This window comes from uncultured Oxalicibacterium sp. (genome assembly GCF_913776015.1).
Taxonomy (GTDB): Bacteria; Pseudomonadota; Gammaproteobacteria; order Burkholderiales; family Burkholderiaceae_D; genus Oxalicibacterium.
The window spans coordinates 1-57499 of record NZ_CAJYMD010000023.1 but is presented as its reverse complement, the minus strand read 5'-3'; the positions used below and the strand labels follow the sequence as shown (position 1 = coordinate 57499).

Genomic DNA, 57499 nt, shown 5'->3' with positions numbered 1-57499 from the left:
GCATGAGCGATCCGCGCCGGTTTGGCGCGGTACTTTGGCATGGTCGCGAAGAAGGGGACATCAACGAGCATCTGTTATTACGAACGCTCGGCGTGGAACCGCTCGAAGCATTGTTCGACGGCCGCTGGCTCTATCAGCAGACGCGTGGGCGCACCGCATCGATCAAGCAAGTGTTGCTGGCCGGCGACATCGTGGTCGGAGTCGGCAACATCTACGCATCGGAAAGCCTGTTTCGTGCGCGCATCCATCCACGCACGGCGGCGCATCGCATCGGCCTCGAACGCTACGAGCGGCTGGCGCAGGTTATCCGCGAGGTACTGGCCGAAGCGATCGAGCAGGGCGGCAGTACGCTCAAGGATTTTCTCGCGGTGAATGGACAGTCCGGCTATTTTCAGCAGAGTTATTTCGTTTACGCCCGCACGGGAGAACCATGCCGGATTTGCAACACGCCGATTCGCCAGATCGTGCAGGGGCAGCGTTCGACCTTCTATTGTCCAAATTGTCAAAAGTGATGGCCGGTGCTAGTGTCCGGTTACGTGCGCTGCAGACCTGCCTGCGCCGTGTCGACGGAATGCCAAGCAGGATGACTGCCCGAACGAGGTGCAAGTGAGCAATCTGGTAGAAAAATTCAACGAATACGGTCAATGGCGCGACGATGTACGCGTGGCCCTCGAACGTTATCGCGATGGCGTGCAGCAGTGCGATCTGGCCGATGCCGAGTGCGAACAGCGTTTGCAACAGGCGATGGCACGATTGGCCGATGACAAGTTGTCGATTGCCTTTGTCGCCGAATTTTCGCGTGGCAAATCCGAACTCATCAATTCCATCTTCTTTGCCTCTTATGGCCAGCGTGTGCTGCCGACTTCGGCGGGACGCACCACGATGTGCCCGACCGAATTGCTGTACGACGAAACCTTTCCACCATCGATCCGCCTGTTGCCGATCGAAACGCGTGCCGAGGCGCAATCGACCAGCGACTTCAAATCGCAAAGCCATGTGTGGACCGTGCAGCCGCTCGACATCACGTCAGCCGATGGCATGCTCGACGCGTTCAAGCAGGTCAGTCTGACCAAGCGCGTGCCGGTTGCCGAGGCCATCCGCTACGGCTTGTACGATGCGGAAGATCCTGACATGCAGCATGCCGTGGATGTAAATGGCATGGTCGAGGTTTCGCGCTGGCGGCATGCAATCGTGAATTTCCCGCATCCCTTGCTCAAGCAGGGTTTGGTAATCATCGATACGCCGGGCCTCAATGCCATCGGTACCGAGCCCGAACTGACGCTGAACCTGATTCCGAATGCGCATGCGGTGTTGTTCATCCTTGCCGCTGATGCCGGCGTCACGCGTAGCGACATCGATATCTGGCGCAACCATATCGGCAATTCGGGTAGTGGCCGCATGGTCGTGCTGAACAAGATCGACAGCATGTGGGATGAGTTGAGCACACTGGCCGACATCGAAAAACAGATCGCAACGCAAGTCGCGTCCGTTGCGCAAACGCTCTCACTGTCGCCGCAGCAAGTTTTCCCGGTGTCGGCGCAAAAAGGACTCGTCGGCAAGATCAATCACGATGATGCGCTGCTCGAACGTAGCCGCCTGCCGGCATTGGAGGCGGCGCTCTCCACGCAGATCATTCCAGCGCGACAGGACATCATTCGCGGGCAGTTACAGGCGCAGATCGATGCCCTGACGGCATCGCGTCTGACCTTGCTGGCGTCGCGTTCTCGCAATGTGGTCGAACAACTGGTCGAGCTCAAAAGCTTGCGAGGCAAGAACCGCAACATCCTCGAACACATGATGGCGCGCATCGATCTGGAAAAGCGCGAGTTCGATGGCAGTCTGTTCAAGTTGCAGGCCACGCGTGCGGTGTTTGCGCGCCTTTCCGCTGAAGTCTTCAGTCATCTGGGCATGGATGTGCTCAAGCAGAATGTGCGCGCAACGCGACAGGCGATGGAGCGCAGCCATTTCTCTTCCGGCTTGCGGCAGGCCGTACGCGAATTCTTTGCCGACGTGCAAACCAATCTCGAACAGTCGGCGCAAAAAACCGACGAGATCGGTGAAATGATGTCGGTCATGTATCGCAAATTCTCTGCCGAACATGCACTGGCACTGTCCACGCCGATGCCATTCTCGCTCGACAAGTACGTCAAGGAAATCACGATGATCGAGCAGATTTATCAGAAGCAGTTCGGCGCTGCGACGATCATGACGACGCCGCAGGTTGTGCTGATGCAAAAGTTTTTCGATTCGATCGCTTCACGCGTGCGGCAATGCCTGTTGCAGGCCAACCGCGATGTGGAAACCTGGCTGAAGGTGGTGATGGCGCCGCTGGAAGCACAGATCAATGAGCACAAGGCGCAACTGAAGCGCAGACGCAAATCGATCGAGAAGATTCACGAAGCGACCGATAGCCTGGAAGAAAAGGTCGCAGCGTTCGAGCAGATGCAACTGGAAATGGATACGCAACGTGCCACGCTGATGCGCCTTGAAAGCGCATTGCGCGAAGCCGTGCTGGCACCATTGCAGGGATATAGGGTAGCGGCATAGATGAAGCGTGTTGTTGTATCGGAAGTCGTTTCTTCTATGCCTGAAACAAAACGTGGTTCTGCTGCTGGCGATGCAGTGAATCATGCCGCCGACGCTGATTTCTCGCAGGCGGTCATCGCCTGGCAGGAACAGCATGGTCGCCATGCACTGCCGTGGCAGAACACGCGCGATGCCTATCGTGTCTGGCTGTCCGAAATCATGTTGCAGCAGACGCAGGTGGCGGCAGTGATTCCCTACTATCAGCGTTTCCTGCAATCCTTCCCCACGGTCGAATCGCTGGCGGCTGCACCTGCCGAACAAGTCATGGCGCACTGGAGCGGGCTTGGCTATTACTCGCGCGCGCGCAATCTGCATCGTTGTGCGCAAATCGTGGTGGCCGAGTATGGCGGGCGGTTTTCTGCCGATCCCGCAGTTCTCGAAACCTTGCCCGGCATTGGACGTTCGACGGCGGCAGCGATTTCCGCTTTTTCCTACGGTACGCGTGCCGCCATCCTCGATGGCAACGTCAAGCGCGTCTTCGCGCGCGTTTTCGGTATCGATCGTTTTCCGGGCGAGAAGGCGGTGGAAAATGCGATGTGGGAACGCGCCGTAGCCCTGTTGCCGGAAACGGATGTGGAAGCATATACACAAGGGCTGATGGATTTGGGCGCCACACTTTGCACACGAAGCAAACCGTCTTGCAGTCGCTGTCCGCTCGCCTATCGTTGCGTTGCCTATGCCACTGGTCGTACGAACGAACTACCGGTTCGCAAACCGAAGAAAGCCGTGCCCGAGCGTCATGCGCACATGCTGGTGATCGTGCACGAAGATGCAGTTCTGCTGGAACAACGTCCGGTGCTGGGCATTTGGGGTGGACTGCTGTCCTTGCCCGAATTTCCTGTTACCTCTTCCGATCTAGACGATGGCCTCATGCCCAAGGCCGAGATCGACAGGGTTGTGCAGCCATTGGGCAAAATTGATGCGGTTACGCGCCTCGGCAGTTTTTCACATGGCTTCACGCATTTCAAATTGCATGTGCGGCCATATCGCATCGATCTTGTAAGGCGAGCGCAGCGTGTTGCTGATGATGGGCAGGTCTGGTATCCCGTTTCCGATCTGGTCGATGCGCCGCTGCCAGCACCGGTCAAGAAATTGTTGCTGAGTTTATTTGCGACCAGGGATTTGTTGTCGTGATCGTGCGCGCATCTGCGCCCTCTGAGTGACAGTTTTACAGGATGTTCTGCTGTTCCAGATATTGCTGGACGATGGAAAGCCGTTTGAGCGGATCCGATAATGCCAACAGGTGTTGTCGTGCCTTCATCGGAATCGGCAGCACTTCACTCCAGCGATTCGCAACCCAGCCCGCATCGTCGAAACGCGACATATCGGGGAAGGGGCTTTCGAAGGCGTCACCGAGTTCCTCCTTGCCGCGTGCCGTGATGTCTTGCACGATCAATTGCAGTGCGCGGGCGGCAGACGCATGTTGCTCGGTAACGGCAGAGGGCAGATCGGGAGCGATGTATTCGACACGTGCTTCGAGATGCTGATCGCTACAGACGCGGGTTTCGATGATGCGAAAACGCTGGCCGCCTTTCGTGCGTAACATCAAGAGGCCGAGTTGCGGCGCATCCCAGTTGACGATGTGCGCAAAGCAGCCCACGTCTTCGGGATCGGCGGCTTGCCCGACTTCTTCCCCTGAGCGAATCAGCACGATGCCGAACGGTATGTCGCGCTTCATGCAATCGCGCACCATGTCCATGTAACGCGTTTCAAAAATCTTGAGCGGCAGGATGCCGTCGGGGAAGAGAACGGTGTTGAGCGGGAAGAGTGGGATCCAGTCGGTGCGGTCGGTCATGATGCAAAAGCGGGAAGAGACAAAAACCGATGCGCCGGAAGGGTGTCGGGCCAGTAGTGCTTGCGTGCGACCTGTTCAGTCAAGTTCGCGATGCCGCAGCAAGACATGTTCGGTGGTGCGGAAATGCGCTGCCAGTCTTTCGGCAAAATAGACCGAGCGATGCTGGCCGCCCGTACAGCCAATCGCGACGGTCAGATAGCCGCGGTTGTCTTTCTTGAAGGCCGGTAGCCAGCGTTCGACGAAACTGCGAATGTCGGCCAGCAAATCCACCGCATCGGGTTGTGCCAGCAAAAATTCTTGTACCGGCAGGTCGCGTCCCGTCAGCGGGCGTAATTTCTCATCGTAATGCGGGTTCGGCAGGGTGCGGACGTCGAACACGAGGTCGGCATCCAGTGGCACACCGAACTTGAAGGCGAACGATTCGAAAAGAATCGTCAGCGGCGATTGATCGCTTTCCACCAGATTCTTGATCCAGGCGCGCAGCTTGTTGGCGCGCATGCCCGAGGTGTCAATGACGTGACTGATTTCCTCGATGCCGGCCAGCATTTCGCGTTCCGCCGTGATGCATTCCATCAGCGTGCGGCGTTCATCGCCTTCGTCGGTAATGGCTGCGCGGTGCGAAAGCGGGTGGCTGCGGCGGGTCTCCGAAAAACGGGCCACGAGCGAATCGGTCTTGGCAGTCAGGAACAGTACCTTGACGTCGTGGCCTTCGCTGCGCAGCCATGCCAGATCGCCCGGCAGGGTTTGCAGCGAACGGGCGCTGCGTGCATCCATGGAGACGGCCAGACTGTCGCCGCCTTCTTCCATGCGGGTGGTTACCAGCGAACGCAGCAAGGTTGGCGGCAGGTTGTCGACGCAGAAATAGCCGGCGTCTTCGAGTGCCTTGAGTCCCACCGATTTGCCGGAGCCGGAGATGCCGGTAATGAGAATGATGCGCATGGGCTGGATGATACCGCAGTGCGGGAATCGCGTGCTGATGCCCGCACTGCCAGAGGGGATCAAGGAATCAAGGCGACTATTCGTCGCTTTCCATCGCCTTTTGCTGGCGGATCATGAAATCCTTGAGCGTGTCGATGCCGCGCATATGCAGGATGGTGTTGCGCACAGCCGCCTCCAGCAGCACGGCGATGTTGCGGCCGGCTTCAACCGGAATGACAACCTTGCGGATTTGCAGGCCGAGGATTTCTTCGGTTTGCGATGGCGCTGGCAAACGCTCGTAATTTTCTTCGAGCGTGCTGCGGCGTACGAGGTGGGCGATCAACGTCAGACGCATCTTGCGGCGTACGGCGGTTTCGCCAAAGATGGCCTTGATGTCGAGCAGGCCGAGGCCGCGCACTTCCAGTAGATTTTGCAGCAGCGGCGGGCAACGACCTTCAATCATGTTCGGTGCAATGCGCGCGAATTCGACCGCATCGTCGGCCACTAGCCCGTGGCTACGCGAAATCAGTTCGAGGCCCAGTTCGCTCTTGCCGAGGCCCGATTCGCCCGTGATCAGCACGCCAACGCCGAGCACGTCCATGAAGACGCCATGCATGGTGACGCGTTGAGCGAGTTTCTTTGATAGATACACGCGCAGGTAGTCGATTACCTGCGCGGCTGGCAGTGGCGTCGAGAACAGCGGAATGTTCTTGTCGTCGCAAATGGCCATGATGTCGGGGGGCGTTTCCAGCCCTTGCGCGATGATCACGGCGGGTGGCTGCCCGGCGATCAGTTCCGCCGTATGGTAGGCGCGCGCACCTGGCGACAAGCGTTCGTAATATTCGGTTTCCTGATGGCCGAAAACTTGAATGCGGCCGGGATGAATGAGGTTCAGGTGGCCGACCTGATCGGCGGCGGAAGTGGCATCGCCCGAAATCTGGCGTTCGCCACCGGGAAAGCCGGCAAACCAACCCAGTTGCAGAGATTCGCGGTTGTCGTCGTAGAGTTGCTGGATCGAGAGCGGGGTCTGCAGAGGCATGGTGTCGGCTGGTCTAGAGTGACAGCGGGGAATGAAAGGGCGAGACGATAGTCTCGCGCAGTTCAGGAAATCAGTCCATGCCTTGCAGGCTTGGCTGCCACGTGATCAGGCGAGCATGCACGGCAGCCGGATCGTCGAGCGTGGCAAGCACGTTGCGGAATGCTTCGTCAGAAAACATTTCGGCCACTTCCGACAGGATTTCCAGATGCTGTTGCGTAACGTGATCGGGAATCAGCAGAAAGATCATTAGGCTGACCGGCTGGCCGTCTGGCGATTCGAACGGAATCGGTTGCGCCAGACGCACGAAAGCGGCGAGTGGCGACTTCAATCCCTTGATGCGCCCGTGCGGTACGGCAACGCCGTGGCCGAGGCCGGTAGACCCCAGACGTTCACGCGCAAACAGGTTGTCCGACACATCGGAACGGGCAATGCCGCAATTGTTTTCGAAAATCAGGCCGACTTGCTCGAACGACCGTTTCTTGCTGGAGACATCAAGGTCAAGCACAACATTGGCGGGGGGGAGAATCTGACTGAGATGGTTCATTGTTGCGAAGCACAAAAAAGGATTCTGGGCAGATTATAGGCTTATTTTTCATCCGGACCATGAAAACAGGCCAATGGCGCCAGTTGGCCGTTCTATTCGTTGCCGGATTTTGCAAGACTGCGTGGGATGTTATTTCCGGTTTTTCTCGTCGATAAAACTTGCCAAAGCGTTGCAAGAGAAGATATTAGCGGCTTCAGCGGCGCGCTCTAAAAGAAAGGCATGGCGCCATGGTAGAGCCGTGAATTGGTTATTTTCTGCTTGTCAATCCGTCTCAAGAATTGTTGTAGGAATGCGAACTGCTGTGTGCGATAAGCCGCAGTGGCGTGTAGGCATTCCTATATAATTTTGCGACCAGAAGACGGATCGCGAGGCTTGCTTAGGCAAGGCCGGCGGGCTGGGAAACTTCGGGCATGCGCTCTTTCCGGCTTATTTTCTGTTGCATACGCCACTGACACTTATCTATCCGTTTTTATGAAGCATCTGATCAAGGGACTGCGGCAAGTCCGCAATGTGGTGATCCTTTTCCTGAGCCTGCTCGGCCTCACGCTAATGATGCTGTTCGGCTCGCCGTGGCTGGCATTGCGTTCGCAGTTCATGAAGCCCGAAGATCGCCAGGCTTATGTGCGACGTGCCATTACTGTCGGTTACCGCCGTTATTTCACGTCGCTGCATTATCTGGGCGTCTTTGAACTCGATCTGACCGATATCGATCGTCTGCAAGGCGAACCCGGACTGATCCTGACATCGAACCATCCTTCACTGTTTGATGCGCTCCTGATCATTTCGCGCTTGCCGAATGTGGTTTGCATCATGAAGGCGCAGGTCTTGCGCAATCCGATGTTCGGGCATGGTGCCGGTATGGCGGGCTACATTCCCAACGACTCGATTCGCACCATCGTCAGTGACGCGGAGCGCGAGTTGAAGGAAGTCGGTAGCCAGTTGCTGCTGTTTCCCGAAGGCACGCGCAGTTTGCGTAAGCGGCTCAATCCTTTCCAGGGAACGGTTGGCCTGATTGCGCGCAAGACGGGTTGCCCGGTGCAAACCATTTTCATCGAATCGGATTCAGGCTTTCTCGGCAAGGGCTGGCCTTTCTGGAAAGCGCCAGCATTTCCGGTACGCATTCGCGTGCGCGCCGGCAAGCGGTTTACGCAGGTGGAAGACAGCAAGTTGTTCATTGCCGAATTGAAGGATTATTACGAACAGGAGCTTGGCACGCGCCGCGCACCTGTCGCCCAGGAGACTGCCGAAGAGATCGATGTTGTAACTGACGATCCGACGGTAAAACAACCATAAGAATGCAAGCATCTTCTACTCATCTCGTTCTCATCCCCAGTTATAACCCTGGCCCTGCCGTCTACGCCACCGTCGCTGCCGCACGGGCGCAATGGGCGCCAGTCTGGGTGGTGGTGGATGGCAGTACCGACGGTTCGGCAGAACAGTTGCAGTGCATGGCAGCCCAAGATGACGGTTTGCGCGTGATCGTGCTGCCGCAAAACCTGGGCAAGGGTGCTGCTGTCCTGCACGGGGTCGAACAGGCTCTGCAAAGCGGCTATACCCATGTGCTGACGATGGATTCTGACGGTCAGCATGATGCTTCCATGATTCCCTCTTTCATGCAGCAATCGCAGGCCGATCCAGCGGCGATGGTGCTGGGCGTGCCGGTATTTGATGCCAGTGCACCGCGTATTCGTGTCAATGGACGCAAGGTATCGAATGGCTTGGCAAACATCGTGACGGCAGGCGGTGGCATCGGCGATTCGCTTTTTGGCTTTCGCGTCTACCCGGCGCGACCGCTGGCAGAGGTCATGCGTCGCAATCCCTGGATGCGGCGTTTCGATTTCGATCCGGAGGCTGTGGTACGGTTGAGTTGGCGCGGCGTACGTCCCATCAATGTGCCGTGCAAGGTGCGTTATCTGAGCGAATCCGAAGGCGGCGTTTCGCATTTCAATTACTGGCGCGATAACAAGTTGCTGGCGGGAATGTACACGCGTCTGGTATTGGGTAGCATGATTCGATTGCCGATCTTGATTCTGCGCAAGCTCGGTCTCTCCTGACAAATGCTTACGTTTCAAAACGGGCGTTTCCTTTATACTGCGCGCTCGTTACTGGCCCGACCTGGCGTCGGGCTTACTTTCCGTAGAGAACCGGCTTCATGTCCGCACTTAAACTCGTTCTGACCATCATTGGTATCAGTGCCTACGTGGCGCTGAGCCATGCTGCGCTTGTGATCGAGGATGCCTTCAGCATTTGGCGGCAACTCGCCGTATTGATGCTGATCGTGCCTATCGCCGCCTTCCTCTGCTGGGGGGCATTCATGGCCATCAAGCCGGTCCTCGGCATTGGTGGCGGTTGGTTGGCCGGCATGGCTGTTGCCGCTGCCTGTATCTGGGCAGCCCGGGATTTCTGGACCACGCTTCTAACCCAGCTCGATTGGATCTACCTCATCCAGCACATTACCGCCAATACCATGCTGTGCTGGTTCTTCCTGCAGACGCTGTACGGTGGCAGGACACCGATCATCACGACGATCGCGCGTACGATTCATCCGGATATGCCGGACAGTGTGGCGCGCTATACGCGCAAGGTCACGATTGCATGGGCGATCTTTTTTGCGTTGCAAGTCGTTGTATCGCTACTGATTTTTTCCCTTGCGTCAATTGAAACGTGGTCGGTGTTCGCGAACATTCTCAACTGGCCGATGATTATTGCCATGTTCGCGATTGAGTATGCTTGTCGCCGCCGTTGTAATCCGGGTTTTCAGCATGCGACCATACGCGAGAGCGTGATGGCGTACCTGAACAACAGAAACAAGGTTTGAAAAACATGCACGCCGATTCTTCCAGTGCAAAGACATCCGAGTCATCCAGTCAGTCCCATGCCGGTGCTGCTGAAGATTGGACCAGCAAGAAAGAGCGCGGCTGTCTGGTCGGGCTCAAGATCATGGTATGGATTGCCACGACCTTTGGCCGGCGTTTCTCGCGCAGTTTGCTCTATCCGGTCATCGCCTATTATCTGCTGACAGCACCTGATGCGGTTGCATCTTCACGCCTCTACCTTTCACGTGTCTTGGGTCGAACGCCACGCCGACGCGACATTTTTCGGCATCTGTATACGTTTGCTGCTGTGGTGCTGGACCGTGTCTACTTCCTGCTTGGCCACGCGGAGAAATTCGATGTGCGCGTGCTGTCGGATCATTATATGGAGCACGATATCCCTGCGCGTGAAAAAGGCGTCTTTCTCATGGGAGCGCACATGGGCAGCTTTGAGGTCGTGCGCATGGTGTCACGTCAGTGTGATGAACTGAAACTCGTGTTGCTGATGTTTGAGGAGAATGCGCGCAAGATCAGTGCTTTGATGACGGCTATCAATCCGGCTGCCCAGCAGGAGATTGTGCCGCTTGGCAATTTGTCCGCCATGCTGACGGTCAAGGATCGTCTGGCCGAAGGTGCGCTGGTTGGGATTTTGGCTGACCGTTCGATCGGTAGCGAGAAAACGGCAACGTTGCCATTCCTTGGTGCGCCGGCGCCGTTTGCGATGGGACCGTTCCGCATGGCGGCAATGATGCGGCGGCCGGTATTTTTGATGATGGGTGTGTATCTGGGCGGTAATCGTTACGACATTCATATCGAGCGCATTGCCGATTTTTCCGATGCCGCAGATGGTTCGTGTCGCAACAGTGAAGAGCAGGTCATGGCGGCGATGCAGGCGTATGTCGCGCGGCTCGAACATTTCGCACGGCAGTCGCCGTATAACTGGTTCAATTTCTACGACTTTTGGCAGGGGAATGCATGAGCAATGAGACCGCCACATCCGTGCAGTATGACGTCGTCATCATGGGCGGAGGCCTGGCCGGTCTCACGCTGTCGCTGCAATTGCGCCAGCGGTTTGCCGATCTGTCGATTCTGGTGATCGAGCGTCGCCCGCATCCGGTGCCGCTTGCCGCGCACAAGGTGGGCGAATCCTCGGTCGAGATTGCGGCGCATTATTTCGATACGGTGCTGGGCCTCAAGCCGCATCTCGAACAGGAGCAGATCAAGAAATTCGGTTTCCGCTTTTTCTTTTCCGAAGGTCGCGAGGATCTCGACGGCGTGACCGAACTCGGCGGCAGCAAGGTGTTGCCGACGTCGTCGTATCAAATCGATCGCGGTATCTTCGAAAACCGTCTGGCAGAGATGGCACAGGCGGCAGGCGTGACGTTTGTCGATGCGGCGGTGATTCGTCGTTTCGATATCGGCGAGAAAAACGAATCGCATCGCATCACCTATGAGGCGGGTGAGCAGACCGTGGAAGTCGGCAGTCGCTGGCTGGTCGATGCTTCTGGGCGTGCCGGACTCATCAAGCGCAAGCTCGATCTGGCGCAGGACAATCCGCATCGTGCCGGTGCGGTCTGGTTCCGAATTGGCGAACATATCAACATGAACGATTGGTCGGCGGATGGCGGCTGGATCAATGCCTGCCAGCCGCCGGATCGCTGGCGTTCGACCAGCCATCTGGTGGGCGAGGGCTACTGGGTCTGGCTGATTCCGCTGGCTTCGGGCTCGCATTCGGTTGGCATCGTCGCCGATCCTGCGCTGCACCCGGTCGAGAAGATGAATAGCTTCGACAAGGCGATGGACTGGTTGCAGAAATACCAGCCGCGCCTGTTTGCGCATCTTGATACACGGCGCGACAAGTTGCAGGACTTTGCCTTCTTCAAGCATTTTTCCTATGGCTGCAAGCAAATGTATTGCGGCGAGCGACGCTGGGCGCTGACGGGTGAAGCGGGGCTGTTCCTCGATCCCTTTTATTCGCCGGGTAGCGATTTCATCGCCATTGGCAATACCAATATCTGCGAACTGATCGCGCATGACCGCGAGCGGGGCGCGGTCGTCATGGTCGCTGATTACTTCCAGAAGATTTACTTCTCGCTCTACGAGTCGATGTTGCCTGTCTATCTGAATCAGTATCCACTGTTTGGTGATCCCGAAGTGCTGCCGCACAAGGTGACCTGGGACTATGCGTATTACTGGGGTGTGATGTGCCAGTTGTTTTTCCAGAATCGCCTGACCGATCTGGTGATGATGGGGCGACTGCAAAAGCGTCTGATGCACATGCAGCAGGTCAATATCGCCGTGCAGGCTTTTTTCCGTGCGTGGAGTGGCTACAGCGCACGACGTAATCCGCCGCAGCTACTGGATCAAACGGCGATCGACTGGTTTGCCGAACTCAATCGTCGTCTCAAGGATCCGCTCGACAGCGATGCCCAGTTCATGCAACGCATGGATGACAACCTGGCCTTGCTGCAGCATCTGGTCAAGGCCTTCATCGATCGTGCGTGCAGCGAACATCCGGTGCTGGCGGACAGCGATACCTGCCGCGATCTGCGTGCCTTGCTGGACGATGCCGTGCTGGCGGTCACCCCTTCGATAGGCGTACCGGAGCTGTTTTCAAACAAGGCATACGAACAGGCGTCGAGCCCGCGCGCAATGCCGGTGGAGGCGGTGTGAGCATGCCCCAACCGTCAGCGCGCAAATGGCAGCCGAGCGGCTTTCTCAAAGCCTCGGCAGTGTTGCATGCCGGCGCGGCCGTATCGGCGATTGCCTGGCCGGCCACGCTGGGCTGGAGTCTGGCAAGCGTGGTCGCCAACCATGCTGCGATCACGGCAATCGGTTTGTGGCCGCGCAGCGTACTACTGGGGCCGAATGTGCTGCGCTTGCCGGGTACGCGTGCCGAAATCGCGATCACGATCGACGATGGCCCCGACCCTGACGTCACGCCACGCGTGCTGGATGTGCTGGCCGAGCATGGTGCAAAAGCCACGTTCTTCTGTATCGCCAGCAAGGTTGCCGCGCATCCGGAACTCGCACGTCGCATCGTCGAGGCGGGGCACCATATCGAAAACCATAGCATGCAGCACCGGCATTATTTTTCCTTGCTGGGCGTACGCGGCTTGCGCAAGGAACTTGTCCAGGCGCAACAGGTCATTGCGGAGGTGACCGGCAGAATGCCGCGCTACTTCCGCGCACCGGCGGGATTGCGCAATCCGTTTCTCGATCCGGTGCTGCATGGTCTCGATCTGCAACTGGTGAGCTGGACACGACGCGGTTTCGATACGCGCACGGCAGATGCCGATCTGATCACGCAACGTTTGCTGCGCGATGCGCGGGCCGGTGACATCCTGCTGCTGCACGACGGCAATGCTGCGCGGGGTAGTCACGGACAGCCGGTGATTCTCGATGTATTGCCGCGCGTGCATACGGCGCTGCGGCAACAGCAACTCGCCTGCGTTACGTTGGAACAGGGTTTGCGTGCCTAGCGCGCAGTTATCTTTAATTTGCCGTTCTCACCTGGAATCGGTTGAACCGAATGCAACCACTCGCTCTCACGCATTACACCCTGAGTACCTGTCTCGGCCTAGGCCGGGAAGCCAACTGGCAGGAACTCGCTGCCCAGCACGGAAACCTCAAGCCCTGCGATTTCGAAACCATCGATTTGCCGACCTGGATTGGCGAAGTGCCTGGCGTCGATGATGTCGCCTTGCGCGCGGCACTGGTCGATTTCGATTGCCGCAACAATCGCCTGGCACAACTTGCCTTGCAGCAGGATGGCTTTATCGATGGTGTGCAGGCAGCTATCGCCAAATACGGTGCCGATCGCATCGGCCTTTTTCTCGGCACGAGCACTTCGGGCATCCTGCAAACGGAACTGGCCTATCGTCGTCGCGAGATGAATGCAGAAGGCAAGCCGGGCGCGTTGCCGGACGATTTTCGTTATGCCGAAACCCACAACACCTATTCGGTGGCCGCTTTCGTCGCTGCTTTCCTCGGTTTGCGCGGTCCGGCACTGACGGTTTCTTCCGCGTGTTCATCGAGTGCAAAGGTATTCGGCAATGCCGCGCGCATGATCGAGGCCGGCATCATCGATGCGGCTGTGGTCGGCGGTGTCGATACGCTGTGCCTGACCACGCTCTACGGTTTCAATTCGCTGCAATTACTGTCGCCTGAACCGGCACAGCCGTACGGGCAGGGAAGGCAGGGCATTTCGATCGGCGAGGGGGCGGCATTCGCCTTACTGGAAAAAGTCGAGGGACAGGCAGCACCGGGCACCGTGCTGCTTTGTGGTGTGGGCGAATCCAGCGATGCGCATCACATGTCGTCGCCGCATCCCGAAGGCATGGGGGCGCAGATGGCGATGAAAGCCGCGTTGGCGACTGCAGGGTTGACGCCCGAGCGCATCGGCTACATCAATCTGCACGGTACCGCGACGCCAAGCAACGACGCTGCCGAAGGCAAGGCCGTGCATGCCGTGTTTGGCAATCGCACCGCGTGTAGTTCGACCAAGGGGGCGACCGGGCACACCCTGGGCGCGGCAGGTGGTGTCGAAGCCGTAATCTGCGCAATGGCCATGACGCACGATATGCTGCCGGCGGGCATCAATACCAAGGCACTCGATGCGGGTCTGGATGTCGATTATCTGCTTGAAAATCGTCCGGCCCACATCGATTACGCCCTCAACAATTCGTTCGGCTTTGGTGGCTCGAACTGCAGTCTGGTACTGGGAGTCGTGCGATGAGCGTTCACGTGTATTTGCAAGCCATCGGCATGGTCGGCCCGGGCGCAGGCAACTGGGAAGGGTGGCGCGCGTTGCTGCAACCCGATGTCGATTACCAGGTTGTACCGACCGTGGTGCCGGCCTTGAACGTGCTGCCGCCCGCCGAACGACGTCGTACCGGTGCCGGCGTCAAGCTGGCGTTGGCAACGGGCATGGAAGCATTGCACAATGCCGGTATCGATCCGGCCACGATGACGACGGTATTCTGTTCTTCGGGTGGCGATGGGGAAAACTGCCACCTGATCTGCGAAGCATTGGCCGGCAGCGATCGCATGATTTCGCCGACCCGCTTCCATAATTCCGTACACAACGCGCCATCGGGATACTGGGGCATCGCCGCCGGCGCCATGCTGCCGTCCACCAGCCTGTGCGCCTACGATGGCGGTTTTGCCGTGGGCTTGCTGGAATCGGCCGTGCAGTGCACGACCGAGCAGCGACCTGTGCTGTACGTTGTCTATGACACGCCGTATCCCGAACCCCTGCACAGCACGCGTCCCATCCTCGATCAGTGTTCGGTGGCATTGTTGCTGACGCCGCAGCCGGTTGCGGGTCAGCAGGGTGCGCTGTCGCTGCAACTGGGCGATGCGCCACAGACCGCCATGAACAATGCCGCACTGGAACAGGTACGTCTGGGCATTCCAGCTGCGCGCGGTTTGCCGTTGCTGCAAGCCGTGGCGCAGCAGAAGCATGCACAGACGCAACTGGAATATGTAAATGGGCGCAGCCTGCAGGTAGCGTTCACGCCTGCTGTCGCCTGAAAAGAATCGGAACGATCGTCAACCAAGGGAGAGAACAATGAATAAACTGATTGGACTTGCCGTAAGCGTCGCCTTGCTGGCCGGCTGCGAAAGCATGCAGAAGAAGGAAGAGGCGCCTGCCCCCGCCGCAGAAACCAAACCTGCTGCGGCGCCTGCACCGGTAGCGGCACCAACCACACCTGCTAAGCCGACGAAACCGGCGAAGAAGCTCAGTGCGAAAGAGCAGGCGCGCAAGGATGCCGCTGACAAGAAGGCGGCAGAGAGAGACGCGGCAGCCGCAGCGGCCGCTTCTGTAACGGCCACTAAGCCAGCGACAGCCGATGCGTCGAATGGCAAACCACAGGAAGTCAAAGGCATCAATGACTGGACGGGCCAGATCATCGGCACGCCAGCGCCCAAAAGCAAATTCACCAACTTGAAGATCGGCATGGGCTTCAATGAAGTGATCAGTATCGCTGGCCAGCCGACAGATACCAGCTCCTACATTACGGGCAAGGCATGGATTCCGTTCTATTTCGGTTCGGGCCGTTATGAAACCGTCTTCTATTACAAGGGTGTGGGACGCTTGACGTTTTCTGGCGGTGCTGGTGCCTACGCCATTGGCGTGCACGACAACAGCGGCTTGACCATCATTGAGCACGACAAGAGCGAACGCGGTTTCAAGTAAGCGCGCTTGTCATGAGAAAAGGCCGTCCAACCCAAGTTGGACGGCCTTTTTATTAGGCGTGGCTCAAGAAAGAATCGCCGAGCCTTCTATTTCGACCAGCAGATCGGCACGGCAGATATCGGCTTGCACGAAGGCTGCCTTGATGTCGGGACCGATCTGCTGATGCAGGATGTTGCGCACCGCTTGCAGATGTTCGGCGTGACGGATATAGACGATGTAATCGAGATCCGCCAACTGACAACTGGCGCCGGTCTTGCGGCGGGCCTCTGCGAGGACTGCGGCGATGTTGGCGACCGATTCGGCGGTTTGCGCGGCGATATCATCGGCGTGCAGTGTTTCATGTCCGACGATGCTGGCTGTACCGGATAGGAACAGCACGCGCTGCGTCCCGAGTGTTGCCACGCTCGCGCGTGAAAACAGCGGGCTGCGCGGGCCGTATTGTTCGGGATAATCGTAGGCACTGATCTGGCGCGGATTCTCTATGGCGACCGAGGGGCTGCGTGCGGCCAGAAAGGCAATCGTCAGTGGACCATCGGCAGCGCCCAAGGCACAAGCTGCCGGCACATTGCCGGCGATGGCTTGGCCACTGTCGGCAAAGGCTTGCTGACGTCCCAGATTGAATTGACGGTAACGTTCGAGGCCATGCGTATCGGCGTTGATGGCTGCCATGTAATTCCAGAAGCGCAGCACATAGGGAAAACCCTGCGCATGCAACAGGCTGAAAATTTGTCGATAGGCCGCATGTGCAGCCGCTTGCAGCGGCGAGGCCGCGTTGTCTTCAACTGCTGTATCGTTGTCTTTCAGCGCGATGACGCCAAACAGCAGATGATCGTTGAAACGGTAGTGCATGTCGCCGAATTGCCCATCGCGCATGGTGCTTTCGCCACGCAGGGTTTCGCATAGCAGAGACTGCTGATCGTCGAGCCGTGCCATATGCACATGCGCCAGAAGCGGTGATGCGGCCGATGCCGGACGCGCAGTGGCAAATAGCAGGGCGCCCAGCATGTCGTCATGCAGCGTATCGCTGAAAAGAGGGCCGTAGGAAACATTCAGCATGGATTGTTCTTCTTGTAATGTAAGCAGCAGATGTGATGTTGACCGCAATCGAATGGTGAAGTGCCCCACGTAATGGAGAGGATGTCATCAGTATAATGAAATACTTTACCCACTCTCTTGGCCTGATCTGCCTGATCGCTCTCGTATCAGGTGGATTGCTGACCGCCTGTATGCCGACCGGAATCGTGAAAAGCAAGCTGGATGTTATTGAGGATAGCGCGCCTTGTAAAGGCGGCGTCGACACGCTCGTGGTCATGCTGCCAGGTGCATATGATACGCCGGCCGATTTTGTGCGGCATGGCTTTGTTGCTGACTTGCGCGAAAGACAGATAGCTGCCGATGTCGTCATGGCCGACACGCATGTCGGTTATTACAGTTCGGCACTGGTGGTCGAACGACTGCATCAGGACATCGTCATGCCGGCGCGGGAAAAGGGCTATCGCCACATCTGGCTGGTCGGCATTTCGCTGGGCGGTTATGGCTCGCTGCTGTATTCGAAACAGCATGGTGAAATGATCGACGGCATGTTCCTGATGGCCCCTTTTCTTGGCAATCGCAGTCTGATTGCCGAAATCGGCAAGTCCGGCCTGGCGCGATGGTCGGTGGGCAATATTGCGAGCGCTGATTACGATCGCGCACTCTGGGCGTGGATCAAGACGTACAGTACGGCGCCGACCACCGTGCCGCCGTTGTATATCGGCTACGGTCTGGAAGATCGTTTCGCCGGCAGCAATCGTCTGATCGGCGATGTATTGCCGCCAGAGCGTGTCTCGACGGTCGAGGGCGGCCACACCTGGCAACCTTGGCTGGCGTTGTGGGAGGGATTTCTTGACCGCGATGTTCTGCCGCGTTGCCGCTGACGTATGATGTGATCCTTCGCCGGTGTACCGGCATGCAGGACGTTCGGAGAAAAGTAATGTTGACCGCAGATACCATGACAGAACAGGCGCCATTGTCATCGCAGAATGCACAGGCCGCTGCGGATGGTGGCGTCGAAAAAGCACCTATTCGTACCCAGGTCGTCGTAATTGGCGGTGGCCCGGCGGGCTCGACTGCTGCGGCCTTACTGGCGCGCGATGGTATACAGGTTACGCTGCTTGAAAAAGCCGTGCATCCGCGTTTTCATATCGGTGAATCGCTGCTACCTGCCAATATTCCCCTGCTCGACAAGCTTGGCGTGCGTGAACAGGTCGAAGCGATTGGCATGCCCAAATGGGGTGTGGAATTCAACTCGATCGAATCCGAGATGAAGACGCATATCGAATTCGCCGAAGCCTTCGACAAGTCCATGCCCTATGCCTACCAGGTACGACGCGCCGATTTCGATCACATCCTGATCAACAATGCGCGCGACAAGGGCGCCGATGTGCGCGAAGGTTGCCGTGTCCGCGAAGTGGATTTCTCGGGCAAGCAGGTGATGGTCAAGGCACAGCAAGCTGATGGCAGCATGCAAAGCTATGTCGCCGATTACGTGATCGATGCTTCCGGGCGCGATACCTTCCTTGCCAATCAATTCAAGACCAAGCAGAAGAACAAGAAACACAACAGCTCGGCGCTCTACAGCCATTTCACCGGTGTCGAGCGTTACGAAGGCAAGCGCGAAGGCGACATCAGCCTGTTCTGGTTCGAGCATGGCTGGTTCTGGCTCATTCCGCTGTCCGATGGCACGACCAGTATCGGTGCCGTTTGCTGGCCGCATTATCTGGCATCGCGCAAGGTCAGCGTCGAACAATTCCTGATGGATACCATCGCGATGGCACCCAAGCTGGCTGATCGCATGAAGAACGCCGTACGGGTGGGCGAAGTCCATGCGACCGGCAATTATTCCTATACCAGCAGCAAGAGCTACGGCGATCGCTACATGCTGCTCGGCGATGCCTATGCGTTCATCGATCCGGTATTTTCCTCGGGCGTGCTACTGGCGATGCAAAGTGCTTTCGTCGGTATGGATGCGGTCAAGGCCAGTCTGCAGGTGCCGCAGCAAGCACAGGCTGCGCTGGCACGATTTGATCATCACATGCGGCGCGGGCCGTCGATTTTTTCGTGGTTCATCTACCGCGTAACGAATCCGGCGATGCGTTTCCTGTTCCTTAATCCACGTGATTTCCTGCAGACCAAGGCGGCGGTGATGTCGGTGCTGGCTGGCGATATTTTCCACAACAAGGCGATCTGGCCTTCGTTGTATGCGTTCAAGGGGATCTATTACATTTCGTCGATTTTCAATCCGATGCGGACCTTGCATGCGTGGCGTAGGCGGAAGATGAATATTCGTGATCCTGAAGCGGGATCGATGGTTTGATGATGGCTAGTAGTTAGTTGTTTTGCTGTTGTGTTTCGTTGCAATTGTTGCGTTGAGATGTGCGGCCATAGATGGTGTGGTTTCGGTTTTTTGTGATGATGCGGTGAGTTCTTCGTAGAGATTTTCCGGGGGTAGCCCGGCGGCTACCTACTTTCTTTGCATTCGCCAAAAAAAGTAGGCAAAGAAAGGCGACCGCGGTACGCAGCCCCTTCGGGGTTCCCGCTGTTGCCACACCCAAATCGGGAAACGGGCGAAACTCGCTTCGCTCAGACAACGCCCGTTCCTGATTCGATTTGGGTGTGGCAACAGCGGCTGCGCACAAGCGGGATTTTTTCGGGGGGCAATCGCCTGTAGCGGGTAGCTGGTGACGTGCTTTAAAAAGCGACGGCTAATTATCGGGCGTCGCTTTTTGTTTTTCTTTGCATTCGCCAAAAAAAGTAGGCAAAGAAAGGCGACCGCGGTACGCAGCCCCTTCGGGGTTCCCGGTGTTGCCACACCCAAATCGGTAAACGGGCGAAACTCGCTTCGCTCAGACAACGCCCGTTTCTGATCCGATTTGGGTGTGGCAGCAGCGGCTGCGTACAAGCGGGATTTTGGGGCTTGGCAACAGCTTGTATTTCGGTATCCAGTGGAGTGTTTAAAAAGGAAAAGCGACGGCCAATTATTGGGCGTCGCTTTTTGTTTGTGGGATGGTATTGCCTTAACTGCTGAGTTTTTCTTTATGCCGCGATGGCACGGAACTCAGATCATGCCACCGTTGATCGAAATGACTTGCCCTGAAATATAACCAGCCTGTTCGGATGCCAGGAATGCGATCAGATCGGCGACTTCGTCGGGCTTGCCGGCGCGTTTCATCGGCACCATGTTCTGGATCATTTTTTCATCGAAACTGCCGGCGATCATGTCGGTTGCGATGATGCCGGGTGCGACAGCGTTGACGGTGATGCCGCGGCTGGCGAGTTCGAGCGACAAGGATTTTGTGGCCGAATGCAGCGCACCCTTGGCGGCGGAATAATTGACCTGACCCCGATTGCCGGCCACGGCAGCGACGGACGATACCGTGATGATGCGGCCCCAGCGCGTGCGGATCATCGGCATCGTCAGCGGTTGCGTGACATTGAAGAAGCCGTGCAGCGACACGTCGATCACCTTGTGCCATTGACCGGACGACATGCCAGGGAAAACCGCATCGTCATGGATGCCGGCATTGTTGACGATGATCTGGATCGCGCCCGCCGCGCTCAGCGCTTCCACTGCCACGCGTGTGGCATCGGCATCGGTAATATCGAACACCGCGACTTCGGCGCTGCCGCCTGCCTGCGCGATGGCATCGCACACGGCTTGCGCTTTTTCCTGTCCGCGATTGGCATGCACGATTACATGCAGTCCGTCTTGCGCCAGACGCTTGCAGATGGCGCTGCCAATGCCGCCGCTGCCGCCGGTTACCAAGGCACGTTTCACGATGCGTTTCCTTTCAGATTGTCCGAATGTTTTTGTTCGACCAGCGAGGCGTCGAGGATGACGGTGGCGCGGCCATCGAGGAGGCGTGTTTGCGTGTGTTGTCCGCGCAGCGTGAATGCGTAGAGGATGCAATTGGGTTCGCTGTGCGTGAGCGTCACTTCAACCTGCATTGGTTCATTCAGGTCGTCGAGGCGCGCCACATGCAGATTGGTGTTGCGCACACTGGCGAGAAAACCTGCCTTCGGACGTTCCGTCGGACCGGTGTCGCCCATCTGTGATGTCGCCAGCAACGCAGTGTGCACGGCCATAGCCTGCGCTGCATATTCGATGCCATTGGCGGCACCGAGCCTGTCGTGCGCGCGGAGTGGGTGATCGACATCGAGATGACTGGTGGCGATTGCTGTCATGCATTGTGCATCCCAGCTTTCCACATGATCGAGCAGGCACATGTCGCCCTGATGCGGAATGTGCGCCATCATCCATGCGCGGTCGATGCATGCCATGTTCATGCGCCGCCTTTCTTGCGGCACACCAGCAGGATATTGGCGAACGGCGTGCCTTCATGCATTGGCATGGCTTCGACCGCGAAGCCGATGGCGGCAATATCACGCTGCCAGTCGGCAATGGTGCGGCAGAAGGTTGGCAAGGTCTTGTGACCGCGAATGCTGGTAACCACGTTATCGACCCAGTTGCTGATCTTGAACGGCAGGCCACCGGCCGCATCGCCAACGCGCAACAGCAGTACGCCATTGTCTTGCAAGCACGCGTGCACGCGGCGCAGTACATCATCCTGCGCTGCAAAATCCACATAATGCAGCACGTCGAGAATCACCACGGCATCGGATGCCGGGAAGGTCACAGTACACATATTGCCGACTTCGAAGGTCGCACGTTCGCCTGCTGCATGCAGGGCGGCACGTGCACGTTCCACATCGCGCGGCATCAGTTCGATGCCATGTACCTTGGCAATTGCGGGCGCAGCCAACCAGCCGGCAGGCCACTCGCCTTTTTCATATTGTGCCTGTGCCGATAGCAGCCACGAAGTCAGCAAGCCTTGCCCGCAGCCGATGTCGAGCACACGGATGCCACCATCGCGCTTTGGAAGCAAGCCGCGCTGCAGCATGCCCTTGAACACGGGATCGCGGCCCAGCTTGCCTTGCGCAAAATGCCAGGCGAAGCGGCCAGCCTGACGATAAGGGTTGCAGGCAGCGTTCAGCAGATTCTGAATGGCGTTGGTCGTCATGGATTGGTTTTGTCAGTGGGGGCAGAAGGGTGGTTGGGCATGCGCGAAAACACGGCCGAATAGACGAGCGCCAGAATCACGCCGATGCCGACTGTCTTGCCGATGGCGCTCAGGATGGGCACGCTGGAAAAACCGAGTACGCCGAAGCCGATCACCGTCGTCAGGTTGGCGAAGATCAATGATGCCAGTGTGGTCGGCTTGATCTGGGTGACCGTGCGTGGCTCGCCGGTTTCTTCATCGGTGATGACGGTGGTCGGTGGTTGCGCGAAGAACAGCGCGTAGTTTGAGCCGACGGCGACGATCAGCAGCAGACCAACCAGATGCAGAATCGTCATGCGTTCGCCCGTCAGCATGAAGAAGGCGGCGACGCTGAGCACGGCGGTAATCAGCGGCACCATGACGCGTGCCAGACCGCCCAGCGAACGAATGCTGAAGCCGAGCAACACCGTCATCGCGGCCAGGCCGCACAGCGCCAGCAGCACGGCCTCACGCATGTAGCCGCTGTAGAGTTTGTCGGTTTCGACTTTCAGGTCGATGAAGTAGGCTTCCTTCACGCCGGACTTTTCAAGTTCGCTGCGCATCAGTGCGGCATCAATCACATGATCGGCGTTGGCCGTCAGTGGCAGCAGGGCGGTCGTCTCGTCCGGTTGCTCGATCAACAGCGAATCGGTCGCCAGCGCCATCGATGTGCCTGTCAGATCCTTGCGCGACAGCAGGCGTGCCTGCAAGGTATCGGGCTTGCTGGCGGTGGCTGCCAGCGTATCGACCGCGGTTACAAAGGGTTGCAGCACCGAAGCCTGGAATGGCAAACCGGTAACCGCTTGTTTCACGCGTTGATCGAGCGTGGCCGCGTCAGGCAGGCTTGCCAGTCTTGCCTTTTGCGTGGCTTGGCTGGGCAGATAGCGCGTGGGGCTTTCGAAGGCAGCGAGCTGGCCTTGTTCAACCAGACCATCCAGACGCACCGCGACTTTTTCCGAAGCCTGCAAGGCATCTTCCAGCGTCTTGCCTTTGACGACGACGAGATAACGCACGTCAGGTGCACCAATATCCTTGCGCAGTTTTTCGTCGAGGTCCTTGTCGCGCTGGCTGACCGGACTCAGCGCGCCGAGTTCGGGTTGCCACAGATTGTCACGATTGATCCAAAGCACGGCACAGGCGAGGATGACAAACCCCAATACGACGAAACGCAGGCGCTGCAACACGGCAATCGCCTTTTGCAAGGCAAAGCCGATATGCGACAAATCGCGCACCACGAAACTGCGGGGCAACAGCGACGGCAACACGTAACGTGTCACGAAGGCCGCCGAAACGAGACCGGCAATCGTGAACATGCCAAGTTGTGCCAGACCGGGAAAGCCCGAGAACAGCAGTGCGCCAAAACCGGCCATCGAGGTCAACACGCCAAGACGAATGGTCGGCCAGGATTTTTTCGCCCAGTCGGCACTATTCTTCGCACTGCCGGACTGGATGAACAGGTAGATCGCGTAATCGATGGCTTCGCCGATCAGCGTGGTGCCGAAGCCAAGCGTAATCGCATGTACGCTACCGAAACCCAGGCTCACGGCGACGGTGCCGGCCAGCACGCCGCTCAATACGGGCGCAAGACCGAGCAGTACCGCGACACCCGAACGATAGACGATGAACAGAATCGTCATGATCAGCAAGGCACTGACGATGGCGAACAGGCCTGCTTCATGACTGATGGTGTTGCGTGCATTGACGCCGAATACGCCGGGGCCGGTCATCAGCAGATCGGCTTTGGCTGCTTGCGACATTGTCTGTGCAACTTCGGCCTTGGCTGCCTCGAACTTTTCGCGGATGTGCAGCATGGCAGCTTCCTGTCCGTCGGTGTCCGAACCGAGTGCGCGTGTCTGCGCGAGGATCAGTGCGCGTCCGCCATCTTTGGCAACCCACACACCTTGCACCTTGCGTGGTTGCTGGCCGCTGTTGAATTGCGTAATCAGCGTCGCCATTTCGCCGGTCGGGTCTTGCGGCAGGATGTCCTTGACCAGCAGGCCGGCGGGCGAGGCTAGCAGATCGACGGTTTCGCTGAACGCGTCATGTAAGCCTGCCGTGCTGAAACGTTCAGGCGTTACGCTCGGGCTGAGCAGGTAGCGATTATTGAACAGGTAGGCGCGATCTTTTTCCTGATTGACGGGTTCGCCATTGTTGACAGAGATGAACTCGTCATTGCTGCGCATTCTCTTTGCAAGCGCCTTCGACAAGGCAGCGTGTGTCGGCGTGTCGGCACCGTCAATCCCCAGCAGGATCATGCGCGAGATCATGCCGTCGCGCAGTTGCTCGACGAGCAGCTTCTGTTCCTGCGTTGGGTCCTTGGGCAGGAAGGCCGACATGTCGGCAGTAAAGTTGGCGCGGAACAGAACGCCGACGCCGATCAGCAGCAGGATCAGCCAGATACCGATCGCCTTCCAGGCGCGTGGCGGTGCTGCGTCGTGCGATGCAGGTGTGGTCATGAACGCGGCTTTTCGATGCTCATGACGGAACGATCGCCATCGGCTTGCTGCACTTCGACTTCGCGCACGTCACCAGCGGTGCCGCTAAGTGTGATGCGCTTGACCTTTTGTCTTGCCTGAAAGTCGCTTGGCGTCAGCGCCAGCTTCCATTGCTCGCGCGTGCCGGTCAGCGCCACCACGTAGTTGAGTTCGAGCGAACGACGATCGCCGGCCAGCGTGGCGCGAATGCTTTCGATCAGTGCCGACAGTTCTGGCGATTCGTCGAGATCAATGGCGAACTTGTGCTTGCCGCGTTCGAGCGTGACCATATTGCGTTCCAGTACCATGCGTTCAGGCTTGGGCTTGAGCGTGCGCTTTTCGAGTTTGTTGGGCGGGGTGTAGAGCAATTCGCCCGACGATTCGACCGGGCGGTCGAGCGTGGAAATGTACTTCTTCTCGACGAAATTGACCTTACCCGGTTTGGTTTGCGCCAGACTGGCCATCAACTGATCCATGTTCCAGTCGGCAGCGTTGACGTTGTGCATGCCAAGCATCAATCCGCAGCCGAGTGCCGTGGCGCAGGCAACACGCTGCATCAGCGATTTCAGACGGAGGGGGAAACGCGTTTCATGCATGAAAGACTCCCGAGACGGCGACATGTTCGGCATCCTTGATGTCGAACTGGATATTGCCGGCAGTATTGGTTTCGTAATGGATGACCAGCGCGGTATCCGGCATGACCGGGCGCAGGAACTTGACGCTATTGAGCCGGCATGTCGTCAACTCGCGTTGCAGATGGGTGGCGATAGCGTTTAGCGCCAGATCGAGCAGCACCACACCGGGCGTGATCGGCATGCCGGGAAAGTGGCCGGCGAACGAAGGATGATCGGCGGGAATATGCAGAGCCAGCGTTTGCATCAGGAAGCCTCGGGTGGATGGGCGGAAAGCGATTCGGCCAGTTCGGCCAGTGCCGCCTGCGGCAGTTTGCCGGTCGCGTTGCGCGGCAGTGCCGCAACCTTGATCAGCGGTCGCGGCATGAAGGCAGGGTCGAGCTTGTCGCGCAGGATGGCGACAATGTCTTTCACATCCAGATTTGGCGCAACGACGAAGGCGCGCAAGCGTGTGACTTCGCCCGACGTCTTTTCCGGTGGCATGTAGAACGCACCGTCTTCGACGCCGGGAATCGCATTCAGATGATGATTCAGGTAGGCCAGTGAACTGCGCTTGCCGGCGATATTGATCATGTCGGCCATGCGACCATGCATGAGAAAACGACCTTCGCCGGTCGGTTCGATCGCATCGTTCATTGGCATCGGGATTTCGACATGGCCGCCGCTGATCCACATGCGCTGATCGCTGGTGTCGTCTGCGTGACGCTGCATGCGAATCGCCGGGAACAATGACCACTCTTGCGATACCGTCGGTCGTCGCGTCGCGATCTGGCCGGTTTCGGTACTGCCGTAGATTTCAGACAGCGGCGCGCCGAATACCTGTTCCGACTGTTGTGCGAGTTGCGGCGCCAGCGGCGCGGTGGCCGAAACGATCAGTCGCACTTGCGGCAAGGCCGCTTGCATGCCGACCAGCTGGCGCAGATGCACCGGCGTGGTCACCAGGACATGCGGTCCCGGTACCTGTTGCAGGGTGTTGCAAATGTCAGCCGGATAGAACCAGGGCGAACTCGCCAGTGCAAAACCGTTCGCCAGCGGCATCAAGACGGTCGATTCGAAGCCGTACATGTGCTGTGGCGGTACGGTGCCGACGATGGTGCACGACGTGCCTGCTTGCAGGCCCAGCTGTTGCGCTTCCGCGCGCACGTTGCGTACCAGTGCACCCCAGGTCTTGCGATGCGCGACCGGCAACCCGGTCGAGCCGGAAGTGAAGACGTAGGCAACCACTTGTTGTTCAGCCAGTTGTGGGATGACGAAAGCGGCATCTGCTGCGACTTCGGTAAATTGCAATGCAGAGGGAAACGGTGTCTGCGGCAACGCGATCGCGCAGGTCGCCTGATCGGTCAGGCAATGCGCATCGGGTGCGAAGGTTTGCAGTTGCCGGATGGTTTCCGGCGTGCGCGTGGATGGCAGCAGATTGATCTTGCCCGCAACCATGATGGCGCACAGCGACACCAGAAAACGATAGCGGTCATGGCAATCGTTGAGGATATGCGTGGCATCCGGCAGCAGCGGCACGAGGCGTTGCACATCGCACAGAAACTGTACCGTCGTGACACTGCGCCCATCGCGCCAGGCGATGACGTGATCCGGCCCGGCATCGGGCAGCAGTGGAAGACGCGGCCCCGGCAAGGCCGCTTCAGCGGTTTCCTGTCGCTCTGCTTGGTGCATGCGCAGCGGGTTACTGCGTTTTGTTGGCGGCGATGTAGTCCGACAGCGAACGCAGCGAGGCAAAAATCTTCTCGTTGTCTTCGTGATCGGCGCGCAACTGGATACCGTAATTTTTTGACACAACCAGGGCGACTTCAAGAATGTCGATCGAATCGAGGCCAAGACCTTCGCCGTACAGGGAGTCGTCGGGCGAAATGGAAGCAGGATCGATATCGAGGTTCAGGGCGTGAACGATGAGTTTGGCCACTTCCTGCATGAATGCTGGATCGGCGGAAGCGTTGTTGTTTGCGGTAGTCATAGTGATAGTAAAAGGTTTGCGCCGGCGATTATATAGAAGGCATTGTCCGCAAAGGCGGTTTTATGCAGCGATTGTTGTTGCATCAGCATCATCTGCACGAAATACCTTACTGAGGGTTGATGGGCCGGTCGTCTGGTGCCACAGGCTACGGCAAATGACATGCCTATGTTAGCCAATAAATTGCACAACGCAGGCAGAATTTACATCCGGTTGTTATTTGCCGTTGTGCAAGAGCGTGTGACCGCGCTTATTGCCGTGCGTTCCGTGCGTTCGATGGTGGTTTGCCGGTACTGAAGTTGCTGCGCCACGGATTGATATCCAGCCCGCCGCGTCTGGTATAGCGCGCGTAGACCGCCAGCTTGTGTGGTTTGCACTGGCGCAGGATGTCCATGAAGATGCGTTCGACGCATTGCTCGTGGAATTCGTTGTGTTCGCGGAAACCGATCAGGTATTTGAGCAAGCCTTCCTGCGCGATTTGCGGGCCGACATAGCGAATCTGCACACTAGCCCAGTCTGGTTGGCCGGTGACCAGGCAGTTGGATTTCAGAAGATGCGATACCAGCGTTTCTTCCACAGGTGCTTCGTTTTCGTCTGCATGCAGCAGCGCGGGGTTCGGCGCGTATTCATCGACTTCGATATCCAGCCGGTCCAGCAGCAGGCCATCGAGTTCCCCGACGGGAATGGCACCGAAATTCTCAGGCAGCGTCAGCGTAATCTGCACTTGCGCCCCGAAGCCGTTCGATAAATCTTCACGGAGCAATTCCAGCAAGGCATCGGTGCCGCCGAGTCGCGTCTGGTTGAGCGAATTCAGATACAGCTTGAACGACTTCGATTCAATAATGTTGGGCGAATCGGCCGGTACCATGATTCGCGCCAACGCTACTTGCGGCTTGCCGCGCATGTTGAGCCACGACACTTCGTAGGCATTCCAGATATCCATGCCGAAAAACGGCAGGCGCGTGCCTTCGCTCAGGCCGATTTCTTCGCGCTTGTACAGGCGTGGAATCGGGAAAAGCAGCGAGGGATCGTACTGCGCCTGATAGGTCGTCGGTTTGCCGAGTGGCGAATCGCCAGCGGGGGAAGGCGTGCTCATGGTGTTCTCCTACAGGAACAGCTTGTAGACGGGATTCTCGCTCTCGTCCCAGTTGCGATAGCCAAGGCTGGAAAGGAAGGCGCGGAAATCCTTCATTTCCTTCTTCGGCACTTGCAGGCCGACCAGGATGCGGCCCACATCGCCACCTTGATTGCGGTAATGGAACAGGCTGATATTCCAGTTCGGTGCCATGCTGTCGAGGAAGCGCATCAGCGCGCCCGGACGTTCGGGGAATTCAAAGCGATACAGCAGTTCGTTCTCTGCCAGTTCGCTCTTGCCACCAACCAGATGGCGAATGTGGCCTTTGGCCAGCTCATCCTGGGTCAGGTCCAGCGCCTTGAAACCGTGGCGCTCGAAATTCTTGGCGATGCGCGTGGGTTCTTCGCGATCGCTGATCTGCAGGCCGACGAATACATGCGCCTGTTTTGCGCCGCTGATACGGTAGTTGAATTCGGTCACGTTGCGCGGGCCGATCAGTTCGCAGAAACGCTTGAAGCTGCCGCGCTCTTCGGGGATCGTGATAGCGAACAGGGCTTCGCGCGATTCGCCGACTTCGGCACGTTCCGCCACGAAGCGCAGACGGTCGAAGTTCATGTTGGCACCGCAAGCGATCGCCACCAGTGTTTCGTTCTTGAGTGGCTTCTTCTCGGCCTTGGCACGTTCGAGATAGGCTTTGGCACCAGCAATGGCGAGCGCGCCGGCAGGTTCCAGAATGCTGCGCGTATCCTGAAACACGTCTTTCAACGCGGCGCATACGGCATCCGTATCGACGATGATGATGTCATCCACCACTTTCTTGGCAAGACGGAAGGTTTCCTCGCCCACCAGCTTGACTGCCGTGCCGTCCGAAAACAGGCCGACATCGGGCAGCGTGACGCGACGACCCGCCTTGAGGCTGCGCGCCATCGCATCCGAATCTGTCGTCTGCACGCCGATGATCTTGATCTCGGGGCGTACGGCCTTGACGTAGGCGCCGATGCCCGAGATCAGGCCGCCGCCGCCAATCGCCACGAAGATCGCATGGATCGGGCCGGTATGCTGGCGCAGGATTTCCATCGCGATCGTGCCTTGGCCGGCGATGACGTCCGGATCGTCGAATGGATGCACGAAGGTCAGCTTGTATTTCTTTTCCAGATCGAGCGCGTGCTGGTAGGCATCGGAATACGAATCGCCGAACAGCACGACTTCGCCGCCACGCGCCTTGACGGCATCGATCTTGACTGGCGGCGTGGTAGTCGGCATCACGATCATGGCGCGGCAGCCGAGGCGGGTAGCGGCCAGTGCCACGCCTTGTGCGTGGTTGCCGGCCGAGGCGCAGATCACGCCGCGCTTGAGTTTTTCTGGCGGCAGATGCGCCATCTTGTTGTACGCACCGCGCAACTTGAAGCTGAAAACGCTCTGAATATCCTCGCGCTTGAAATAAATGTTGTTGCCATAGCGTTTCGACAGCGTAGGGGCAAGATCGAGCGGGGATTCGACGGCCACGTCATAGACGCGGGCGGTCAGAATTTTTTTCAGGTAATCGGTCGTCATGATGTTCGGTTGGCTTGGCGCCTGCACAAGGAAGATGCGTTGCGGCGCAGCCGCTCATTATAATGGACGGCTTTGCCGGGCGGCAGGTACTTGTTGTGTCGCCGACCGTCTTGTCGGCTGGTATCTCGGGCATCTGCGTGCAAATCCGCCGATGCGATTCACTTGTTCTTGCGATGGAAGTTGGTAATGGAAGTCGAAATGGTGATGTGGATGGTGGTGTTTCATGCTTGAATCCAGCGTGCAGTGGTTGCTGGCAGTACTGGCAGCACCGGAAGTCGGCCTGACTTCCGTTTTTCTGATCAGCCTGATATCGGCGACGCTGTTGCCGCTTGGCTCCGAGCCTGCCGTGTTTGCGGCGGTCAAGGCCAATCTGGCGATGTTCTGGCCGATCATCGCGGTGGCCACGGTTGGCAATACCATTGGCGGCCTCGTCAATTACTGGATGGGGCTGGGTGCCAAGCAACTTTTCGCCAGGGAGCGACAGACGCGCTGGTTTCACTGGCTGGAGCGTTTCGGCGCAAAAGCGCTGCTGTTGTCATGGCTGCCCGGCATTGGCGATCCCCTCTGTCTGTTAGCCGGCTGGCTGCGTTTGCCGTTCTGGCCTTGCGTGATGTACATGGCAATCGGCAAGTTTTTGCGTTACCTGACCATGACGTGGCTGCTGTTATACGTGCCGGACGGCTTTTGGCATTGGGTCGGAAGCTGGTTTTAAGTCTTTTTTGCCGCGGTGAACGCGGTTTTTGCACCACGCCGCGTGGGCCTGCGCACGGACGCGCAAACGGCCAATCGGCTAGAATGCGCCTTTAGCGTCAATGCAAGCGATTTTCTGATGAACGCCCCAGTCCAAGTTCAGACCCTTCTCGCCGATCTGCCCGGCGGCGCAACGCCGACGCGCCTGCGTGAAATTCCCTACAACTACACCTCGTTTTCCGACCGCGAGATCGTGATTCGCCTGCTCGGAGAGCCGGCCTGGGAATTGCTGTCCGAACTGCGTGCTGAACGCCAGACTGGCCGCTCGGCGCGCATGCTGTACGAAGTGCTGGGTGATATCTGGGTAGTGCGCCGCAATCCATATTTGCAGGACGACATGCTGGACAACCCTAAGCGTCGCCAGGATTTGATTGATGCGCTCAACCATCGCCTGGCTGAAGTGGACAAGCGCCGTGCGCGCGATCTGCAATCGGCGGACGATCCGAACGCTGTACGTCGTGCTGCAGCGGTGGAAACGCTGGTGCAGGCCGCCTGCAAGGCGGTGGCGGATTTCGGCGAAGAATTCCGCAATACCTGGGATCTGCGCAAGCGCGCCACACGCGTGCTGGGTCGCTATACTGATAAAGACAACATCAAGTTCGACGGCCTGTCGCGCGTGTCGCACGTGACCGATGCGACTGACTGGCGCGTCGAATATCCGTTCGTCGTGCTGACGCCGGACAGCGAAGAAGAAATGGCCGGTCTGGTCAAGGCATGTATCGAACTCGGTCTGACCATCATCCCGCGCGGCGGTGGCACTGGCTACACGGGCGGCGCCATTCCATTGACGCCCATGTCGGCCGTCATCAACACCGAAAAGCTGATCTATCTTGGCGAAGTCGAGATGACGCGTCTGCCGGGTGTCGATCGCGATTATGCGACGATTTATTCGGGTGCCGGCGTTGTCACCAAACGCGTGGCGGATGCGGCGGAGAAAGCAGGTTTCGTGTTTGCGGTCGATCCGACCTCTGCCGAAGCCTCGTGCATCGGCGGCAATATTGCGATGAACGCCGGCGGCAAGAAGGCCGTACTGTGGGGCACGGCACTGGACAATCTGGCGAGCTGGCGCATGGTCGATCCGAATGGCGACTGGCTAGAGGTCACCCGCCTTGAACATAATCTCGGCAAGATTCACGATGCGCCGGTAGCGAAATTCCGCCTTGAATGGACGCATCCGAGCGAGAAAAGCCGCAAGAAGAACACGCCGTTCAAGACGGAAATTCTCGAAATTGCAGGCCGTACCTTCCGCAAGGAAGGTCTTGGCAAGGACGTTACTGATAAATTCCTGTCGGGTTTGCCCGGCGTGCAAAAGGAAGGCTGCGATGGTCTAATCACGTCGGCGCGCTGGATTCTGCACAAGATGCCCAAGCACACGCGCACGGTCTGTCTCGAATTTTTCGGTCATTCGCGCGATGCAATTCCGTCGATCGTCGAGATCAAGGATTTCCTCGATGCCGAAACCAAGAAGGGCGGGGCGATTCTGGCAGGCCTTGAGCATCTGGACGAGCGCTATCTGCGTGCGGTCGGTTACGCCACCAAGTCCAAGCGCGGCATCCTGCCGAAGATGGCGCTGTTTGGCGATATCGTCGGCGACGATGAAAATGCCGTAGCGCAGGCGGCTTCCGAAGTGATCCGTCTCGCCAACACGCGTGTCGGTGAAGGGTTCGTTGCCGTCAGTCCTGAAGCACGCAAGAAATTCTGGCTCGATCGCGCCCGTACGGCGGCGATCTCCAAACACACCAATGCCTTCAAGATCAACGAAGACGTCGTGATTCCGCTCGATCGCATGGGCGAATATTCGGACGGTATCGAGCGCATCAACGTCGAGCTATCGATCAAGAACAAGCTGCAACTGCTGGCCGAATTGCGCGGCTTCTTTGCCAAGGGCAGTCTGCCGCTGGGCAAGAGCGACGATGTCGAAGGCGATGATATTCCGGCGGCCGAGTTGCTGGAAGATCGCGTGCATCAGGCTGAAGCGCTGATCGATGCCACGCATGCGCGCTGGTCGTATGTGCTAACGCACCTCGATACGCCCTTGCGTGAAGCGAAGGATGCCCTGGTTGCGCATGGGTTCGACAATCTGGGCGAAGCATTCGACAAGCGTCTGATTGCGCAGCCCGATGCGACCGTGTTCGACGTGGTGCAGGATCGCACCGTGCGCATTTCGTGGAAGCTCGAAGTACGTACGCCATTGCGCCAGATTTTCAGCGGCGCATGGTTCCGCCTGATCCTCGACGAAGTCAATGCGATTCACAAGCGCGTGCTGCGTGGTCGCGTTTTCGTTGCCTTGCACATGCATGCAGGCGACGGCAATGTGCATACGAATATCCCGGTCAATTCCGACCACTATCAAATGCTGCAGGATGCGCATGAAGCCGTGGCACGCATCATGAAGCTCGCACGTTCGCTCGATGGTGTGATCTCGGGTGAACACGGCATTGGCATCACCAAGCTGGAATTCCTGACCGATGCGGAGCTGGCGGATTTCCGTTCGTATAAACGTCGCATCGATCCCGAAGGCCGCTTCAACAAGGGCAAGCTCATGGATATGGGCGAGCTTAGTGCCGATCTGCGCAATGCCTACACGCCGTCGTTCGGGCTGATGGGGCATGAATCGCTGATCATGCAGCAGAGCGATATTGGCGCAATTGCCAACAGCGTCAAGGATTGCCTGCGTTGCGGCAAATGCAAGCCGGTTTGCTCGACCCACGTGCCGCGTGCGAATCTGCTGTATTCGCCACGTAACAAGATTCTCGCTACCTCGCTGCTGGTCGAGGCTTTCCTTTATGAAGAGCAGACGCGCCGCGGTGTGTCACTCAAGCATTGGGAAGAGTTCGAAGACGTGGCCGACCACTGCACGGTGTGCCACAAGTGCCTGACGCCATGCCCGGTCGATATCGACTTTGGCGATGTCTCGATGAACATGCGCAACCTGCTGCGCAAGATGGACAAAAAGACCTTCAATCCGGGCACGACGGCGGCGATGTTTTTCCTGAATGCGACTGATCCATCGACCATCAATGCCACGCGCAAGGTCATGATCGATTGGGGCTACAAGGCGCAGCGTTTCGGTCACGATCTGTTCAAGAAAGTAGCGAAAAAGCAGACGCGCGCACCGCAGCCAACCATCGGCAAGCCGCCCGTCAAGCAACAGGTGATCCACTTCATCAACAAGAAGATGCCGGGCAACCTGCCGAAGAAGACCGCACGCGCGCTGCTGGATATCGAAGACAACAAGGTCGTGCCGATCATCCGCAATCCGCAAACCACGACGATGGATACCGAAGCGGTGTTCTATTTCCCCGGTTGCGGTTCGGAACGCCTGTTTTCGCAGGTCGGCCTCGCCACGCAAGCCATGCTCTGGCATGTCGGCGTGCAGACTGTGCTGCCGCCCGGCTATCTGTGCTGTGGTTATCCGCAACGTGGGTCCGGCGATTACGACAAGGCCGAAAAAATCATCACCGACAATCGCGTGCTGTTCCACCGCATGGCCAATACGCTCAACTATCTGGATATCAAGACCGTGGTCGTCTCGTGCGGCACCTGTTACGACCAGTTGCAGGGCTATGAATTCGAGAAGATTTTCCCCGGTTGCCGCATCATCGACATCCACGAATATCTGTTGGAGAAGGGCGTCAAGCTCGAAGGCGTGAGCGGTACGCGCTACATGTATCACGACCCTTGCCACACGCCGATAAAGTTGCAGGACCCGCTGAAGACGGTGAACGCGCTGATCGAAACGGTCGATGCCACCAGGATCGAGAAGAACGATCGTTGCTGCGGCGAGTCCGGCACGTTTGCTGTGACGCGCCCCGACATCTCGACCCAGGTACGCTTCCGCAAGGAAGAGGAAATGCGCAAGGGTGCCGACAAGTTGCGTGACGATGGCTTCAATGGCGACGTGAAGATACTGACGTCTTGCCCGTCTTGCCTGCAAGGCTTGTCGCGTTACAACGACGATTCGGCGACGACAGCCGATTACATCGTGGTCGAGATGGCGAAACATCTGCTGGGTAGCGACTGGTTGCCGCAATACGTGGAGCGCGCCAACAACGGCGGTATCGAGCGCGTGCTGGTATGACGACGGCAAATCTGAAGGCCGCTGCTTGTGAATTGTGTGAGCAGCATGGCGGTGAAGTTTTGTACAGCAACGACAGCCTACGCGTGGTGCTGATCGACGATGCTCATTATCCGGGTTTCTGTCGCGTGATCTGGCATGACCATGTGGCCGAAATGACCGATCTGCAACCTGCGCAGCGTTCGTTGCTGATGCGTACCGTATGTCAGGTCGAAACCGCGTTGCGCGAAGTCATGCAGCCGCACAAGATCAATCTCGCCAGCCTCGGCAACATGGTGCCGCATCTGCATTGGCATCTGATTCCGCGCTATACCGACGATGCACATTTTCCGCAGCCGATCTGGGCTACCGCATCGCGCGTGACCGATGCGGATGTGCTGGCTCAACGACGTGCCTTGCTACCTGCATTGCGTGAGGCGGTTGCGCGGCACGCGGCGTGCCAAGGATAATTCCCTTACTCCGTCAGGCATCCTATCGTGATGCCTGCTTTCCACACAGAGAGGAAACATGACCGGCCCCAGTTCCCATCCTGCTGCTCCCTTGCCTGTCGATATCAAGGTGCGTACGCAATCGCGCGTGCTTGAAATCGCCTTTGACGATGGCAAGGAGTTTTCGCTGCCTTTCGAATTCCTGCGCGTCTGTTCGCCATCGGCTGAAGTACGCGGTCATGGTCCGGGGCAGGAGACCTTGCAGACCGGCAAGCGCCATGTCGGCATCACGGCCGTCGAGCCGGTTGGCAATTACGGATTGAAACCGATCTTCGATGACGGCCATGACAGCGGCATTTATTCGTGGGAATACCTCTATCGCCTGGGCAAGGAACAGGTGCTGATGTGGGAGGATTATCTGCGTCGTTTGGAGGCCGCAGGCTTCACGCGTGAGAGCGGTCGCGATGCGCCAATGATGACCTCTGGCCCGACCGGTTGCAGCAGCCATTAAATTGTTTTGGAATATTTCCATTTTGGAAATTAATCTAACGTTTATTTCACGATTTTCTAACATCTGTATAATTCACATCCGAGCGCAAACGTCATGACAAATTCCACCCATTTCGGTTATCAAACCGTTGCAGAAGAAGAGAAGGTTCACAAGGTCGCCGAAGTGTTCCATTCGGTGGCGGCCAAGTACGACGTGATGAACGACTTCATGTCGGCTGGACTGCATCGGGTGTGGAAGGCGTTCACGATTGCCGAAGCAGGGATTCGTCCCGGCTTCAGGGTGCTCGACATTGCCGGTGGTACCGGTGATCTGGCCAAGGCATTTGCCAAGCAGGCTGGGCCGACTGGTGAGGTTTGGTTGACGGACATCAATGAATCGATGTTGCGCGTGGGGCGCGATCGGCTGTTGAACAAAGGCCTGGTCACCCCCACATCCTTGTGTGATGCGGAGAAATTGCCGTTTCCCGACAATTACTTCGATCGCGTCAGCGTGGCTTTTGGTTTGCGCAACATGACGCACAAGGATGTCGCGCTGGCAGAAATGCGGCGCGTGTTGAAACCCGGCGGGAAACTGCTGGTATTGGAATTTTCGAAGGTCTGGGAGCCACTCAAAAAGCCCTACGATCTTTACTCGTTTTCCGTGTTGCCGTGGTTGGGCAAGCGTGTGGCGAACGATGCAGAAAGCTACCGCTATCTGGCTGAATCGATCCGCATGCATCCCGATCAGGAGACGCTGAAGGCAATGATGCAGGAGGCTGGTCTCGACAGAGTCCGGTACTTCAATTTGACAGCCGGCGTGGCGGCACTGCACACCGGCATTAAACTCTAGGAGACAGCATGAAAAAATTACTGTTGGTAATGGCGGTTCTGGTCAGCTCGATGACCTTTGTCGCCACCGAAGTACAAGCCAAGCGCATGGGCGGTGGCGGTTCGTTCGGCAAACAGTCCCAAAGTTTCCAGCGTCCTGCGCCGGCTCAACAGTCGTCGTCTGCTGCGAATAGTGCACAACGTCCTGCTGCAGCCCCGGCTGCTGCTGGCGCAGGTGCTGCCGGTGCGGCTGCGGCCAAACCAAGCATGATGCGTAACATTCTCGGTGGCGCGTTGCTCGGCCTCGGTCTGGGCGCATTGCTGTCACACTTCGGTATCGGTGGCGCACTGGCAAGCATGATCAGCACCATTCTCATGATTGCTCTGTTCGCATTTGCCGCCATGTTCATCTACCGCATGATCAAGGCACGCAGCGGCAACAACGGCGCACAGCCTTCGTTCGCGAACGGCTATTCGGCCAAGTCGAGCACGCCTGAAATCGGTTCCGGCCTGAATGGCTACAACCAGCCGCAATCGGCACAACCAGCCGCCTTGCAAGGTGCGGCATTGGGCGGTGGCGCTGCTGTCGCAGCCGAAGTAGATGATCGCGTACCGGCCGATTTCGACGTCGAATCGTTCCTGCGCAATTCGAAAACCTACTTCATCCGTCTGCAGGCAGCGTGGGATCGTGCTGATGTACAGGACATCCGTGAATTCACGACCCCTGAAATGTTTGCCGAGCTGAAGATGCAACTGACCGAGCGTGGCGCGAGCGAAAACCATACTGATGTGGTGCAACTCAATGCCGAGTTTTATGGCGTGGAAACGGTCGGCAACGATTACATCGCCAGCGTGAAATTCTCGGGCCTGATCCGCGAATCGCAAGATACGCCGACCCAGCCTTTCACCGAAGCGTGGAATCTGTCGAAGCCGGTCAACGGCAATGGCGGTTGGGTGCTGGCAGGAATTCAGCAACTGCCGGAATGAAATACGTAGCGATCTGCGTTCGGTGAACGAGGGATCGCTGACAGCTTTGCGCTGCAAACTGTTAAACTTGAAGCCGCCTGTGAATGGTCACCGGCGGCTTCTTTTTTGCCATGACATCTTTCTCTCCTGCCATTCTTCCTTCCGCTGCCATCAATCATCTGCTTGCGCAGGAAGCATGGGCGCGCGCACGCCTCGCGCCGCATGCCGGCAAGGTCGCGGTGTTCGACGCGGGCGTAATGGCTTTGCGCCTGAAGGTGGCCGAAGACGGGCTGGTACAGATGACGGATGCAGAGGATGCGGCCAGCGTGACGATTCGCGTGCAATTGTCGGACCTGCCATTGATTCTGCAAAACCGCGAACGGGCCTTTTCCTACGTCCGTATTGAAGGCGATGCGGATTTTGCCAACGTCATTTCGCAAGTCAGCCAGTCGTTGCGCTGGGATGCAGAAGACGATCTGAGTCGCCTGCTTGGCGATATTGCCGCGCGTCGTGTGGTGCAGGGCGCGCACGGTGCATTGCGTGGCGTACAGGCGTTGCATCAATCCGTCACGGAAAACGTGGCTGAATATTTTCTGGAAGAGAATCCTCTTCTGGTCCGTCCGCGCGCTGTCGCGGACTTTACCCAGGACGTGACCCGGCTGCGCGACGATGTTGCGCGTCTGGCCAAGCGTATCGAAAAGCTCAAGGGCCATTCATGATGTGGAAATTTATGCGGGTTCTGAAGATCCTGCGCGTGGCGATTCGTTACGGCCTCGACGAGATTGTCATTTCCAGCCTCGCCATTGCACCCAAGGTGCGCATGCTGGATCGTTTCTGGTTCTGGCGCGACCTGTCGGCGCCGCGCGGCGTGCGCTTGCGCATGGCACTCGAAGAACTGGGACCAATTTTCGTCAAGTTCGGCCAGGTGTTGTCGACGCGACGCGATCTGATGCCGATGGATATTGCCGATGAGCTGGCGCGATTGCAGGATCGTGTACCGCCGTTCTCGTCGGACGTGGCGATTGCGCAGGTCGTCAAATCGCTGGGCGCGCATCCCGATGTACTGTTCGCACAGTTTGAACGCGAGCCGGTTGCCTCGGCCTCGATTGCGCAAGTGCATTTTGCGAAGCTGAAAAATGGGCGCGATGTCGCTGTCAAGGTACTCCGTCCCGGCATCAAGCGCTCGATCGATGAAGACGTGGCGCTCATGCACATTGTCGCCGACATGATCGAACGACTGTGGGCGGATGGCAAACGCCTGAAGCCCAAGGAAGTCGTTGCCGAGTTTGACAAGTATCTGCACGACGAACTCGATTTGATGCGTGAAGCCGCCAACGGCAGCCAGTTGCGCCGCAACTTTGCTTCTTCCGATCTGCTCGTGGTGCCCGAGATGTTCTGGGATTTTTGCTCCACCTCGGTCATCACGATGGAGCGCATGAATGGCATTCCGATCTCGCAAACCGAGCGTCTTATCGCCGCTGGTGTCGATCTCAAGAAACTGGCGCGCGATGGTGTCGAGATTTTCTTCACGCAAGTGTTCCGCGATGGCTTCTTCCATGCCGACATGCATCCGGGGAATATTCTGGTCTCGACCGACCCGGAAACGTTTGGTCGCTATATCGCGCTCGATTTCGGCATCGTCGGTACGCTGACCGATTTCGACAAGGATTACCTCGCGCAAAACTTCCTGGCCTTCTTCCGTCGTGATTACAAGCGCGTGGCCGAAGCACATATCGAGTCGGGTTGGGCGCCAAAGGAAACACGGGTCGATGAGTTGGAGTCTGCCGTGCGCGCTTGTTGCGAACCGATTTTTGATCGTCCGCTTTCCGAGATTTCATTTGGTCAGGTGTTGCTGCGGTTGTTCCAGACCTCGCGCCGTTTCAACGTCGAAGTGCAGCCGCAACTCGTGCTGCTGCAGAAAACCTTGCTCAACGTCGAAGGCTTGGGGCGTCAACTCGATCCCGAACTGGATTTGTGGAAAACCGCAAAGCCCTATCTCGAACGCTGGATGAACGATCAGCTTGGCTGGCGTGGCTTCATCGAAAACCTGAAAACCGAAGCACCGCGTTACAGCAAACTGCTGCCGCAGATGCCGCGCCTCGCACACCAGGCCTTGCTGCGTGCCGCGGAACAACCGCAGGCTGACAATGCGGAATTGCTCAAGCGCTTGCTGGAGGAGCAGAAGCGTACGAACCTGCTGCTGGGCGTCGGCATTTATTTCGGTGGCGGTCTGGTGGCAGGCGGCATGCTGGTGCTGGCCTTGTTCACGTTTGCAGGCTGATCGCTTACCGCTTTGATCTGTCTGAAGCGTGTCGGGCATTGTTTTCGCTTGGTGTGATGAAACGCTCAGGTATTCGCACAAGATCGGCGCAAATGTCTGGACGTGACTTTGCTACAATTGCCCGGTTTTCAAGCCCGGCCGCCAGGCCGGGTTTCCCATTCCATTCTTTGCACGTCTGCTCAGGACAAGATGGCGCTTCTCGAAATTCGTAACCTCAGCCGTCGTTTCGGCGATTACACGGCAGTCGATAACATTAGTCTCGGCATCGAGGCTGGTGAGTTCTTCACTCTGCTTGGTCCATCCGGCTGTGGCAAGACGACGCTGCTGCGCATGATCGCCGGTTTCGACATGCCGGATGCAGGGCAGATTCTGCTCGATGGGGTCGATCTGACCAATGTCGCGCCGGAACAGCGCCCCGTTCGCACGGTGTTCCAGAATTACGCCTTGTTCCCGCACATGACAGTGGCGCAGAACATCGCGTTTCCGCTCGAAATGGCAAAGACGCCCAAGTCCGCGATCAAGGGCAAGGTGGATGAGGCGCTGGAAGATGTGCGCCTGACCGGTTTCGGTGCGCGCTATCCGCATGAATTGTCGGGTGGTCAGCGCCAGCGCGTGTCGATTGCGCGCGCACTGGTCACGCATCCCAAGCTGTTGCTGCTTGATGAGCCGTTGTCGGCACTCGACGCGCAATTGCGTGAACAGATGCAGATCGAACTCATCAACCTGCAGAAGGAAGTCGGCATCACCTTCATCTACGTGACGCACGATCAGGCCGAAGCGCTGGCGCTGTCGCACCGTATTGCCGTCATGAACAAAGGCAAGGTCGAACAGCTCGACGAGCCGACGCGCATCTATAACTATCCGCAAAGTCGCTTCGTGGCCGACTTCATCGGTACCTGCAATCTCTTTGACGGCACTATCACGCAGATCGACGGCAATATGATGTGGCTGGATGTGCCGGGCATGGGTGCGGTCAAGGCGGCGACGGTGCAGGATGCGCGCGTCGGTGCCAAGGGCACGATCGCCTTGCGTCCTGAGAAGACGCGTATCAGCGATGAAATCGTGCGTGGTGTGCCCGAGGAAAATCACTTCGACGGGCAAGTCAGAGAGCTGCTCTACATGGGTGGCGTGACTGTCTACATCGTCGAAACCGATGGTGGCGTGCGTCTTGAAACCATGCTAGCCAATTCGGCCATCGGCCGCCCGCGCTTCTTCGAAGTCGGCGATACCGTCGATGTTGCTTGGCGTTTCGACGCCGGACATTTCATCGCTGCGCCCGCTCATGGCTGATACGGCCCTCAAATCCGCTGTACGCGGTTCTTCGCTGGCGCGCTGGCTGATCAGCGGGCCGCCGTTACTGTATCTGGTGGTGTTCTTTGCCGTGCCGACGCTCATCATGGCGTTTGCCGCATTTCGCTATCCGGGTGATTTCGGCGGGCTTGCGCCGGTATTCGATAGTGCCGGGCAACTGAACCTGACGCTTGAAACCATCGAGGCACTTTTCTCCAGCGGCATCTACTTTTCGATTTTTCTGAAGTCGCTGGTGTATGCATTGATCACCACCCTGGTGTGCATCGCCATGGCCTATCCGGTTGCCTTGCTGATTGCACGCAGCCCGAAGAAGTGGCGCAATCTGCTGGTGCTGCTGGTGATCTTGCCGTTCTGGAGCAACTTCCTGATCCGCATTTATGCTTGGATGATCATTCTCGGTCCGCAATCGGTTTTCACGCGTGGTCTCAATGCCGTGCTCGATGTCTTCGGCTTTGCGCCGGTAACGCTGCTCTACAGCGCCTTTGCCGTCATCATCGGGCTGGTCTATGTCCATCTGCCCTTCATGGTGTTGCCGCTTTATGCCAATCTCGAAAAGCATGACCCGGCATTTCTCGATGCCGCACAAGACCTTGGTGCTAACGCGTGGCAGCGTTTCTGGCGCGTGACGTTTCCGTTGTCGCTGCCCGGCGTGGTGGCGGGATCGGCGCTGGTTTTCATTCCAGCGCTGGGTATTTTTGCGGTGTCCGATATTCTCGGCGGTACCGACGGCATCATGATCGGCAACATCATCAAGCAGCAGTTCCTCGAATCGCGCGATTGGCCGTTCGGTAGTGTGCTGTCCATCATCCTGACCATCGTTGCACTGGGTGTTGCCGGTCTGGCAGCGTTGCTGGCGCGACCACGCAGGAGAGCGCATGACTAGAACGCCACGTCATTCGACCTTGCTGGTCGTCAGTGCAGTCCTTGTGTATGCGTTTCTGTATTTGCCACTCGCGATCGTGGTGATGTATTCGTTCAACGATTCACGCCTGAATGCAGAGTGGGTAGGCTTTACCTTCGACTGGTATCGCAAGCTGTTCGAGAATCAGGAAATGATTCAGGCCGCGATCAACTCGCTGATCATCGCAGTGGTTTCGAGTGCGGTCTCGACTGTGCTTGGCACCATGGCCGGTTTCGCGCTGCATCGTTACAAGATCCGCGCCTTGCAGATTCTGGTGCTGACGCCGATTGCGATTCCCGAGATTCTGGTCGGCGTGTCGCTGCTGATTTTCTTCGTCATGCTCAATCTCACTTTGGGCATGCTGTCGATCACGCTGGCGCACATTGCCTTCAGCATGGGCTTCGTTGCCATCGTCGTGCAATCGCGGCTTTCCGGCATGGATGAAAGCCTGACCGAGGCAGCGCGCGATTGTGGTGCCACGCCGTGGCAAGCGTTTCGTCGCGTGACGCTGCCGCTGATCATGCCGGGGGTGATGGCTGGCGCACTGATGGCTTTCACCCTGTCGATCGATGATTTTGTCATCACCTTCTTCACGGCGGGCGCCAACACGACGACGCTGCCATTGCAGATCTATTCGATGATCAAGATTGCCGTCACGCCGGAAGTCAACGCGATTTCGACCTTGCTGATGGGCTTGACGCTATGCCTGATCATCATTGCGTCCAAGCTGTCGCCGAACGCTTTCCGTTCCTGATCACGTTTTCCTGTCTGGATTCGCCATGAAAAAACTGTTCATCCTGCTCGCTTTTCTGATGTTGGGGACGGGTGCACAGGCGCAGGGCAAACTGCATCTGTACAACTGGAACAATTATCTAGCCGACGAGACCGCCAAGCGTTTCGAAGCGGCGTGCAAGTGCCAGATCGTGCAGAGCTACTACGGCGACAATGAAGAAATGCTGGCCAAGCTGGCGGCCGGTGCCAAAGGTTACGATTTGATCGTGCCGACCGGAAACGCGCTGCAATCGCTGATTCGCCAGAATGCCTTGCAGCCACTCGACAAGAAGTTGCTGCCGAATCTGAAAAACGTCAATCCGCGATTGATCGATACCGATTTCGACAAGGGCAACCAGTATTCCGTACCGTATGCCTACACCGTCACCTTGCTCGGCTACAACGAACAAAAGATGAAGGAGCTTGGCATCAAGGTCGATAGCTGGGCGGCGATTTTCGATCCCGCCATCCTCACCAAGATCAAGGGCAAGGTCACCGTGCTCGACTCGGCCAACGAGTTGATGGCTGCGGCCATGAAATATCTCGGCTATTCGATCAACGACACCGATGAAAAGAAATGGCAGGAAGCCAAGGACGTGATTCTGAAGGCCAAGCCGTATTGGGCAGCATTCAACGGTACGAGCTACATCAAGGGGCTGACCGTGGGCGACATCTGGCTGGTGCATGGTTATTCGAATGACATTTATCAGGCCGATGAAGATGCCAAGGCGGCGGGTCGCAAGTTCCGCATCCGTCATGCCTTGCCGAAGGAAGGCGCGGCCATGTCGCTGGACAGCCTCGTCATTCCCAAGGATGCGCCGCGTCCCGATCTGGCCCATCAGTTCATCAATTTTGTTCTCGATGGCAAGAATGGCGCAGAACTCAGTAACCTGATCGGCTCCGGCAGTCCAAACAAGGCGGCAATTCCCTTCATCAATCCGGAAATTGCCAAAAATCCAGCCATCTTTCCGGATGCGGAAGCCAGCGCCAAGCTGGAAATGCTGAAGGACCTGAACAGCAAGCAGCGCCGCACACTCAACCGTCTCTGGACCGAAATCCGCGTTCGTTGATTTCTATTCGTCGTGTCGCATTGGCGGATCAGGTTTTGGCCTGTGCTTTCGCCTTTGCGATCTTTTCACTGAGGCAATCTCATTGCGAACTGCCTGCCGGCTGTTGCATGTCTGTGCGAGTCACCTCAAAACCCCCGAAATCTCGCCTCAAAACCTTTATAATTCAGGGTTTTGTACGATTTTTGCAGGAAAAGTGCGATGCCGATCTACGCCTACCGTTGTGTTGAATGCGATTTTGCCAAGGATGTTTTGCAAAAAATGTCCGATCCGGCGCTGACCGAATGCCCCGCGTGTGGCAAGAGCAGCTTCCAGAAGCAATTGACGGCAGCCGGTTTTCAACTGAAGGGCACTGGTTGGTACGCCACCGATTTCAAGACCTCGGGTAGCAAGCCTGCGGCCGCTGCGGCACCTGCTTCTAGTGCCGGTGGCGATGCGCCGACCGCACCATCGTGTTCGTCCTGTTCCTGATTCCTTCTTCGCAATCATCATGCGCAAATACTTCATCACCGGTTTATTGATTCTGGTTCCCCTTGCGATCACGCTGTGGGTACTGAACCTGATCGTCAGCACCATGGACCAGTCGCTGCTGCTGTTGCCGGCGCGCTGGCAGCCGCAAGTCTTGTTCGGCTTTTCTATTCCGGGGCTGGGCACCATCCTGACGCTGGTCGTGATCTTCCTGACCGGTCTGGCGACGCGCAATTTCATCGGTAACAAGGTTGTGGCCCTGTGGGAAGCATTGCTGCGTCGCATCCCGATCTTCAACACTATCTATTCGAGCGTCAAGCAGGTGTCGGATACGCTGTTCTCGTCGTCGGGCAATGCTTTCCGCAAGGCGCTGCTGGTGCAGTACCCGCGTCAGGGTTCGTGGACGATTGCCTTCCTGACGGGGACGCCAGGTGGCGATGTGCGCAATCATCTGCAAGGCGATTACGTTAGCGTCTATGTGCCGACGACGCCGAACCCGACTTCGGGCTTCTTCCTGATGATGCCGACCGCCGATGTCATCGAGCTCGACATGTCGGTGGATGAGGCGCTCAAATACATCGTGTCGATGGGCGTGGTCACACCGGATACCTATGACAAGACGCGCATCATCGATCCGAAAAAGTCCGCGCCTGAATCGTTGTCCTGAGCCTGCAGAATTTATCGAATGTCCTTTTAGTGTCGCGCAGTTGGCGACCGATCCAAACCAAGAACCGGAAACACACCATGTCCATGCGAACCCAATACTGCGGCCTCACCACCGAGGCTCTGCTCGATCAAACCGTCAGCCTGTGCGGCTGGGTGCACCGTCGCCGCGATCACGGCGGCGTGATCTTCATCGATCTGCGCGATCGTGAAGGGCTGGTGCAGGTGGTGTGCGATCCGGATCGTGCCGATGTGTTCAAGACGGCAGAATCGGTACGTAACGAGTTCTGCCTGCGCATTACCGGCCTCGTGCGCAATCGTCCGGAAGGCACGACCAATGCTAACTTGAAATCGGGCAAGATCGAAGTGCTCGCGCATGAAGTCGAAGTGCTCAATGCTTCCGTCACGCCGCCGTTCCAGCTCGATGACGACAACCTGTCGGAAACCACGCGCCTGACGCATCGCGTTCTCGATTTGCGCCGTCCACAGATGCAGAACAATCTGCGCCTGCGTTATCGCGTCGCGATGGAAGTACGCAAGTTCCTCGACGAAAATGGTTTCATCGACATCGAAACGCCGATGCTGACCAAATCGACGCCGGAAGGTGCGCGCGATTATCTGGTGCCATCGCGTGTTAACGCCGGTAACTTCTTCGCCTTGCCGCAATCGCCGCAGTTGTTCAAGCAATTGCTGATGGTCGCCAACTTCGATCGTTACTATCAGATCACCAAGTGCTTCCGCGATGAAGACTTGCGCGCCGATCGCCAGCCTGAATTCACGCAGATCGACTGCGAAACCTCGTTCATGAGCGAGCAGGAAATTCGCGACATGTTCGAAGGCATGATTCGCCTCGTGTTCAAGAAAGTACTAGACGTCGAGTTGCCCGATCCATTCCCGGTGATGGATTATGCGACGGCGATGGGTCTCTACGGTTCGGACAAGCCGGACATGCGCGTCAAGCTGGCCTTCACCGAACTGACCGAAGTCATGAAAGATGTCGACTTCAAGGTGTTCTCTGCCGCAGCCAATATGGAAAACGGCCGCGTGGTCGCGTTGCGCGTACCTGGCGGCGGTGCGATGCCGCGGTCCGAGATCGATGCCTACACGCAGTTCGTCGCCATCTACGGCGCGAAAGGTCTGGCCTATATCAAGATCAATGAAAAGGCCAAGGGTCGCGATGGCTTGCAATCGCCAATCGTCAAGAACATCCACGATGCAGCGTTGACCAAGATCATCGAACTGACCGGCGCAGAAGACGGCGATCTGATCTTCTTCGGTGCCGACAAGGCAAAAGTCGTCAACGATGCGATCGGTGCATTGCGCGTGAAGATCGGTCACAGCGAATTCGGCAAGAAGAGCGGTCTGTTCGAAGATACCTGGCGTCCGCTGTGGGTCGTCGATTTCCCGATGTTCGAATTCGACGAAGAAAACCAGCGTTACACGGCGGTGCATCATCCGTTCACGGCACCCAAGGATGGTCACGAAGACATGATGGAATCCGATCCGGGCAAGTGCATCGCCAAGGCTTACGACATGGTCCTGAATGGCTGGGAACTGGGTGGCGGTTCGGTGCGTATTCACCGTGCCGAGGTGCAGAGCAAGGTGTTCCGTGCGCTCAAGATCAATGCGGAAGAAGCACAACTCAAGTTTGGCTTCCTGTTGGATGCCCTCCAATACGGCGCGCCACCGCACGGCGGTCTCGCGTTCGGTCTCGATCGTATCGTGACGATGATGACGGGCGCCGAATCGATCCGCGACGTGATTGCGTTCCCGAAAACTCAGCGTGCGCAATGCTTGCTGACGCAAGCACCGTCGGAAGTCGATGAGAAGCAATTGCGCGAATTGCATATCCGTTTGCGTAACGTCGAGCCAGCCATCAAGGCCTGAGTCAATTTTGCGGCATAATCGAAAGGCGCGGTTGATCCGCGCCTTTTTTTCGTCTGAATTTCTTCCGAATTCCTTTCAATACCCGCGCACGCCATGACGCAGATTTACAAGATTCCCGAATCCGTCCTCGTCGTCATCCATACGGATGACATGCAAGTGCTGTTGCTCGAACGCGCCGATCGTCCCGGCTTCTGGCAATCGGTCACCGGTTCGAAGGATACGCCGGAAGAGTCGCTGCACGAGACGGCCGTGCGCGAGGTGCAGGAGGAAACCGGTATCGTGGTTGCTGCGTCCGGCAGTCCGCTGGTCACGGCGCACATGGTGGCAGCGGATTGCCTGTGCGACTGGCACCTGTCGAATGTCTACGAAATCTATCCCGTTTGGCGTCATCGCTATGCGCCGGGTGTGACGCGCAATACCGAGCACGTGTTTGGCTTGCGTGTGCCGCGAGCCACTCCGGTGCGGCTGGCGCCGCGTGAGCATCTGAACATGGTGTGGCTGCCGTATCGCGAGGCAGCCGATCGTTGTTTCTCGGCATCCAATGCCGAAGCCATCCTGCAATTGCCGGCACATCGCCAGACGGGGGCTTGAAAATACCGTTGCCGGCTACCAACTGAACAGCGATGTGAGCGAACGAACGGAAGCGCCTGGCATTCTTTGCCATGATGAAACTCTGGAAATGGCGCGGACCACTGTGTCGAGTATGCGTGTGTCCGTGTCGAAAAGCAGTCGAACCGGATGACCTCGAACATGAAATTGCGCATCACGACCTATAACATCCATAAAGGTGTTTCTTCCTTCGGTGCCCGCCCGCGCATTCATGCGCTCAAGCAGGCGATCAACAGCATGCAGTCCGACGTACTGTTTCTGCAGGAAGTGCAGGGGCGGCACGATCTGCATGCGCTCAAGCATGCGTCGGATTGGCCGGAGCTGTCGCAGCAGGATTTCCTGGCTGGTGACTCCCACCACTGCGCCTACGGCATGAATGCGGTGTATGACCACGGTCATCATGGCAACGCATTGCTGAGTTGTTACCCCATCCTTTCCTCGAACAACCGCAATATTTCAGACCATAAATACGAGTCGCGTGGCATCCTGCATTGCGTATTGCAGGCGCCGGACGCCAACGTCCATTGCTACGTCATTCACCTCGGCTTGTTTGCCGGCAGCCGCAAGCGCCAGAACGAAGCGCTGATCGATGCCGTCACATCGACCGCGCCCCCCGATGCGCCGGTCATCATCGCCGGTGACTTCAATGACTGGAGCAATCAGCTCAGCGATGAGTTGCGGGCACGACTGGGTGTGGTCGAAGTATTCGACGAAAATCTGTCGCGCCGCGGGTTCGGCACTTACCTGCGCCAGTTGAGTGGTCGAGGCAGCAAGATTCAGCCGGCGCGCACCTTTCCTGCAGCCATGCCTTTCCTGCAACTTGATCGCATCTACGTGCGCGGTTTCAAGGTGGAGTCGGCTGAAGTGCTGCACGGACGCATGTGGGCAAAATTGTCGGATCACGCCCCCATCGTCGCTTCGTTGGCACTCAAGTAAATCCCGGTCATTCGCTGCTGCCGGCGGCTTTGTGCCAGAATGCCGGCACACCCGCCAAGGGCTTTCCTGCAGCGATATCTTTCCTGCCTATGCGCCAAGTCAGCTTTACCGATCAAAACGCGATCCAGCTTCTGCACTGTGGTGCGGAGTATTTCCCCGCGTTGATCGAGGCATTCGACGCGGCCCAGAACGAAATCTATTTCGAGACTTACATCTTTGCCGAAGACGACACGGCGGAGCGCATCAAGGCCGCACTCGGCCGCGCGGCAGCACGTGGCGTGATCGTCAATGTGATTACGGACTGGGTCGGTACCGGCAATACGCAGGCCAACGCCTTGCAGCGCGATTTCGAGGCGCTCGGCGTTGCGCATTACAGTTTCAACCCGTGGTTCCGGCGCGGCATTGCACGCATGCATCGCAAGCTGTGCGTGGTTGATCGCGTGGTGGCGTTTCTGGGCGGTTTGAACATCGTCGATGACATGCACGATGACGACGATGCGCACATCAGTCTGCCGGCTCCGCGTTGGGATTTTGGCGTGCGGATTCACGGGCCACTGGTTGCGACGATTCACTGGGAAATGGCGGTGCACTGGGCGCAATTGGGCAGTCTGAGTTGGCGTACACGCTGGGCGACGTTCAAGGAGCAGCGGCGCGAGCACGGTTCGCATGGCCGTGAGCCGATGATTGCGGGGCTGGTGATTCGCGACAATCTGCGTAATCGCCGCACCATCCAGCATGCCTATCTGCACGCGCTGGGTAGTGCGCGGCATTCGGCCATGCTGGCCAATCCTTATTTCGCACCAGGGCGCAAGATGCGTAACGGCCTGATTCAAGCGGCGCAGCGTGGTGTGCAAGTGACCTTGTTGCTGGGCGCGGGGCAATACCGTTTTCAGGATGTCATCGCACGCTCGTTTTACCCGGGGTTACTGAAAGCCGGTGTGCGCATCGTCGAATATCGCAAGACGCAGTTGCACGGCAAGGTAGCGGTGGTCGATGATAGTTGGGCTACTGTGGGATCGAGCAACGTCGATGGCTTCAGCCTGTTCGTCAATCAGGAAGCGAATGTGGTGGTGATCGATGCGACGTTCGCCTGCAACTTGCGCCGTCATATCGAGCAGGGCGTCGCAGAAGGCGTACCGATGAGCATGGCGGACTTTGACAGTATTCCGCGTTACAAGCGCATCGCCTATCGCGTCGCCTATTTCATCTACAAGAATTTGATGCGCGTGATTACGTGGGGCAAATCTGCCGAGTAGGGGCGCAGCATGCAAAACCTCGTCTGCTATCGTAAGCCATCAGAACGACGTGGGCGCGTCATGCACGTGATCGGTGCGGATCACGTCACCAAGCTATTTGGTGCGGGTTTTTCCACCTCGTTACAATAAGATTTTTGCACGATGGAATAGCGAAGATGGAACAGCTTCGTATCGACAAATGGTTATGGGCGGCACGCTTTTTCAAGACGCGTTCGCTGGCAACGGATGCCGTCGAACGTGGCAAGGTCCGCATTGCGGGCGAGCGCGTGAAGCCGGCACGGGTGGCGCGCTTGGGAGAGATCGTGCAGGTCGATAACGGTTCGACCGAATGGGAAGTGGTGGTGCGTGCACTTTCCGGAGTACGCGGTCCGGCCGAGAAGGCACGTTTGCTGTATGAAGAAACGGCTGAAAGCATCGCAGCGCGCGAGCGCGAGGCAGAACGCCGCCGCCTGTTTCGCGAGCCGGGCGTGGAGATCAAGGGCCGCCCCACCAAACGCGATCGGCGCTTGCTGGATCGCGCTACCGAATAAAGAACTTTCGACATGATGCCGGGTCCGCCCACGAATACGGATGGATCAGTTAGTATTGAACGCACAATGGAGCAAGTGTCGCGGCGAGACCGCGGCTAAAACTGCAGCAACAACAAAAATCAGAGTCTGGAGGCAGTCATGGGTCAATACAATGCACCTTTGCGCGACATGCAATTCGTTCTGCATGAATTGCTGCAGGTTTCCGATGAACTCAAGCAACTACCGAAATATGCAGAGGTTGATGCCGAGATCATCAATCAGGTACTTGAAGAAGGTGCCAAGTTCACCTCCGACATCCTGTTTCCACTCAACCATGTTGGCGACCGCGAAGGCTGCAAGCTCGATACGGCAACACACGAAGTAACGCCACCCAAGGGCTTCAAGGAAGCCTACGACCAATATGTCGCTGCTGGCTGGCCTGCCTTGTCGGCCGATCCCGAATTCGGTGGCCAGGGTTTGCCAACCGTGTTGCAGACGGTCTTCCTTGAAATGCTCAATTCGGCCAATCAGGCATGGACCATGTATCCGGGGCTGTCGCACGGGGCGTACGAATGCCTGCACAAGCATGGCACAGACGAGCAAAAGGCGCTGTATCTGCCGAAGCTGGTTTCCGGCGAGTGGACCGGAACCATGTGCCTGACCGAAGCGCATTGCGGCACCGATCTCGGCTTGCTGCGCACCAAGGCCGAGCCGCAGGCTGATGGTTCCTACAAGCTCACCGGCAGCAAGATTTTCATTTCCGCCGGCGAGCACAACATGGTGCCCAATATCGTGCATTTGGTGCTGGCAAGATTGCCGGATGCCCCGGCAGGCACGCATGGCATTTCGCTGTTCCTCGTCCCCAAGTTTTTACCGAATGCCGATGGCACGCCGGGTGAACGCAATCCGATTTTTTGCGGTGCGCTCGAAGAAAAAATGGGCATCCACGGCAATGCGACGTGCCAGATGAATCTCGATGGCGCATGGGGCTGGTTGATCGGCGAGCCGAACAAGGGGCTCAATGCCATGTTCGTGATGATGAATGCGGCACGTCTCGGCGTCGGCGTGCAATCGCTGGGCCTGACCGAGGTGGCGTATCAGAACGCCGTGGTCTACGCAAAGGATCGCCTGCAAATGCGTAGCCTGACCGGCCCCAAGGCGACTGATAAGCCGGCCGATCCCATCATCGTGCATCCCGATGTGCGTCGCATGCTGCTGACGGCGAAAGCCTATGCCGAAGGTGGTCGCGCCTTCAGTTCGTATGTCGCGTTGCAGATCGATCGCGAACTCAACCATCCCGATGAAAAAGTGCGCGCAGAGGCGGCCGATGAAGTCGCCTTGCTGACGCCGATCATCAAGGCATTTCTGACTGACAACGGCTGGATTGCGACGTCCGAATCGCTGCAGGTCTATGGCGGCCACGGCTACATTGCCGAGTGGGGCATGGAGCAGTACGTGCGCGATGCGCGCATCAACATGATCTACGAAGGCACGAATACGATTCAGTCGCTCGATCTGCTGGGCCGCAAGATTCTGCTGGATAACGGCGTCAAGCTGCGCAAACTCGGCGAAAAGATTCGCAGTTATGTCGAAGACAACGGTCTCGACGAATCACTGTCCGAATTCATTACGCCACTGGCCGATCTGGCTGCGAAGGTGGAAAAGCTGACGGCAGAAATCGGAATGAAAGCCATGCGCAATCCTGATGAAGTCGGTGCGGCTGCCGTACCGTATCTGCGCGTGGTCGGCCATCTGATCTATGCCTATCTGTTTGCCCGCATGGCCAAGATTGCGCTGGAAAAACAGAATGACGATCCGAAGTTCTACCAGGCCAAGCTGGTGACGGCGCGTTTCTATTTTGCGCGCCTGCTGCCGGAAACCGCAATGCTGATCCGTCAGGCACGTGCCGGTTCGGATAGCCTGATGGCGCTGGATGCCGAACTGTTCTGATCACGAACGCATGGTCGGTCGCACACGATGTTGCCTACCGACTAAAGGAAAAACACAATACGGCAGGTTGCCCTTTGTCTTGAAAGGTCTTGCATGAGCAATTTCATTGTGAGGAAAGTCGCGGTATTGGGCGCAGGTGTGATGGGCGCCCAGATTGCCGCGCATTGCGTGAACGCCAAAGTCCCGGTCATCCTGTTCGATTTGCCGGCGAAAGAGGGCGACAAGAATGGCGTCGTGTTGCGCGCTATCGAGAATCTGCGCAAGCTCAATCCCGCGCCGTTGGGCGTGCCGGAACTGGCTTCGCAGATCGAAGTTGGTAATTACGAAGACGACCTGGAACGTTTGCGCGAGTGCGACCTGATCATCGAGGCGATTGCCGAGCGCATGGACTGGAAGCACGATCTGTACAAGAAAGTCGCGCCGTACATCGATGCGCGCGCCATCTTCGCCACCAACACCTCTGGTTTGTCGATCACGGCATTGTCGCAGGGGCTGCAGGGTTTCGACGCCGATTTGAAATCGCGTTTCTGTGGCGTGCACTTCTTCAATCCGCCACGCTACATGCATCTGGTGGAGCTGATTCCAACGGCGGATACGCGTGCCGAGATTCTCGACCAGCTCGAAGCTTTCCTGACGACGACGCTTGGCAAGGGCGTGGTACGCGCCTTCGATACGCCCAACTTCATCGCCAATCGTGTTGGCATCTTCGGCATGCTGGCGACCATCATCGAAGCCGAGAAATTTGGTCTGACCGTCGATGTGGTCGATGACCTGACGGGCAGCAAACTCGGCCGTGCCAAATCGGGCACTTTCCGTACCGCGGATGTGGTGGGCCTCGATACGATGTCGCACGTCATCAAGACCATGCAGGACACGCTGCAGGACGATCCCTTCTATGACGTGTACCGCACGCCGGCGCTGGTGGGCAAGCTGATCGAAGGCGGCGCGTTCGGACAGAAAAGCGGCGCGGGTTTCTACAAGAAAGTCGGCAAGGATATTCTGCGGATCGATCCTTCGACGGCAGACTACGTACCGAGCGGTGCCAAGGCAGATGATTTCGTCGCACGCGTGCTGAAGGAAAAAGACCCGGCCAAGCGCATGAAGGCGTTGCATGATTCAAGCAATCCGCAGGCGCAATTCCTGTGGGCGATCTTCCGCGACATGTTCCACTACATCGCCGTGCATCTGGAAACGGTCGCTGACAACGCGCGCGAAATCGATTTCGCCATGCGCTGGGGCTATGGCTGGAGCATGGGCCCGTTCGAAATCTGGCAGGCGGCAGGCTGGTCGCAAATTGCCAACTGGATCAAGGACGATATTGAAGCCGGCAACGCGCTCAGCCGCGAGCCTTTGCCGGCATGGGTATTCGATGGCCGCAATGGCGTGCATGTCGAGGATGGTTCGTGGTCGCCTGCGCAACGCAAGGTGATTCCGCGTTCGAGTTTGCCGGTCTATGCAAGGCAGGCTTTCCGCGCAGGTGTGTTCGGCGATCATGCGATCGGTGGCGCTGCGGCCGGTACCACGGTCTTCGAAGACGAGTCGGTACGTCTCTGGCATCAGGACGATGGCGTATTGGTGCTGTCGTTCAAGACCAAGATGCATGTCATCGGCCCCGGTGTGACGGCGGGTATCCAGCGTGCCATCGCCGAAGCGGAAGCCAATTATCAGGGACTGGTGATCTGGCATGCCGATGCCGCCGAAGGCGGAGCGTTCTCGGCCGGTGCCGATCTGCAATCGATGCTGCCGCTGTTCATGTCGGGCGGTACCAAGGCCGTCGAGCCGGAAGTCGTCAAGTTGCAGCAGGCACATCAGGCGCTCAAATATGCGAATGTGCCGGTGGTCGCTGCGGTGGCTGGGCTGGCGCTCGGCGGCGGTTGTGAATTGCTGATGCATGCGGCACGACGTGTCGCATCGGTCGAGTCATATATTGGTCTGGTCGAAGTCGGCGTGGGCTTGATCCCGGCCGGTGGCGGACTGAAGGAAATCACAGGGCGCGCTGCCGAGGCTGCCAAGGGCAACGATATCCTGCAGTTCATGAAACAGACCTACATGCATGCGGCGACGGCTGCCGTTTCGCGTTCGGCCATCGAAGCGCAAAGCATGGGGTATCTGAAGAGCGACGACATCATCGTGTTCAATCCCTACGAACTGTTGCATGTGGCGCGCACACAGGTTCGTGCCATGCACGAAGCCGGGTACCGCGCACCACGCCGCACGCTGATTCCGGTGATCGGCCGTTATGGCATTGCGACGATTGGCGCGCAACTGATCAATATGCGTGATGGCGGTTTCATCTCAGCGCATGACTACAAGCTGGGCATGATGATCGCGGAGATTGTCAGCGGTGGCGATCTCGACGCTGGCAGTCTGGTCGATGAACAATGGCTGCTGGATCGTGAGCGCAAGGCGTTCATGGAGTTGCTTGATCATCCGAAGACGCAAGAGCGGATCATGGGGATGATGCAAACCGGCAAACCCGTGCGGAATTAAGGGCCATAAAGCTACTGCGCGAACTAATTTCGACGCTGTGATGCTCGCCGTACTCAAGTACGGTTGCGCTTCTCGCGCCGACCTTGATCCGCTCGCTACGCTTTCTCGCCCCTTCCATAACGGTTTGTTGTGTCTGAATAATTAAATATCGAGACATGGCGAGAACATATTCCTATCAGGAGTAAGAGATGAGTAAACAAGTTCAGGATGCCTACATCGTCGCCGCGACGCGTACACCGATTGGCAAGGCGCCACGTGGGATGTTTCGCAATACGCGGCCCGACGATTTGCTGGTGCGGGTGCTGCAATCGGCCTTATCGCAGGTGCCATCGCTTGATCCCGATGTGATCGAGGATGCGATTGTCGGCTGTTCGTTTCCCGAGGCCGAACAGGGTCTGAACATGGCGCGCATGAGCGTGCTGTTGGCGGGATTGCCGAATACGGTAGGCGGTGTGACGGTCAATCGGTATTGCGCTTCGGGCTTGACGGCGCTGGCGATGGCGGCCGACCGGATTCGCGTCGGCGAGGCCGATGCGATCATCGCAGCGGGGGCCGAGTCGATGTCGATGGTACCGATGATGGGCCATCATCCGTCGATGAACATGGGGATCTTCAAGGATGAAAATATCGGCATGGCCTATGGCATGGGGCTGACTGCCGAGAAAGTTGCCACGCAATGGAAAGTCTCGCGCGAGGCACAGGATACGTTTGCGCTGAATTCGCACCTGAAGGCGCTGGCAGCGCAGCAGGCTGGCTACTTTAATGACGAAATGACTGAAGTGGAGATTGTGGGTCGGACGCCGGATTTGAAAAGTGGCGAGATCGATCTGTCCACGCGCATCGTCAAGCTTGATGAAGGCGCACGTGCCGACACGAGTCTGGAAGTCTTGGGCAAACTCAAACCGGTGTTTTCACCCAAGGGATCGGTCACGGCGGGCAATAGTTCGCAGACATCGGACGGCGCAGGTGCGCTGATCGTGGTCAGCGAAAAGATTCTCAAGCAGTTCAACCTCACGCCATTAGCGCGTTTTGTTTCCTTCTCGGTGCGTGGCGTGCCACCGGAAATCATGGGCATCGGTCCGCGTGAAGCCATTCCGGCGGCACTGAAGGCTGCCGGCCTCACGCAAGATCAGATGGACTGGATCGAACTCAACGAAGCTTTTGCGGCACAAGCACTGGCCGTGATTCAAGACTTGCATCTCGATCCCGTCAAGGTCAATCCGATGGGCGGTGCCATCGCGCTCGGCCATCCGCTTGGTGCAACCGGTGCGATCCGTTCTGCAACGGTCGTGCATGCCTTGCGTCGCAATAATCTCAAGTACGGCATGGTCACGATGTGCGTCGGCACAGGCATGGGGGCTGCCGGAATCTTCGAACGCATGTAGCTGCTTTCCGCTTCCTGCAAAGCCGCATCGCTGCAAAGTGATGCGGCTTTTTTCTTTGCACGACATATCGCGCACTCACGTGGTGCGTGCTTGCACCTGGATGAGATGTTCACAACAAATCGGGACAAATCCGCAATTGATATGACGATTCTTTCCGGAATCTGACATGGCACGGACCTTGCGATACCCCTCATAACTTGTACACAAGTTGGTGTTCTTCAAGAACGAGGGTGATTGCATCGCTCCTCTAATCGTCGGCTTCACTGAAAGGAATTCGCCATGACTACTCGCAGACATTTCGTTGCCACCATGATCGCCGCTTCGCTCGCCGTTGGCGGTATATCGTCGGCGCTTGCCGCCGATCAGATCATCAAGGTCGGTACGCTCAAGCTGATGCATGGCATCACGCCATACTTCTACGACAAATTCACGCCGCCCGGCTACAAGATCGAAGTGATTCCCTTCGAAACGCCGACTGATGGCAAGAATGCGGTGGTGACGAAGTCGGTCGATTTCGGTACCTACGGTTTGGCGGCGGCGACGCTGGGTGCAGCCGCTGGCGAGCCTGTCGTGATCGTGGCGGCGCAGTGCAATCGCGGCATGGCGGTGGTGGCGCGTGCCGATAGCGGCATCGATTCGATCAAGGGTTTGAAAGGCAAGCGTGTCGGCATCCTGCCGGGTTCGACGCAGGAAGTCGTGATTCTCGATCGACTGAAACAGGAAGGTATGACCGTCAAGGACATCACGCCAGTACGCGTGTCGTTCAGCGAGATGGCATCGGCACTTGAACGTGGCGACGTCGATGCCTATGTCGGTGCCGAACCCGGCCCGTCAATCAGCGTGGGCAAAGGCATCGGCAAGATCGTCGAATATCCGTATACAACGCCGACCGGTACCGTCAACATGGTCATGACCACGCATGCCGATACGGTCAAGACCAAGCCCGAACTGATCAAGGTCTTCCTCAAGATTCATCAGCAGGCCACGGAATACGTGATGGCCAATCGTGCCGCGTTTGTCGATATGTCGGTGCAGAAACTGGGCTTGCCGGCCAAGACCGCCGAACTGGCAGCGCCGAATGTGGAACTGACCTGGAAGCTGGACGATGACTGGACCAAGCGTGCCAAGTACTACGGCTCGCAAATGCTGGACAAGAAGCAGATTCGTCGCTTGCCTGACTACGATGCCTTCATCAATGCCAGCTTCGTCAAGCAGATCAAGTAAGGCGCTTGAATAAGACGTAGATCGTACGCAGGCATCAATCAGGTAACCGCATCATTGTTTGAAGGAAGGAATCGTCATGGAACAGGCTGCACTGACGATGAAGGAGGGCAAGGCCGGCAAGGCGTGGCATCCCGCGCGCTTTGTCACGCCGTTGATCGTGCCACTACTGTTGCTAGTGGCATGGGATCTCGCGGTGCGTGCCACCGGTACACAACTGATTCCATCGCCGAAAGAGGTCGGATGGATGTTGTGGGATTTCGCATTTGGCGGTGTCTATGACGATGCCTTCAGCGAAACCCTGTGGCTGCATTTATGGAAGTCGGTTACGCGGGTCTACGGCGGATTCTTCGCTGCCGCATGCGTCGGTATTCCGCTCGGTCTGCTGATCGGTCGCATCAAGATCATCCGCGAATTACTTGATCCGACACTGCAACTGTTGCGGCCCGTACCGGTGACGGCATGGTTGCCGTTGTCGATGATTTTTTTCGGCATCGGCCCCAATGCAGCGATCTTCCTGGTGTTTCTCGGTGCGTTCTATCCGATTGTCTTCAATACGATCTTTGGCGTGAAGTCGGTCGAT

At 57.7% G+C, this 57499-nt stretch carries 52 protein-coding genes and 1 pseudogene; 38 read left to right on the top strand and 15 right to left on the bottom strand.

The genetic code is table 11. From position 1 onward, the window contains the following. The 3 genes from mutM to mutY form a co-directional block, all read left to right on the top strand. The coding region (gene mutM, locus QZ725_RS03515; RefSeq protein WP_293776288.1) for a bifunctional DNA-formamidopyrimidine glycosylase/DNA-(apurinic or apyrimidinic site) lyase at nucleotides 1-512 on the top strand (512 nt) is incomplete at its 5' end. A gap of 94 nt (nucleotides 513-606) precedes the next feature. Continuing rightward, complete coding sequence (locus QZ725_RS03510) at nucleotides 607-2547, top strand: dynamin family protein (protein WP_293776287.1); 1941 nt, start codon at nucleotides 607-609, stop codon at nucleotides 2545-2547. A 36-nt stretch (nucleotides 2548-2583) separates the two neighbouring features. Continuing rightward, entirely contained in the window at nucleotides 2584-3720 is a 1137-nt protein-coding gene (gene mutY, locus QZ725_RS03505; protein ID WP_293776286.1) for an A/G-specific adenine glycosylase, read from the top strand. Nucleotides 3721-3754: 34 nt separating this feature from the next. Here the strand turns inward: mutY and QZ725_RS03500 are convergent, their stop codons facing one another. The 4 genes from QZ725_RS03500 to QZ725_RS03485 all read right to left on the bottom strand — a co-directional run bounded on the left by QZ725_RS03500 (nucleotide 3755) and on the right by QZ725_RS03485 (nucleotide 6882). Further along, the gene (locus QZ725_RS03500) at nucleotides 3755-4381 is read right to left on the bottom strand and encodes an LON peptidase substrate-binding domain-containing protein (RefSeq protein WP_293776284.1); all 627 of its coding nucleotides are present in this window, start codon (nucleotides 4379-4381) and stop codon (nucleotides 3755-3757) included. Between the two features lie 75 nt (nucleotides 4382-4456). Continuing rightward, the gene (gene rapZ, locus QZ725_RS03495; protein ID WP_293776282.1) at nucleotides 4457-5320 is read right to left on the bottom strand and encodes an RNase adapter RapZ; all 864 of its coding nucleotides are present in this window, start codon (nucleotides 5318-5320) and stop codon (nucleotides 4457-4459) included. A gap of 76 nt (nucleotides 5321-5396) precedes the next feature. Next, nucleotides 5397-6338: an HPr(Ser) kinase/phosphatase gene (gene hprK / locus QZ725_RS03490; RefSeq protein ID WP_293776280.1), complete on the bottom strand. Its 942-nt coding sequence runs from the start codon at nucleotides 6336-6338 to the stop codon at nucleotides 5397-5399. Between the two features lie 70 nt (nucleotides 6339-6408). Then, nucleotides 6409-6882 carry a PTS sugar transporter subunit IIA gene (locus tag QZ725_RS03485; protein ID WP_293776279.1) on the bottom strand — a complete coding sequence of 158 codons (474 nt, stop codon included), beginning with the start codon at nucleotides 6880-6882 and terminating at the stop codon, nucleotides 6409-6411. Between the two features lie 471 nt (nucleotides 6883-7353). Between QZ725_RS03485 and QZ725_RS03480 the strand changes: the two genes are divergently transcribed. The 9 genes from QZ725_RS03480 to QZ725_RS03440 all read left to right on the top strand — a co-directional run bounded on the left by QZ725_RS03480 (nucleotide 7354) and on the right by QZ725_RS03440 (nucleotide 15897). After that, entirely contained in the window at nucleotides 7354-8175 is an 822-nt protein-coding gene (locus QZ725_RS03480) for a lysophospholipid acyltransferase family protein (protein ID WP_293776277.1), read from the top strand. A 2-nt stretch (nucleotides 8176-8177) separates the two neighbouring features. After that, nucleotides 8178-8936 (top strand): glycosyltransferase family 2 protein, encoded by a 759-nt coding sequence (locus tag QZ725_RS03475; protein ID WP_293776276.1) that lies wholly within the window; start codon nucleotides 8178-8180, stop codon nucleotides 8934-8936. A 98-nt stretch (nucleotides 8937-9034) separates the two neighbouring features. After that, the gene (locus QZ725_RS03470; protein WP_293776275.1) at nucleotides 9035-9700 is read left to right on the top strand and encodes a hypothetical protein; all 666 of its coding nucleotides are present in this window, start codon (nucleotides 9035-9037) and stop codon (nucleotides 9698-9700) included. Nucleotides 9701-9705: 5 nt separating this feature from the next. Beyond that, nucleotides 9706-10674 carry an acyl-CoA synthetase gene (locus QZ725_RS03465; RefSeq protein WP_293776273.1) on the top strand — a complete coding sequence of 323 codons (969 nt, stop codon included), beginning with the start codon at nucleotides 9706-9708 and terminating at the stop codon, nucleotides 10672-10674. Further along, nucleotides 10671-12368: a tryptophan 7-halogenase gene (locus QZ725_RS03460; protein ID WP_293776271.1), complete on the top strand. Its 1698-nt coding sequence runs from the start codon at nucleotides 10671-10673 to the stop codon at nucleotides 12366-12368. The genes QZ725_RS03465 and QZ725_RS03460 overlap by 4 nt, the downstream gene beginning before the upstream one ends. 2 nt (nucleotides 12369-12370) lie before the next feature. After that, entirely contained in the window at nucleotides 12371-13177 is an 807-nt protein-coding gene (locus QZ725_RS03455; protein ID WP_293776270.1) for a polysaccharide deacetylase family protein, read from the top strand. A 50-nt stretch (nucleotides 13178-13227) separates the two neighbouring features. Beyond that, entirely contained in the window at nucleotides 13228-14433 is a 1206-nt protein-coding gene (locus QZ725_RS03450) for a beta-ketoacyl-[acyl-carrier-protein] synthase family protein (protein ID WP_293776269.1), read from the top strand. Then, complete coding sequence (locus QZ725_RS03445; protein ID WP_293776268.1) at nucleotides 14430-15230, top strand: beta-ketoacyl synthase chain length factor; 801 nt, start codon at nucleotides 14430-14432, stop codon at nucleotides 15228-15230. The genes QZ725_RS03450 and QZ725_RS03445 overlap by 4 nt, the downstream gene beginning before the upstream one ends. Nucleotides 15231-15267: 37 nt before the next feature. Then, the gene (locus QZ725_RS03440) at nucleotides 15268-15897 is read left to right on the top strand and encodes a hypothetical protein (RefSeq protein WP_293776267.1); all 630 of its coding nucleotides are present in this window, start codon (nucleotides 15268-15270) and stop codon (nucleotides 15895-15897) included. A gap of 63 nt (nucleotides 15898-15960) precedes the next feature. Here the strand turns inward: QZ725_RS03440 and QZ725_RS03435 are convergent, their stop codons facing one another. Next, entirely contained in the window at nucleotides 15961-16953 is a 993-nt protein-coding gene (locus QZ725_RS03435) for a hypothetical protein (RefSeq protein WP_293776266.1), read from the bottom strand. Between the two features lie 95 nt (nucleotides 16954-17048). On the opposite strand from QZ725_RS03435, the gene QZ725_RS03430 reads away from it, so the two are divergent. Both QZ725_RS03430 and QZ725_RS03425 read left to right on the top strand, forming a co-directional pair. Then, on the top strand, nucleotides 17049-17813 hold the full coding sequence (locus tag QZ725_RS03430; protein WP_293776265.1) for an alpha/beta hydrolase: 765 nt from the start codon (nucleotides 17049-17051) through the stop codon (nucleotides 17811-17813). Between the two features lie 56 nt (nucleotides 17814-17869). Beyond that, nucleotides 17870-19252, top strand: coding sequence for a tryptophan 7-halogenase (locus tag QZ725_RS03425; protein ID WP_293776264.1), 1383 nt, complete (start codon nucleotides 17870-17872; stop codon nucleotides 19250-19252). Between the two features lie 741 nt (nucleotides 19253-19993). On the opposite strand, the gene fabG is transcribed toward QZ725_RS03425, so the two are convergent. From fabG to ilvA, 10 genes are all read right to left on the bottom strand, one after another. Further along, on the bottom strand, nucleotides 19994-20713 hold the full coding sequence (gene fabG / locus QZ725_RS03420; RefSeq protein ID WP_293776262.1) for a 3-oxoacyl-ACP reductase FabG: 720 nt from the start codon (nucleotides 20711-20713) through the stop codon (nucleotides 19994-19996). Next, nucleotides 20710-21222, bottom strand: a complete 513-nt coding sequence (locus tag QZ725_RS03415) for a 3-hydroxylacyl-ACP dehydratase (RefSeq protein WP_293776261.1) — start codon at nucleotides 21220-21222, stop codon at nucleotides 20710-20712. Before QZ725_RS03415 ends, fabG begins: the two co-directional genes overlap by 4 nt. Further along, a complete protein-coding gene (locus QZ725_RS03410; RefSeq protein WP_293776260.1) occupies nucleotides 21219-21956 on the bottom strand; it encodes a class I SAM-dependent methyltransferase in 738 nt (245 codons plus the stop codon). Before QZ725_RS03410 ends, QZ725_RS03415 begins: the two co-directional genes overlap by 4 nt. Beyond that, nucleotides 21953-24430: an MMPL family transporter gene (locus tag QZ725_RS03405; protein ID WP_293776259.1), complete on the bottom strand. Its 2478-nt coding sequence runs from the start codon at nucleotides 24428-24430 to the stop codon at nucleotides 21953-21955. The genes QZ725_RS03410 and QZ725_RS03405 overlap by 4 nt, the downstream gene beginning before the upstream one ends. Next, nucleotides 24427-25044 carry a LolA-related protein gene (locus tag QZ725_RS03400; RefSeq protein WP_293776258.1) on the bottom strand — a complete coding sequence of 206 codons (618 nt, stop codon included), beginning with the start codon at nucleotides 25042-25044 and terminating at the stop codon, nucleotides 24427-24429. Before QZ725_RS03400 ends, QZ725_RS03405 begins: the two co-directional genes overlap by 4 nt. After that, complete coding sequence (locus tag QZ725_RS03395; protein WP_293776257.1) at nucleotides 25037-25327, bottom strand: hypothetical protein; 291 nt, start codon at nucleotides 25325-25327, stop codon at nucleotides 25037-25039. Before QZ725_RS03395 ends, QZ725_RS03400 begins: the two co-directional genes overlap by 8 nt. After that, nucleotides 25327-26748, bottom strand: coding sequence for an AMP-binding protein (locus QZ725_RS03390; RefSeq protein ID WP_293776256.1), 1422 nt, complete (start codon nucleotides 26746-26748; stop codon nucleotides 25327-25329). The genes QZ725_RS03395 and QZ725_RS03390 overlap by 1 nt, the downstream gene beginning before the upstream one ends. A 10-nt stretch (nucleotides 26749-26758) precedes the next feature. Then, nucleotides 26759-27046 carry a phosphopantetheine-binding protein gene (locus tag QZ725_RS03385; RefSeq protein ID WP_293776255.1) on the bottom strand — a complete coding sequence of 96 codons (288 nt, stop codon included), beginning with the start codon at nucleotides 27044-27046 and terminating at the stop codon, nucleotides 26759-26761. Between the two features lie 247 nt (nucleotides 27047-27293). Then, entirely contained in the window at nucleotides 27294-28139 is an 846-nt protein-coding gene (gene queF, locus QZ725_RS03380) for an NADPH-dependent 7-cyano-7-deazaguanine reductase QueF (RefSeq protein WP_293776254.1), read from the bottom strand. Between the two features lie 9 nt (nucleotides 28140-28148). Beyond that, the gene (ilvA, locus tag QZ725_RS03375; RefSeq protein ID WP_293776253.1) at nucleotides 28149-29699 is read right to left on the bottom strand and encodes a threonine ammonia-lyase, biosynthetic; all 1551 of its coding nucleotides are present in this window, start codon (nucleotides 29697-29699) and stop codon (nucleotides 28149-28151) included. 196 nt (nucleotides 29700-29895) lie between these two features. Here ilvA and QZ725_RS03370 point away from each other — a divergent pair, with 196 nt between their 5' ends. The 24 genes and pseudogenes from QZ725_RS03370 to QZ725_RS03255 all read left to right on the top strand — a co-directional run. Beyond that, complete coding sequence (locus QZ725_RS03370; protein WP_293776252.1) at nucleotides 29896-30384, top strand: YqaA family protein; 489 nt, start codon at nucleotides 29896-29898, stop codon at nucleotides 30382-30384. Between the two features lie 117 nt (nucleotides 30385-30501). Beyond that, nucleotides 30502-34503: an FAD/FMN-binding oxidoreductase gene (locus QZ725_RS03365; protein ID WP_293776251.1), complete on the top strand. Its 4002-nt coding sequence runs from the start codon at nucleotides 30502-30504 to the stop codon at nucleotides 34501-34503. After that, complete coding sequence (locus QZ725_RS03360) at nucleotides 34500-34949, top strand: HIT family protein (protein WP_293776250.1); 450 nt, start codon at nucleotides 34500-34502, stop codon at nucleotides 34947-34949. The genes QZ725_RS03365 and QZ725_RS03360 overlap by 4 nt, the downstream gene beginning before the upstream one ends. A gap of 58 nt (nucleotides 34950-35007) precedes the next feature. Then, on the top strand, nucleotides 35008-35439 hold the full coding sequence (locus tag QZ725_RS03355) for a DUF971 domain-containing protein (RefSeq protein ID WP_293776249.1): 432 nt from the start codon (nucleotides 35008-35010) through the stop codon (nucleotides 35437-35439). Nucleotides 35440-35532: 93 nt separating this feature from the next. Beyond that, nucleotides 35533-36267, top strand: coding sequence for a bifunctional demethylmenaquinone methyltransferase/2-methoxy-6-polyprenyl-1,4-benzoquinol methylase UbiE (gene ubiE, locus QZ725_RS03350; RefSeq protein WP_293776248.1), 735 nt, complete (start codon nucleotides 35533-35535; stop codon nucleotides 36265-36267). An 8-nt stretch (nucleotides 36268-36275) separates the two neighbouring features. Continuing rightward, the gene (locus tag QZ725_RS03345) at nucleotides 36276-37232 is read left to right on the top strand and encodes a Tim44 domain-containing protein (RefSeq protein ID WP_293776247.1); all 957 of its coding nucleotides are present in this window, start codon (nucleotides 36276-36278) and stop codon (nucleotides 37230-37232) included. 110 nt (nucleotides 37233-37342) lie between these two features. Continuing rightward, a complete protein-coding gene (locus QZ725_RS03340; protein WP_293776246.1) occupies nucleotides 37343-37930 on the top strand; it encodes an SCP2 sterol-binding domain-containing protein in 588 nt (195 codons plus the stop codon). Next, nucleotides 37927-39492, top strand: coding sequence for a ubiquinone biosynthesis regulatory protein kinase UbiB (gene ubiB, locus QZ725_RS03335; RefSeq protein ID WP_293776245.1), 1566 nt, complete (start codon nucleotides 37927-37929; stop codon nucleotides 39490-39492). The genes QZ725_RS03340 and ubiB overlap by 4 nt, the downstream gene beginning before the upstream one ends. 189 nt (nucleotides 39493-39681) lie before the next feature. Next, entirely contained in the window at nucleotides 39682-40782 is a 1101-nt protein-coding gene (locus QZ725_RS03330) for an ABC transporter ATP-binding protein (RefSeq protein WP_293776244.1), read from the top strand. Further along, entirely contained in the window at nucleotides 40775-41686 is a 912-nt protein-coding gene (locus QZ725_RS03325) for an ABC transporter permease (RefSeq protein WP_293776241.1), read from the top strand. Before QZ725_RS03330 ends, QZ725_RS03325 begins: the two co-directional genes overlap by 8 nt. Beyond that, nucleotides 41679-42458 (top strand): ABC transporter permease, encoded by a 780-nt coding sequence (locus QZ725_RS03320; RefSeq protein ID WP_293776240.1) that lies wholly within the window; start codon nucleotides 41679-41681, stop codon nucleotides 42456-42458. The genes QZ725_RS03325 and QZ725_RS03320 overlap by 8 nt, the downstream gene beginning before the upstream one ends. A 25-nt stretch (nucleotides 42459-42483) precedes the next feature. Then, nucleotides 42484-43545: a spermidine/putrescine ABC transporter substrate-binding protein gene (locus tag QZ725_RS03315; RefSeq protein ID WP_293776239.1), complete on the top strand. Its 1062-nt coding sequence runs from the start codon at nucleotides 42484-42486 to the stop codon at nucleotides 43543-43545. A 198-nt stretch (nucleotides 43546-43743) separates the two neighbouring features. Further along, nucleotides 43744-44013, top strand: a complete 270-nt coding sequence (locus QZ725_RS03310; RefSeq protein WP_293776237.1) for an FmdB family zinc ribbon protein — start codon at nucleotides 43744-43746, stop codon at nucleotides 44011-44013. Between the two features lie 19 nt (nucleotides 44014-44032). Then, nucleotides 44033-44677, top strand: coding sequence for a DUF502 domain-containing protein (locus QZ725_RS03305; RefSeq protein WP_293776235.1), 645 nt, complete (start codon nucleotides 44033-44035; stop codon nucleotides 44675-44677). 77 nt (nucleotides 44678-44754) lie between these two features. Continuing rightward, nucleotides 44755-46560, top strand: coding sequence for an aspartate--tRNA ligase (aspS, locus tag QZ725_RS03300; protein ID WP_293776234.1), 1806 nt, complete (start codon nucleotides 44755-44757; stop codon nucleotides 46558-46560). A 93-nt stretch (nucleotides 46561-46653) separates the two neighbouring features. Next, nucleotides 46654-47151, top strand: a complete 498-nt coding sequence (gene nudB, locus QZ725_RS03295) for a dihydroneopterin triphosphate diphosphatase (protein ID WP_293776232.1) — start codon at nucleotides 46654-46656, stop codon at nucleotides 47149-47151. 159 nt (nucleotides 47152-47310) lie between these two features. After that, on the top strand, nucleotides 47311-48105 hold the full coding sequence (locus QZ725_RS03290) for an endonuclease/exonuclease/phosphatase family protein (protein ID WP_293776231.1): 795 nt from the start codon (nucleotides 47311-47313) through the stop codon (nucleotides 48103-48105). 89 nt (nucleotides 48106-48194) lie between these two features. Then, nucleotides 48195-49361, top strand: coding sequence for a phospholipase D-like domain-containing protein (locus QZ725_RS03285; RefSeq protein ID WP_293776230.1), 1167 nt, complete (start codon nucleotides 48195-48197; stop codon nucleotides 49359-49361). A 155-nt stretch (nucleotides 49362-49516) separates the two neighbouring features. After that, on the top strand, nucleotides 49517-49891 hold the full coding sequence (locus QZ725_RS03280) for an RNA-binding S4 domain-containing protein (protein ID WP_293776227.1): 375 nt from the start codon (nucleotides 49517-49519) through the stop codon (nucleotides 49889-49891). Nucleotides 49892-50029: 138 nt separating this feature from the next. After that, complete coding sequence (locus tag QZ725_RS03275) at nucleotides 50030-51820, top strand: acyl-CoA dehydrogenase C-terminal domain-containing protein (protein WP_293776225.1); 1791 nt, start codon at nucleotides 50030-50032, stop codon at nucleotides 51818-51820. 93 nt (nucleotides 51821-51913) lie between these two features. Beyond that, complete coding sequence (locus QZ725_RS03270; protein WP_293776223.1) at nucleotides 51914-54310, top strand: 3-hydroxyacyl-CoA dehydrogenase NAD-binding domain-containing protein; 2397 nt, start codon at nucleotides 51914-51916, stop codon at nucleotides 54308-54310. Between the two features lie 188 nt (nucleotides 54311-54498). Next, nucleotides 54499-55695, top strand: a complete 1197-nt coding sequence (locus QZ725_RS03265) for an acetyl-CoA C-acyltransferase (RefSeq protein WP_293776221.1) — start codon at nucleotides 54499-54501, stop codon at nucleotides 55693-55695. A 279-nt stretch (nucleotides 55696-55974) separates the two neighbouring features. Next, nucleotides 55975-56919 carry an ABC transporter substrate-binding protein gene (locus QZ725_RS03260; protein ID WP_293776220.1) on the top strand — a complete coding sequence of 315 codons (945 nt, stop codon included), beginning with the start codon at nucleotides 55975-55977 and terminating at the stop codon, nucleotides 56917-56919. Between the two features lie 76 nt (nucleotides 56920-56995). Beyond that, nucleotides 56996-57499: pseudogene (locus tag QZ725_RS03255) on the top strand (ABC transporter permease); the annotation flags it as partial.

Excerpts from the sequence above, each read along its gene's own strand:
- mutY (WP_293776286.1), top strand. The coding sequence starts at position 2,584 with ATGCCTGAAACAAAACGTGGTTCTGCTGCTGGCGATGCAGTGAATCAT.
- QZ725_RS03500 (WP_293776284.1), bottom strand. The coding sequence starts at position 4,381 with ATGACCGACCGCACCGACTGGATCCCACTCTTCCCGCTCAACACCGTT.
- rapZ (WP_293776282.1), bottom strand. The coding sequence starts at position 5,320 with ATGCGCATCATTCTCATTACCGGCATCTCCGGCTCCGGCAAATCGGTG.
- hprK (WP_293776280.1), bottom strand. The coding sequence starts at position 6,338 with ATGCCTCTGCAGACCCCGCTCTCGATCCAGCAACTCTACGACGACAAC.
- QZ725_RS03485 (WP_293776279.1), bottom strand. The coding sequence starts at position 6,882 with ATGAACCATCTCAGTCAGATTCTCCCCCCCGCCAATGTTGTGCTTGAC.
- QZ725_RS03480 (WP_293776277.1), top strand. The coding sequence starts at position 7,354 with ATGAAGCATCTGATCAAGGGACTGCGGCAAGTCCGCAATGTGGTGATC.
- QZ725_RS03475 (WP_293776276.1), top strand. The coding sequence starts at position 8,178 with ATGCAAGCATCTTCTACTCATCTCGTTCTCATCCCCAGTTATAACCCT.
- QZ725_RS03470 (WP_293776275.1), top strand. The coding sequence starts at position 9,035 with ATGTCCGCACTTAAACTCGTTCTGACCATCATTGGTATCAGTGCCTAC.
- QZ725_RS03465 (WP_293776273.1), top strand. The coding sequence starts at position 9,706 with ATGCACGCCGATTCTTCCAGTGCAAAGACATCCGAGTCATCCAGTCAG.
- QZ725_RS03460 (WP_293776271.1), top strand. The coding sequence starts at position 10,671 with ATGAGCAATGAGACCGCCACATCCGTGCAGTATGACGTCGTCATCATG.
- QZ725_RS03455 (WP_293776270.1), top strand. The coding sequence starts at position 12,371 with ATGCCCCAACCGTCAGCGCGCAAATGGCAGCCGAGCGGCTTTCTCAAA.
- QZ725_RS03450 (WP_293776269.1), top strand. The coding sequence starts at position 13,228 with ATGCAACCACTCGCTCTCACGCATTACACCCTGAGTACCTGTCTCGGC.
- QZ725_RS03445 (WP_293776268.1), top strand. The coding sequence starts at position 14,430 with ATGAGCGTTCACGTGTATTTGCAAGCCATCGGCATGGTCGGCCCGGGC.
- QZ725_RS03440 (WP_293776267.1), top strand. The coding sequence starts at position 15,268 with ATGAATAAACTGATTGGACTTGCCGTAAGCGTCGCCTTGCTGGCCGGC.
- QZ725_RS03435 (WP_293776266.1), bottom strand. The coding sequence starts at position 16,953 with ATGCTGAATGTTTCCTACGGCCCTCTTTTCAGCGATACGCTGCATGAC.
- QZ725_RS03430 (WP_293776265.1), top strand. The coding sequence starts at position 17,049 with ATGAAATACTTTACCCACTCTCTTGGCCTGATCTGCCTGATCGCTCTC.
- QZ725_RS03425 (WP_293776264.1), top strand. The coding sequence starts at position 17,870 with ATGTTGACCGCAGATACCATGACAGAACAGGCGCCATTGTCATCGCAG.
- QZ725_RS03415 (WP_293776261.1), bottom strand. The coding sequence starts at position 21,222 with ATGAACATGGCATGCATCGACCGCGCATGGATGATGGCGCACATTCCG.
- QZ725_RS03410 (WP_293776260.1), bottom strand. The coding sequence starts at position 21,956 with ATGACGACCAACGCCATTCAGAATCTGCTGAACGCTGCCTGCAACCCT.
- QZ725_RS03405 (WP_293776259.1), bottom strand. The coding sequence starts at position 24,430 with ATGACCACACCTGCATCGCACGACGCAGCACCGCCACGCGCCTGGAAG.
- QZ725_RS03400 (WP_293776258.1), bottom strand. The coding sequence starts at position 25,044 with ATGCATGAAACGCGTTTCCCCCTCCGTCTGAAATCGCTGATGCAGCGT.
- QZ725_RS03395 (WP_293776257.1), bottom strand. The coding sequence starts at position 25,327 with ATGCAAACGCTGGCTCTGCATATTCCCGCCGATCATCCTTCGTTCGCC.
- QZ725_RS03390 (WP_293776256.1), bottom strand. The coding sequence starts at position 26,748 with ATGCACCAAGCAGAGCGACAGGAAACCGCTGAAGCGGCCTTGCCGGGG.
- QZ725_RS03385 (WP_293776255.1), bottom strand. The coding sequence starts at position 27,046 with ATGACTACCGCAAACAACAACGCTTCCGCCGATCCAGCATTCATGCAG.
- queF (WP_293776254.1), bottom strand. The coding sequence starts at position 28,139 with ATGAGCACGCCTTCCCCCGCTGGCGATTCGCCACTCGGCAAACCGACG.
- QZ725_RS03370 (WP_293776252.1), top strand. The coding sequence starts at position 29,896 with ATGCTTGAATCCAGCGTGCAGTGGTTGCTGGCAGTACTGGCAGCACCG.
- QZ725_RS03365 (WP_293776251.1), top strand. The coding sequence starts at position 30,502 with ATGAACGCCCCAGTCCAAGTTCAGACCCTTCTCGCCGATCTGCCCGGC.
- QZ725_RS03360 (WP_293776250.1), top strand. The coding sequence starts at position 34,500 with ATGACGACGGCAAATCTGAAGGCCGCTGCTTGTGAATTGTGTGAGCAG.
- QZ725_RS03355 (WP_293776249.1), top strand. The coding sequence starts at position 35,008 with ATGACCGGCCCCAGTTCCCATCCTGCTGCTCCCTTGCCTGTCGATATC.
- ubiE (WP_293776248.1), top strand. The coding sequence starts at position 35,533 with ATGACAAATTCCACCCATTTCGGTTATCAAACCGTTGCAGAAGAAGAG.
- QZ725_RS03345 (WP_293776247.1), top strand. The coding sequence starts at position 36,276 with ATGAAAAAATTACTGTTGGTAATGGCGGTTCTGGTCAGCTCGATGACC.
- QZ725_RS03340 (WP_293776246.1), top strand. The coding sequence starts at position 37,343 with ATGACATCTTTCTCTCCTGCCATTCTTCCTTCCGCTGCCATCAATCAT.
- ubiB (WP_293776245.1), top strand. The coding sequence starts at position 37,927 with ATGATGTGGAAATTTATGCGGGTTCTGAAGATCCTGCGCGTGGCGATT.
- QZ725_RS03330 (WP_293776244.1), top strand. The coding sequence starts at position 39,682 with ATGGCGCTTCTCGAAATTCGTAACCTCAGCCGTCGTTTCGGCGATTAC.
- QZ725_RS03325 (WP_293776241.1), top strand. The coding sequence starts at position 40,775 with ATGGCTGATACGGCCCTCAAATCCGCTGTACGCGGTTCTTCGCTGGCG.
- QZ725_RS03320 (WP_293776240.1), top strand. The coding sequence starts at position 41,679 with ATGACTAGAACGCCACGTCATTCGACCTTGCTGGTCGTCAGTGCAGTC.
- QZ725_RS03315 (WP_293776239.1), top strand. The coding sequence starts at position 42,484 with ATGAAAAAACTGTTCATCCTGCTCGCTTTTCTGATGTTGGGGACGGGT.
- QZ725_RS03310 (WP_293776237.1), top strand. The coding sequence starts at position 43,744 with ATGCCGATCTACGCCTACCGTTGTGTTGAATGCGATTTTGCCAAGGAT.
- QZ725_RS03305 (WP_293776235.1), top strand. The coding sequence starts at position 44,033 with ATGCGCAAATACTTCATCACCGGTTTATTGATTCTGGTTCCCCTTGCG.
- aspS (WP_293776234.1), top strand. The coding sequence starts at position 44,755 with ATGTCCATGCGAACCCAATACTGCGGCCTCACCACCGAGGCTCTGCTC.
- nudB (WP_293776232.1), top strand. The coding sequence starts at position 46,654 with ATGACGCAGATTTACAAGATTCCCGAATCCGTCCTCGTCGTCATCCAT.
- QZ725_RS03290 (WP_293776231.1), top strand. The coding sequence starts at position 47,311 with ATGAAATTGCGCATCACGACCTATAACATCCATAAAGGTGTTTCTTCC.
- QZ725_RS03285 (WP_293776230.1), top strand. The coding sequence starts at position 48,195 with ATGCGCCAAGTCAGCTTTACCGATCAAAACGCGATCCAGCTTCTGCAC.
- QZ725_RS03280 (WP_293776227.1), top strand. The coding sequence starts at position 49,517 with ATGGAACAGCTTCGTATCGACAAATGGTTATGGGCGGCACGCTTTTTC.
- QZ725_RS03275 (WP_293776225.1), top strand. The coding sequence starts at position 50,030 with ATGGGTCAATACAATGCACCTTTGCGCGACATGCAATTCGTTCTGCAT.
- QZ725_RS03270 (WP_293776223.1), top strand. The coding sequence starts at position 51,914 with ATGAGCAATTTCATTGTGAGGAAAGTCGCGGTATTGGGCGCAGGTGTG.
- QZ725_RS03265 (WP_293776221.1), top strand. The coding sequence starts at position 54,499 with ATGAGTAAACAAGTTCAGGATGCCTACATCGTCGCCGCGACGCGTACA.
- QZ725_RS03260 (WP_293776220.1), top strand. The coding sequence starts at position 55,975 with ATGACTACTCGCAGACATTTCGTTGCCACCATGATCGCCGCTTCGCTC.